Annotated in this window: 29 protein-coding genes; 9 read left to right on the forward strand and 20 right to left on the reverse strand. The window is 71.6% G+C overall.

Translation table 11 applies throughout. From position 1 onward, the window contains the following. Positions 1 to 125 precede the first annotated feature (125 nt). Complete coding sequence (hemE, locus tag ABT084_RS29090; RefSeq protein ID WP_351050007.1) at positions 126 to 1,190, reverse strand: uroporphyrinogen decarboxylase; 1,065 nt, start codon at positions 1,188 to 1,190, stop codon at positions 126 to 128. Positions 1,191 to 1,281: 91 nt separating this feature from the next. On the opposite strand from hemE, the gene ABT084_RS29095 reads away from it, so the two are divergent. The 3 genes from ABT084_RS29095 (at position 1,282) to ABT084_RS29105 (ending at position 4,333) form a co-directional block, all read left to right on the forward strand. Beyond that, entirely contained in the window at positions 1,282 to 1,932 is a 651-nt protein-coding gene (locus ABT084_RS29095; RefSeq protein WP_351050009.1) for a DUF3000 domain-containing protein, read from the forward strand. A gap of 310 nt (positions 1,933 to 2,242) precedes the next feature. Next, positions 2,243 to 2,905: a LuxR C-terminal-related transcriptional regulator gene (locus tag ABT084_RS29100; RefSeq protein ID WP_330333266.1), complete on the forward strand. Its 663-nt coding sequence runs from the start codon at positions 2,243 to 2,245 to the stop codon at positions 2,903 to 2,905. Between the two features lie 147 nt (positions 2,906 to 3,052). Next, on the forward strand, positions 3,053 to 4,333 hold the full coding sequence (locus ABT084_RS29105) for an HRDC domain-containing protein (RefSeq protein WP_351050013.1): 1,281 nt from the start codon (positions 3,053 to 3,055) through the stop codon (positions 4,331 to 4,333). A gap of 96 nt (positions 4,334 to 4,429) precedes the next feature. On the opposite strand, the gene ABT084_RS29110 is transcribed toward ABT084_RS29105, so the two are convergent. Continuing rightward, positions 4,430 to 5,596 carry an alpha/beta fold hydrolase gene (locus ABT084_RS29110; RefSeq protein ID WP_351050016.1) on the reverse strand — a complete coding sequence of 389 codons (1,167 nt, stop codon included), beginning with the start codon at positions 5,594 to 5,596 and terminating at the stop codon, positions 4,430 to 4,432. 346 nt (positions 5,597 to 5,942) lie between these two features. Here ABT084_RS29110 and ABT084_RS29115 point away from each other — a divergent pair, with 346 nt between their 5' ends. Further along, on the forward strand, positions 5,943 to 7,163 hold the full coding sequence (locus tag ABT084_RS29115; protein WP_351050018.1) for a thiolase family protein: 1,221 nt from the start codon (positions 5,943 to 5,945) through the stop codon (positions 7,161 to 7,163). Beyond that, the gene (locus ABT084_RS29120; RefSeq protein WP_351050020.1) at positions 7,160 to 9,301 is read left to right on the forward strand and encodes a 3-hydroxyacyl-CoA dehydrogenase NAD-binding domain-containing protein; all 2,142 of its coding nucleotides are present in this window, start codon (positions 7,160 to 7,162) and stop codon (positions 9,299 to 9,301) included. Before ABT084_RS29115 ends, ABT084_RS29120 begins: the two co-directional genes overlap by 4 nt. 96 nt (positions 9,302 to 9,397) lie before the next feature. Here ABT084_RS29120 and ABT084_RS29125 read toward each other — a convergent pair whose 3' ends face one another. The 7 genes from ABT084_RS29125 to ABT084_RS29155 all read right to left on the reverse strand — a co-directional run bounded on the left by ABT084_RS29125 (position 9,398) and on the right by ABT084_RS29155 (position 21,634). Further along, entirely contained in the window at positions 9,398 to 10,387 is a 990-nt protein-coding gene (locus ABT084_RS29125; protein ID WP_351050023.1) for an endonuclease/exonuclease/phosphatase family protein, read from the reverse strand. Further along, complete coding sequence (locus ABT084_RS29130) at positions 10,384 to 12,351, reverse strand: PIG-L family deacetylase (RefSeq protein WP_351050026.1); 1,968 nt, start codon at positions 12,349 to 12,351, stop codon at positions 10,384 to 10,386. The genes ABT084_RS29125 and ABT084_RS29130 overlap by 4 nt, the downstream gene beginning before the upstream one ends. Beyond that, on the reverse strand, positions 12,348 to 14,453 hold the full coding sequence (locus ABT084_RS29135) for a glycosyltransferase family 4 protein (protein WP_351050029.1): 2,106 nt from the start codon (positions 14,451 to 14,453) through the stop codon (positions 12,348 to 12,350). The genes ABT084_RS29130 and ABT084_RS29135 overlap by 4 nt, the downstream gene beginning before the upstream one ends. Continuing rightward, positions 14,450 to 16,228 carry a stealth family protein gene (locus tag ABT084_RS29140; RefSeq protein WP_351050032.1) on the reverse strand — a complete coding sequence of 593 codons (1,779 nt, stop codon included), beginning with the start codon at positions 16,226 to 16,228 and terminating at the stop codon, positions 14,450 to 14,452. The genes ABT084_RS29135 and ABT084_RS29140 overlap by 4 nt, the downstream gene beginning before the upstream one ends. After that, positions 16,225 to 18,141, reverse strand: coding sequence for a sugar phosphotransferase (locus ABT084_RS29145; RefSeq protein ID WP_351050034.1), 1,917 nt, complete (start codon positions 18,139 to 18,141; stop codon positions 16,225 to 16,227). Before ABT084_RS29145 ends, ABT084_RS29140 begins: the two co-directional genes overlap by 4 nt. Before the next feature lie 15 nt (positions 18,142 to 18,156). Continuing rightward, positions 18,157 to 19,752 carry a stealth family protein gene (locus ABT084_RS29150; RefSeq protein ID WP_351050036.1) on the reverse strand — a complete coding sequence of 532 codons (1,596 nt, stop codon included), beginning with the start codon at positions 19,750 to 19,752 and terminating at the stop codon, positions 18,157 to 18,159. Positions 19,753 to 19,894: 142 nt separating this feature from the next. Further along, entirely contained in the window at positions 19,895 to 21,634 is a 1,740-nt protein-coding gene (locus ABT084_RS29155) for a PLL family lectin (RefSeq protein ID WP_351050038.1), read from the reverse strand. Between the two features lie 174 nt (positions 21,635 to 21,808). Between ABT084_RS29155 and ABT084_RS29160 the strand changes: the two genes are divergently transcribed. Beyond that, positions 21,809 to 22,969, forward strand: coding sequence for an LCP family protein (locus ABT084_RS29160; RefSeq protein WP_351050040.1), 1,161 nt, complete (start codon positions 21,809 to 21,811; stop codon positions 22,967 to 22,969). A gap of 28 nt (positions 22,970 to 22,997) precedes the next feature. Here ABT084_RS29160 and ABT084_RS29165 read toward each other — a convergent pair whose 3' ends face one another. The 6 genes from ABT084_RS29165 to ABT084_RS29190 all read right to left on the reverse strand — a co-directional run bounded on the left by ABT084_RS29165 (position 22,998) and on the right by ABT084_RS29190 (position 31,606). Further along, the gene (locus ABT084_RS29165; protein ID WP_351050042.1) at positions 22,998 to 24,512 is read right to left on the reverse strand and encodes an amino acid permease; all 1,515 of its coding nucleotides are present in this window, start codon (positions 24,510 to 24,512) and stop codon (positions 22,998 to 23,000) included. Positions 24,513 to 24,688: 176 nt separating this feature from the next. Beyond that, the gene (dxs, locus tag ABT084_RS29170) at positions 24,689 to 26,605 is read right to left on the reverse strand and encodes a 1-deoxy-D-xylulose-5-phosphate synthase (RefSeq protein WP_351050045.1); all 1,917 of its coding nucleotides are present in this window, start codon (positions 26,603 to 26,605) and stop codon (positions 24,689 to 24,691) included. A gap of 280 nt (positions 26,606 to 26,885) precedes the next feature. Further along, positions 26,886 to 28,166, reverse strand: coding sequence for a sugar ABC transporter permease (locus tag ABT084_RS29175; protein ID WP_351050073.1), 1,281 nt, complete (start codon positions 28,164 to 28,166; stop codon positions 26,886 to 26,888). A gap of 26 nt (positions 28,167 to 28,192) precedes the next feature. After that, entirely contained in the window at positions 28,193 to 28,981 is a 789-nt protein-coding gene (locus ABT084_RS29180) for an ATP-binding cassette domain-containing protein (protein WP_351050048.1), read from the reverse strand. 194 nt (positions 28,982 to 29,175) lie between these two features. Next, a complete protein-coding gene (locus tag ABT084_RS29185) occupies positions 29,176 to 30,285 on the reverse strand; it encodes a sugar ABC transporter substrate-binding protein (RefSeq protein ID WP_351050050.1) in 1,110 nt (369 codons plus the stop codon). A gap of 118 nt (positions 30,286 to 30,403) precedes the next feature. After that, entirely contained in the window at positions 30,404 to 31,606 is a 1,203-nt protein-coding gene (locus ABT084_RS29190) for an ROK family transcriptional regulator (protein ID WP_351050053.1), read from the reverse strand. A gap of 559 nt (positions 31,607 to 32,165) precedes the next feature. Between ABT084_RS29190 and mgtA the strand changes: the two genes are divergently transcribed. Then, the gene (mgtA, locus tag ABT084_RS29195) at positions 32,166 to 34,886 is read left to right on the forward strand and encodes a magnesium-translocating P-type ATPase (RefSeq protein ID WP_351050055.1); all 2,721 of its coding nucleotides are present in this window, start codon (positions 32,166 to 32,168) and stop codon (positions 34,884 to 34,886) included. Between the two features lie 28 nt (positions 34,887 to 34,914). After that, positions 34,915 to 35,631 (forward strand): MgtC/SapB family protein, encoded by a 717-nt coding sequence (locus tag ABT084_RS29200; protein ID WP_351050057.1) that lies wholly within the window; start codon positions 34,915 to 34,917, stop codon positions 35,629 to 35,631. Here the strand turns inward: ABT084_RS29200 and ABT084_RS29205 are convergent. The 5 genes from ABT084_RS29205 to ABT084_RS29225 form a co-directional block, all read right to left on the reverse strand. Continuing rightward, entirely contained in the window at positions 35,624 to 36,550 is a 927-nt protein-coding gene (locus ABT084_RS29205) for a carbohydrate ABC transporter permease (protein ID WP_351050060.1), read from the reverse strand. The two genes, ABT084_RS29200 and ABT084_RS29205, sit on opposite strands and share 8 nt — an antisense overlap. Before the next feature lie 12 nt (positions 36,551 to 36,562). Continuing rightward, positions 36,563 to 37,507, reverse strand: a complete 945-nt coding sequence (locus ABT084_RS29210; RefSeq protein ID WP_351050062.1) for a carbohydrate ABC transporter permease — start codon at positions 37,505 to 37,507, stop codon at positions 36,563 to 36,565. A gap of 77 nt (positions 37,508 to 37,584) precedes the next feature. Then, positions 37,585 to 39,036, reverse strand: a complete 1,452-nt coding sequence (ngcE, locus tag ABT084_RS29215; protein WP_351050076.1) for an N-acetylglucosamine/diacetylchitobiose ABC transporter substrate-binding protein — start codon at positions 39,034 to 39,036, stop codon at positions 37,585 to 37,587. A 308-nt stretch (positions 39,037 to 39,344) separates the two neighbouring features. Beyond that, positions 39,345 to 42,074, reverse strand: coding sequence for an aconitate hydratase AcnA (gene acnA, locus ABT084_RS29220; RefSeq protein ID WP_351050065.1), 2,730 nt, complete (start codon positions 42,072 to 42,074; stop codon positions 39,345 to 39,347). A gap of 139 nt (positions 42,075 to 42,213) precedes the next feature. Beyond that, positions 42,214 to 43,254, reverse strand: a complete 1,041-nt coding sequence (locus ABT084_RS29225) for a LacI family DNA-binding transcriptional regulator (RefSeq protein ID WP_351050068.1) — start codon at positions 43,252 to 43,254, stop codon at positions 42,214 to 42,216. Positions 43,255 to 43,349: 95 nt separating this feature from the next. Between ABT084_RS29225 and ABT084_RS29230 the strand changes: the two genes are divergently transcribed. Beyond that, the gene (locus tag ABT084_RS29230) at positions 43,350 to 45,320 is read left to right on the forward strand and encodes an amidohydrolase (protein WP_351050071.1); all 1,971 of its coding nucleotides are present in this window, start codon (positions 43,350 to 43,352) and stop codon (positions 45,318 to 45,320) included. The last annotated feature ends 153 nt before the right edge of the window (positions 45,321 to 45,473 follow it).

Below are 45,473 nucleotides of genomic sequence, written 5' to 3' on the forward strand. Positions count from 1 at the left end.
CGGCCCGCCTCCCCCCCCCCCCGGGGGGGCGGGGGGGGGGGGGGGGGGGGGGGCGCCCCCCCCCCCCCGGAACGGAGGAAGGGCGGGGCGGGGAGAAGCCCCCGCCGGGCCGCCACCCGCCAGGGTCAGCGCTGCGTCCGGGTGTGGACGTAGTCCACCAGGCGGGTCAGGGCCGTCGGGTCGGTCGTCGGGAGGACGCCGTGGCCCAGGTTGAAGATGTGGCCCTCCAGGCCGGCCGCCGCGTCCAGGACCTCGCGGGCCTTGGCCTCCACGGCCTCGGGGGTGGAGAAGAGGACCGCCGGGTCCAGATTGCCCTGGAGCGCCTTGCCGGGCCCGACCCGCCGCACGGCGTCGGCCAGCGAGACCCGGTAGTCGACGCCCATGACGTCCGCCCCCGCCTCACCCATCAGGCCCAGCAGCTCGCCCGTACCCACACCGAAGTGGATCCGCGGAACGCCGTACGACTCGACCGCGGAGAAGACCTTCGTCGACGCCGGCATCACCGAGCGCCGGTAGTCCGCCGGGGCGAGCGCGCCGACCCAGGAGTCGAAGAGTTGGACCGCCGAGACGCCCGCCTCGATCTGGACCTTGAGGAAGGCGGAGGTGATCTCGGCCAGCCGGTCGAGCAGGTCGGCCCACAGCTCCGGGTCCCCGTACATCAGGGCTTTGGTGTGCTCGTGGTTCTTGGACGGGCCGCCCTCGACGAGGTAGCTCGCGAGGGTGAACGGCGCACCGGCGAAACCGATCAACGGCGTGGCACCGAGTTCACTCGTGAGCATGCCGATCGCCTCGGTGACGTACCAGACGTCCTCGGGGGTGAGGTCGCGCAGCTGTGCGAGGTCCTCGCGGCGGCGGATCGGCTGGGCGACGACCGGGCCGACGCCCGGCTTGATGTCCAGGTCGATACCGATGGCCTTCAGCGGGACCACGATGTCGGAGAAGAAGATCGCCGCGTCCACGCCGTGGCGGCGCACCGGCTGCATCGTGATCTCGGTGACCAGGTCGGGCCGCATGCAGGATTCCAGCATCTGCGTGCCCTCGCGCACCTTGCGGTACTCGGGGAGCGAGCGCCCCGCCTGGCGCATGAACCACACGGGCGTGTGCGGCACCGGCTCACGGCGGCAGGCCTTCAGGAAGGCGGAATCGTACGTCTGACTCGGCGTGCCCGTGGGGCGTTCGTTGGCGCTCACGACCCAAATCTTCGCACGTATGAAGAAGTGCCCGGCCCGGCGCGGGTGTCCCTGCGCCGCACGGGCGCCCGTTCCGCCTAGTCTTCCCCGCATGGCTGCGGCTCAGGGACGATTTTCAGATGGCGCTGACGGTGTGGACAGCGCGAAGGAGAGCTCCGTCCCGCTCCCGTTCCGGCGGGCGGTCGAGGGCTTGAAGAAGGCGCGGCTGCGGCCGGGTATCGAGATCGACCCGACGAAGCCCCCCCAGCGACTGGCCCCGTACGCGTACGCGCTCGAAGCGGCGGTCGTCGACGGCGAGGACGACCTCGCCGACGGGCGCCTCATCCTGCTCCACGACCCGTCCGGGCACGATGCCTGGCACGGGACCTTCCGGCTGGTGACGCTCGTACGGGCGGAACTCGAGCCGGAGATGGCGGCGGACCCGCTCCTGCCCGAGGTGTGCTGGTCCTGGCTGACCGGGGCCCTGGACGCGCGCGGGCTGACGTACGGGGAGGCGAGCGGCACGGTGACCATGGCCGGGTCGCACTACTTCGGCGGCCTCGCGGAGCGGCGGCCCGCCACGCAGATCGAGATCAGAGCCTCCTGGACCCCCCGCGAGGGGGTGGGCGGGGTGCCGGACGCGGGGTCCCACCTGGCCGCCTGGTGCGATCTGCTGTGCCAGATCGCCGGGCTGCCGCCGACCGGGCCCGTGGACACGGGCGTGGTCTCCCTGCCACAGCGGCGCGGTCCGCACCACCCGTAGCGAAGGGGCCGGACGGCCCTGTCGCGCGGCCCCCCGGGGCATCGCGCGGCGGCCGCTCCGTCGGCCGCGAGAGGCCCGGTGCCCCCTCGGCACCCGTCGGCGGGCTGTCGGAACGCGGCAACGCTTGAGGTGTTCTGATCGCCCCTTGATCGATCGCGCGTCCGAATTGCCCGAATTGTTACTCACCAAATCGTGATCATTCCCTAAAGCCGGGCGGGTGACGTGCCGAAGGAGTGAGTGACCATCCGCACGGTGGGTACCGGCTCCTTCCCCGGTCGGCATCCACTCGCCACTCCCTTCAGGAGGCCTGGTGTCCGTTCTTCTCGAGCAGCCCGCAAGCCTGGTCGCCTACCGCCCGAACAAGCCGACGGCCATGGTTGTCGTGGCCGACCCGCGCGTCCGCTCCACCGTGACCCGCCACCTGTGGGCTCTCGGGGTTCGTGACGTCATCGAGGCTTCGTCCATCGCGGAGGCCCGCCCCCGCGTCGGAAGCCCGCGCGACATCTGCGTGGCCGACGTGCACCTGCCCGACGGTTCCGGTCTCACCCTGCTCTCCGAGACCCGTGCCGCGGGCTGGCCCAACGGCCTGGCCCTGTCCGCCGCCGACGACATCGGCGCCGTACGCAACGCCCTCGCGGGCGGAGTCAAGGGCTACGTCGTCACCGGAACCCGTACCAACATCGGGCTCCCCAGCCGGCCCGGCTCCGCGCCCATCGGCGCGGCCGCCGCCCGGATGCACCGCCGCCCCCCGGGTGCCCCGAGCCACCCGGGCGGCTACCGCGAGCTGTCCGGCCGCGAGGTCGAGGTCCTGCGCCTCGTCGCGGAAGGACAGTCCAACAAGGCCATCGGAGTCTCGATGGGCCTGTCCGCCCTGACCGTCAAGTCCCACCTCGCCCGGATCGCCCGCAAGCTGGGCACCGGCGACCGGGCCGGGATGGTCGCCGTCGCGCTGCGGACGGGGATCATCCACTGACCCCGCACCGGGCGCCCCGGCCCACGCCTCCGGTTACCGGCCGGAAGCGCACCGGGGTACCCGGGGGAACGTCCGTGTTCACACCTCGCGCCCGTCGCCGGAACGTTCCGGCGACGGGCGCGTCACATCCATGGATACCCTTGAGCGGTGACCGACGCCCAAGAGACCGCAGCAGACCTGCGCACCACCACCGGGGGCGGCCCCCCGGACGACGAGGTTTCGTCCGATGGGCTGCCCATCCCCCTGCTCGAACCCCGTGAGGGCATCCCTCCGGTGATCGCCGACGAAGAGGCCCTCGCCCGGGTGGTCGCGGCCTTCGCCGCGGGCACGGGACCCGTGGCCGTCGACGCCGAGCGCGCCTCCGGATACCGCTACGGCCAGCGCGCCTACCTGGTGCAGCTCCGTCGCGAAGGGGCCGGCTCCGCGCTGATCGACCCCGTGGGGTGCCCGGACCTCTCCTCGCTGGGCGAGGCCCTGTCCGGCACCGAGTGGATCCTGCACGCCGCCACCCAGGACCTGCCGTGCCTGCGGGAAATAGGCATGGTCCCCACCTCCCTGTTCGACACCGAGCTGGCCGGGCGCCTCGCCGGGTTCCCCCGGGTCGGACTCGGCGCCATGGTCGAGAGCGTGCTCGGCTACGCGCTGGAGAAGGGCCACTCCGCCGTCGACTGGTCCACCCGCCCGCTGCCGGAGCCGTGGCTGCGCTACGCCGCGCTGGACGTGGAGCTGCTGGTGGACCTGCGCGACGCGCTGGAGGAGGAGCTGGACCGGCAGGGCAAGCTCGACTGGGCCCACCAGGAATTCGACGCCATCGCCGCCGCCCCGCCCGCCCCGCCCCGCAAGGACCCCTGGCGGCGCACCTCCGGGATGCACAAGGTGCGGCGCCGCCGTCAGATGGCGGTCGTCCGCGAACTGTGGGAGGCCCGCGACCGGATCGCCCAGCGACGTGACGTATCCCCGGGCAAGGTTCTGGGAGACGCGGCGATCGTCGAGGCCGCCCTCGCCCTGCCGCTCAACGTGCAGGCCATGTCCGCTCTGCCCGGATACGGGCAGCGGGTCGGCCGGCGCCAGCTGGACCAGTGGATGGCGGCCGTGGACCGGGCCAGGGCGCTGCCCGAGAACGAGCTGCCGCAGCCCGGGGCCACCCCCGCCGGCCCCCCGCCGCCGCGCTCCTGGGCGGACAAGGACCCGGCAGCCGCGGCCCGGCTGGCGGCGGCCCGTACGGCCGTCTCCGCGCTGGCGGAAGGGCTGAACCTGCCCCAGGAGAACCTGATCACCCCGGACAGCGTCCGGCGCCTGTGCTGGGAGCCCCCCTTCCAGGTCTCGGCCGCTTCCGTCGCGGAGGCCCTGGCCTCCTACGGCGCCCGCGCCTGGCAGATCGAGCAGGTGACGGACGCCCTGGTCACGGCCCTGGCCGTGACGGACTAGGCCCCGCACGCACGGAGATCCCGCGAGAGCCCCCGCCGACCCCGGACCCTGCGTCCCACCCCGGCGGGGGCTCTTCGCGCGGTGGGGCGCGGCGCCCTACGGCACGGGCAGGGGCGTGACGGCGTCGTTGTCGTCCACGTGGAAGCTGCCCTTGTCCTTCCCGAACACCTTGGTGTGCTTGAGCCACTGCTTCGACATCTCGTGCAGGATGATGCGCCGGCCCTCCCACGGCATCTGGTGACTGGCGCAGGACACCTTGAACATCAGTTTGTTCGGGCCCGCGATGGCCTTGTAGAGCTCGGTGACCGACAGGCCCAGGGTGGTCACGGTCTTGTCGAGGTCGCCGTACACGATGAGCACGGGGACCGGGCCGCCGAGCGTGCCGTGGAGCGGCGCGGTGTTCTTGTTCCAGCCCCACCAGAAGGTCTGGCGCTGGCGGCTCAGCCCCTCCGTCTGGCCGCTGGCCAGCGGCTTCCCCCAGGTGCGGCCCTTGGTGTCGCTCGCGATGATCGCTTCCCAGACCAGGTCCACCGCGCCCGGTGCCTGCTGGGCCGCGCAGTCGGGACCGAGCTCGTTGCCCCAGGCCGTCTTCAGCCCGGCCTTGTTGCCGAGGGTCATCGGGTACGGCGGGGTGTTCAGCGGCAGGGGGGACGGGGCGCCGAACTCGGTCCCGGGGGCACTGTCCGGGCCATTGGGCTTGAACACGGGGGCCTGGAACATCAGGCTCGCGACGTTGTCCGGGTGCTGGATCGCGTAGGGGCCCAGCGCGTACGCGGCGGCGGAATTGCCGATCATGTCCAGCTTCTGCACACCGTGGAGGTCCTTGATGTACTCGACGACCCTGTGGAGCTCGTCCCAGTCGCTCTGCGAGTTGCCCAGCTGGTGGGGGTAGGAGGGGGCGCAGTCGGAGGTCAGCGGCAGGTTGGGGGGCAGGACGCGGTCGTGCTGGGCCGGGTTGGCGTTGCAGGGGGTGTCCATCTCCGGGCGGGGTGAGAGCCCCATCCCCTGGAGGTCCAGCATGAACACGTCGTAGCCGGCGTGTGCCAGCACCCTGGACCAGCTGTAGTCACCGAGGCCGATGTCGTACGTGGCCAGGACCGGCACGGTCCTGCCGTGCAGCATCAGGACGGCGCGTCGCTTGTTGGCCGGGGTACCCGGGGGCGTCCCGTCGTACTCGCGGACGAAGAGGTTCACGAGCTGGTCGTGGTTGGCGGGGACGGTCGACTTGTGCGGAACAGCATGGTCTGTCTGCTTGATGGGCATGCGGGACTCCGTCGCGTCGTCGGCTGCCCGGAGGCGGGCACCCGGGGCGCGGTCAAGGATCGGGGCCGCCGGGACGCCGGGCCAGGAGCGGGGCCGGGCGGACGGCCGAGGACGACCCCATCGGGGCGTTGCGCCGGTCCGATCGGCCGGGCGCGCGGCCGGGGCGCGCGGACCTGGGGGTGCGGACCTGGGGATGCGGTGCGGAGTGTGACCTTCACCGCTCCTTCCGGAGGGGGTGTCCACATGGGTTACCCGCAAGTAGCATGGGGCAGGTGAGCGGGCGCTCAGGACATCTGGACGCGCCCCCGCGCAGCAGTGCCACCCCGCACCCTGGAGGAGAGCCATCGTGCCTCGTACCGTCAGGGACGTCGTCTTCGTCGACGGCGTCCGCACCCCGTTCGGCAAGGCGGGCCCGAAGGGCATCTACCACGAGACCCGGGCCGACGACCTCGTCGTCAAGGCGATCCGGGAGCTGCTGCGCCGCAACCCGGACCTGGACCCCGCGAAGATCGACGAGGTCGCCATCGCCGCGACCACCCAGATCGGCGACCAGGGCCTGACGCTGGGCCGCACGGCCGGCATCCTCGCGGGCCTCCCGCAGTCGGTCCCCGGCTACTCCATCGACCGCATGTGCGCCGGTGCGCTCACGGCCGTGACGACCGCCGCCGGTTCCATCGCCTTCGGCGCCTACGACGTGGTCATCGCCGGTGGCGTCGAGCACATGGGCCGCCACCCGATGGGCGAGGGCGTGGACCCGAACCCGCGCTTCGTCAGCGAGAAGCTGGTCGACGAGTCGGCCCTCTTCATGGGCATGACGGCGGAGAACCTGCACGACCGCTACCCCACCATCACCAAGCTCCGCGCCGACGAGTACGCCGTGCGCTCGCAGGAGAAGGCCGCCAAGGCGTACGCCGACGGCAAGATCCAGCAGGACCTGGTGCCGGTCTCGGTGCGCAACACCAACCCGGACGTCGGTGAGACGGGCTGGGGCCTGGTCACCACCGACGAGCCGATGCGCCCGGGCACCACCCTGGAGAACCTGGCGAACCTCAAGACGCCGTTCCGTACCCACGGACGCGTCACCGCGGGCAACGCCGCCGGTCTCAACGACGGCGCCACCGCCTCGATCCTCGCCTCCGAGGACTTCGCCCGCGAGAACAACCTCCCGGTCAAGATGCGCCTGGTCTCCTACGCCTTCGCGGGCGTGGAGCCGGAGGTCATGGGCTACGGCCCGATCCCGGCCACCGAGAAGGCCCTCGCCCAGGGCGGCCTGTCGATCTCCGACATCGGTCTCTTCGAGATCAACGAGGCCTTCGCCGTCCAGGTGCTGGCCTTCCTGGAGCACTACGGCATCGCGGACGACGACGCGCGCGTCAACCAGTACGGCGGCGCGATCGCCTACGGTCACCCGCTCGCCTCCTCCGGCGTCCGCCTGCTCACCCAGCTGGCCCGCCAGTTCGAGGAGCAGCCGCACGTCCGCTACGGCCTGACCACCATGTGTGTCGGCTTCGGCATGGGCGCGACGACCATCTGGGAGAACCCGCACTTCGACGGAGGCAGCAAGTGAGCACCACCACCACTGAGCTTCTGAAGGGCGCGGCCGAGCTGTTCCCGGACGAGGTCGTCACGCAGGCGCACGTCCGCCACCTCGACCTGCCGTTCGGCGCCGGGCGCTTCGCGCTCGTCACGCTGGACAACGGCCTGGACCACACCAAGCCGACCACCTTCGGGCCGCAGTCCCTCGCCAACCTGAACGCGGCGATCGACCAGCTCGAGCAGGAGGCCCTCGCGGGCTCCATCGTCGGTGCGGGCCTGACCGGCAAGCCGTTCATCTTCGCGGTCGGCGCCGACCTCAAGGGCGTCGAGCTGCTCAAGCAGCACGACGAGGCGCTCGCCATCGGCAAGGGCGGCCACGACGTCTTCAAGCGCCTGGCCGCGCTGGCCGTCCCCACCTTCGCCTACTACAACGGCGCGGCGATGGGCGGCGGTGTCGAGGTCGGTCTGCACTGCACCTACCGCACCGTCTCGAAGGCCATCCCGGCCTTCTCGCTGCCCGAGGTCTTCCTCGGTCTGGTCCCCGGCTGGGGCGGCTGCGCCCTGCTGCCGAACCTGATCGGCGCGGACCGCGCGGTCTCGGTGATCATCGAGAACTCGATGAACCAGAACCGTCAGCTCAAGGGCAAGCAGGTCTTCGAACTGGGCATCGCCGACGCCCTGTTCGAGGGTGCCGACTTCCTCGAGCAGTCGCTGGTCTGGACCGCGAACGTCCTCGCGGGCAAGACCGAGGTCGTACGGGCCGAGATCGACCGCGGTGACGCCTGGGACGCCGCGGTCGCCCGCGGCCGCTCCATCGCCGACTCCAAGGTGCACGGCGCGGCCCCGGCCGCCTACCGCGCGCTGGAGATCATCGAGGCCGCCAAGGACGGGGACCTGCAGAAGGGCTTCGACGCCGAGGACGCGGCCCTGGCCGACCTCATCATGGGCGGCGAACTGCGCTCCGGCATCTACGCCTTCAACCTGGTCCAGAAGCGCGCCAAGCGCCCGGCCGGCGCCCCGGACAAGAACCTGGCCCGCCCGGTCACCAAGGTCGGCGTCGTCGGCGCGGGCCTGATGGCCTCGCAGCTGGCGCTGCTCTTCCTGCGCCGCCTGGAGGTGCCGGTGGTCCTCACCGACATCGACCAGGAGCGTGTGGACAAGGGCGTGGGCTACGTCCACGCCGAGATCCAGAAGCTGCTCGGCAAGGGCCGTATCAACCAGGACAAGGCCAACCGCCTGACCGCCCTGGTGACGGGCGTCCTGGACAAGGCCGAGGGCTTCGCGGACGCGGACTTCATCATCGAGGCCGTGTTCGAGGAGATGTCGGTCAAGCAGAAGGTGTTCGCGGAGGTCGAGGCGGTCGCTCCGGCGCACGCGATCCTCGCCACCAACACCTCCTCGCTGTCGGTGTCGGAGATGGCCTCCAAGCTCCAGCACCCGGAGCGCGTGGTCGGCTTCCACTTCTTCAACCCGGTCGCGATCCTGCCGCTGCTGGAGATCGTCCGCGGCGAGCAGACCGACGACGCCTCGCTGGCCACGGCCTTCGGTGTGGCGCGCAAGCTCAAGAAGACCGCGGTCCTCACCAAGGACGCCCCGGCGTTCGTCGTGAACCGCATCCTCACCCGCTTCATGGGCGAGATCCAGAACGTCATCGACGAGGGCACCCCGGTGGTCACCGCCGAGAAGGCCATCGAGCCGCTCGGCCTGCCGATGTCCCCGCTGGTGCTGCTGGAACTGGTCGGCCCGGCCATCGGTCTGCACGTGTCGGAGACCCTGAACCGCGCCTTCCCGGAGCGCTTCACCGTCTCGCCGAACCTGTCCGCCGTGGTCAAGGCCGGCAAGCGCGGCTTCTACGTCTACAACGCGGAGAACGGCTTCAAGCCGGAGCTCGACCCCGAGGTCGCCGCGCTGCTCGTCCAGGGCGACAGCGTCCTGACCGAGGAGCAGGTCCGCGACCGCGTCCTGGACGCGGTGGCGCAGGAGATCGGCCTGATGCTGGAGGAGGGTGTCGTGGCCGAGGCCCAGGACATCGACCTCTGCCTGATCACCGGTGCGGGCTGGCCCTTCCACCTGGGCGGCATCACGCCGTACCTGGACCGTGAGGGCGTCTCGGAGCGGGTGAACGGCAAGAAGTTCCTCGCCCCGGGTCTGGCGAGCGTCCCGGCGTAACGGGAAACACCGCTGCACGACGGACGGCGGGCGGTACGGGATCACTCCCGTACCGCCCGCCGTTCTCGTTACCGCCCGAACGCGACGGCCGGGGCGCTACTTCCTGAACTGGAAGACGCCCTCGTACAGGACGTGGTCCGACTCCGTGACCGGGACCGTCACGGCCCGGGGCGCGGTGAAGTGGGCCTCGGTGGCGAAGATGTAGTCGATCTTCCGGCCGTCGTCCGCGGTCGGCGCCCCGTTGCGGCACCGCGCCGGCACCGGGTCCTGGCAGCGCACTCCCCCGGTCGCGCCGATCTTGAACCAGCGCCGGTTGCGCTCGTCCGCCTCCAGGAAGCGCCCGTCGGGGTCGTGCTGGTCCTTCTCGCCGCGCGTGTGCCCGTACAGCCCCGCCAGCGAGCCCTCGTTGGGCTGCTGGTTCAGGTCGCCCGCCAGGATCACGGGGGTCGTGGGCGGGAAGGCGACCGGGTCGTCGAACCAGCGGTGGAGTTCCTTCAGCTGGCTGTCGGCGGTCCCCGCGTGGGCGCCGCAGAAGGTGACCTGGCGCGCGCGGGCCCGCGTGGGCACGCACAGCAGCCCGCGCCGCACCGGCTCCGAGCGGCCCCCGGCCTGGTAGGTCTCCCCGTCCGTGTCGGTGAAGGCGCGGAAGAGAGCCGGGCCGGTCAGCTCCTCGCGGGAGAACACCGCCAGGCCGTAGGAGGTGTCCGCGCCGCAGGCAGGAACGTTTCCGTGCATCTGCTGGTAGGCCCCGCGCAGGGGCAGGCCGCGCTCCCGGAACACGGCCTCCAGCGCCTGGAACTGGCCGCGGCAGATCTCGTTGACGCCGAGCAGGTCGGGGTGGCGCAGCACCGTCTCGTTCACCAGCCGGTCGACCGAGCCGCCCCGGCCCGTGCCGCCGTGGTTGGGGCACTGGTGAGCGGCTCCGCAGATGTTCCACTGCAGGACCACCACGGACGGACCGGCCTGCGGGTCCGCCTCCCCCGAGCCGTCCCAGAGCGGGTCCCGGGCGTCGCTGCGGGCCCAGCCCAGGGCGGCGGCCGCGAGCGCCAGGGCGAGGCCCAGCGCCGCCAGCCGTCGCCGTCTCACGCGGTCACGGCGGGCCCCAGCGGGCTCCCCGTCTCCGGGGCGAGCTGGCGGCGGACGTGGAGCCGGCCGTCGGTGCCGATGACCGCGACGGTCACGGCGCCCGCGGCGTCGTAGGCGAGCGCGGGGGCCTGGACGAACATCTCGCCGCTCTCCCGCCAGCGGGCGCCGGAGATGTCCTTCTCCCGGTCGGGCAGCGAGACGCTGAGCCGGCCGCGCGAGCTGCGGTGCGCCAGGTGCGCCTCGCGGGCGCCGCGCTGCGGGGCCCAGAGCGCGGCGACCGCGCCCGTACCCCCGGTGCCGCCGACGCCCGCGCCCGAGCCGGGCCAGCGGCCGGTGTCGTGCTGGCGGTAGGCCATGACCTGCTGGGTGCCCGCCTCGCGGAAGTACAGACAGGTGCGTCCGCCGCCGGAGTTCACCGCGGTGATCCCGCCGCTGGCCACGGGCCCGGTCACCAGGGAGTCGTCCCGGGTGAAGGGCGCGCCCGGCTCCTTCTGGAACCAGCGGACCACGGAGCTCTTGCCCGGTACGTACAGCTCGACGGTGCCGAACTCGGTGGTGATCGCGGTGCCCGCGTCCTGGAGGAAGCCGCCGCCGAGGCTCACCCAGGGTTCCCAGCCGCCCTGGGCGTTCTGGCGGCGCATGGAGATGCCCTGGTCGAAGTTGCGGGCGAAGACGTACAGCAGGCCCGCGCCGTCCACCGCGGCCATCGGGACGCCGAGTTCGCGCTGGCGGCGGCCGTCGGCGTGGACCCATTCCGGGGACTCCAGCGACTGCCAGCCGCTGAACCCGCCGCCGTCCGGGTTCTGCGTCGTGTAGACCAGGTCGATGCCGACGGCGCCGCCCTCGGCCGTACGGCGGCGCTGCGCCACCACGTGGGCCGGTCCGCCGGGGATCCCGGCGAGCGCCGTCGTGGGCGCGAGCCAGCCGTCGCCGAGCGGGAAGGGCCCCTGCCACTGCCCGCTCGCCGGGCCGGTCTCGGTGAAGAACACGAGGCGGCCCGCGAGCACGGTGAAGGCGTTGAGGCGGCCGCCCGGCCCCAGCCGGAGCCAGTCGGTGGCGGGCGAATAGCGGTAGGCGGTGCTGCGCATGTGGGTGCTGCGGTACGGGTTGGGGCCGAGCTGGCGGTCGCCGCACGCCTGGCAGGTGCCCTGCGGGCAGTGCGTGGCGTCCAGGCCCATGTAGGTGGCCAGGTAGTCGGCCTTCTCGGCCAGCTCCATCCGGTCCAGGTTCGCGCCCCAGAAGCGGTTCGCGTAGGCGCGGTAGTACTCGACGACCGGGGCGCGCTCCACGGTCTCCCGGTGGCGGGCGAGGGCCGCGATGGCGAACTCGGCGGTGGTGGCGTGGTCGACGTGGTCGGAGGTGACGAACTCGCTCTTGCCGCCGTCGTGTTCGGGGTCGGGGTCCATCGTGCGCACGGTGGTGGGCCGGATCTCGGCGAGCAGCGCGGCGAGGCCCGCGATGATCATCTCCCGGGACACCTGCTGCGGTTCGGTCAGCGCGGAGCCCCGGACGGGCACGGTCGCCTGGGTGGGGTGGACGCCGTTCCACAGCTCGAACATCCGGGTGCGGACGCCGGAGGGCGTGGGCACGCCCATGTGCAGCTGGCAGAAGTACATCCGTACGGCGGGGTGCGCGAGGAGGGTGAAGCGCTCGACCGCGAATCCGGGGACCAGCTCGGTGATCTCGCGCTGCCAGGGGCTGTTGCGGTCACCGGTGGCCATCCGCGCGTACGCCGACCGCAGGCCGCAGCCGCGGGCCGTGCTGTAGCCGCTGTAGTCCGTGGGGAGGGAGACGCGCTCGGGGTCGTTGGTGTCGGCGTTGATCCCGTCGCCCTCGCCCGCGGTCAGGACGACCGTGGCGACCGGGTCGCCGTCCTGGAGCGAGCGGACCAGGTCCGGATTCATGAAGTACAGGTCGTCGTCCTGGTGGGCGACGATATGCAGGATCGATCGGTTTCGGTTCATCGGTCCACCACGTTCATAGCCATGGCTCCGGAGACGGAGCAGTAGGGCCGGACTCGGACCGGCCGGGACGGATGCACGACGACGAAGCGGGACACGTCGTCGGCGGAGAGGGGAACGGCGGGGTACGGGTAGGCGCCCCGGACGTCGGGGAAGTCCTCGAAGAGGTGGCACACGCGCACCCGGCGCCTGCTCCCGGGGTGCGGCTGGAGCCACCAGTCCCAGTCCTCCCAGCGGGCGAGGCGGTCCTCCACCAGCTGGACCAGGGGCAGTTCCATCCGGAAGGAGCGCGCGCCGAGCACTTCCACCGGCAGGGACAGCTCGCTGCGGTGCGGGCCGCGCCGGACGAGCACGAACCGGGCCCCGTGCTCCAGGACCCGCGCTCCGCACAGCACTCCGGAGACGGTGATCCCGTCCTCGCCGACGCGCACCTCGGCGGCTTCGGCGTGGGTCTCGCGGTGCACCGTACGCAGCATCAGGGCGCCGTTCGGCTGTGCGTAGGGCAGGTTCCACAGGACCGGGCCGGGGCCCGGGTCCCGCAGCAGGCGGGCGCGGGCGTCGATGAGCCCGCGGGTGTCGCGGATCCCCGCCTTGAGGTGGACGGGATCCCCCTTGCCGGTGGTGAGCATGACCCGCCACCGGCCGTCGCCGAGGTGGTCCAGGGCGGCGGGCGGCACGACGGCGGTGTGCCGGACGGCTCCGGTGGGCAGCGTCTCACGCGCGGTGTCCAGGAGCAGGTCCGGCAGCCGGGAGCCGCTGGAGGGGCGGTGCCGCAGCAGGAACGCGCCGCGGCCGCGGGCGCCCGCGGGGCCGTCGCAGGTCAGGCTCAGCCACCCGGTGTCGGGCGCCTCGGCATGGCAGACGGCGCTCTTCACGGACTCCGGCGGGGCGCTGTCGCCCGGCGGGCGCCCCAGCCGGGCGGCCGTCGGCCCGCGGTAGCCCTTCCGGGCGGCCGCGCGGCGCCCGGCGGCCTCCTCGAACAGGGCGGTGTACCGGGCGGCGATCACCGCGGGGTCGTAGCGCTCGGCGTTGCGCAGCGCGGCGGCGCCCATCCGCGCCCGCAGCGGCCCGTCCGCCATCAGGCGGCCCAGGCCCTCGGCGATGGCGGCGACGTCGCCGTTGGCGACGAGGAGGCCGTCCTCGCCGTCGCGCAGGATCTCGCGGGGGCCCACCGGGCAGTCGGTGGAGACCACGGGCAGGCCGCAGCGCATCGCTTCGACCAGGGTCATCCCGAAGGACTCGGCGCTGGAGGTCACGGCGGCGATGGAGCCCTTGGCCCACTCCGACTCGATCGGCGAGAAGCCGCCCATGAGCAGGATCCGCCCGGCGAGGTCCAGGTCGTTGACGAGCGTGCGCAGCGCGCCCGTCTCGTCCCCGTCGCCGTAGATCCGCAGCCGCCAGTCCGGGAACGCGGGGGCGAGCCGGGCGAAGGCGCGGACCAGCAGGTCGTAGCGCTTGACGTGGTGCATGCGGCCCGCGCTGACGATCACCTTGCGGGCGCCGTCGGAGGGCGCGCCCACGGGCCGCGGCACGCTGTTGGGCACGGCGTGCACGGGGAGCCCCGGGACCGGGGTGTGCTCGCGGAAGGAGCGGGCGTCGGCCTCGGTCACCGTGGTGACGAGGTCGAGGCGCGGATAGACCCGCGCCATCTCGGCCCGGACCGCCGCCGGGATGGCCAGGTGCGTCATGTGCTCCTGGGCGACCCGCAGCGCGCCCTCCCGGGTGTGGGCGGCCACGAAGAGGTTCAGGCTGGGCCGGGTGCCGACGACCACGTCGGCGGCGGTGCCGCTCAGCTCGTCGATGATCCGCTGGTCGGACAGCCCGCTGTACTGCTCGTGGAACTCCTCCTGGCGCGGCACCACCAGGGTGGGCTCGGCCAGCCCCGGGTGGCCCCGGTCGGCGCCCGTGGCACCCGGCCGCAGGTCCACCAGGGCCCGGACGGTGACCTGCGGGGAGATGGCGAACTTGGGCGGCGCGGACGTGCGCCGGAACACGGAGACGATCTCGACCTCGTGGTCCGCGGAGAGGGCCTCGGCGAGGTTGATCACCGTCCGGTTCGTGCCGCCGATGCCGTAGATGTTGTTGATCAGGAAGGAGATCTTCATCGGCCGTGGAACTCCTTCCGCTCGAAGGGGCCGGGTACGGGGAAGTAGGCCCGCAGGAAGTCCTGGAGCAGCCGGGCCTGACGCTCCTGGTCGCGGCCGTCGGAGACGGTGTCGTTGATGCAGAAGGCCTGGCGGTCCCGGCGGGCCAGCAGGATGTTCATCCGCCGCTCGATCCCGGGCCGGTCCAGGGGGAGGTAGGCGTACTCGATGTCCGAGGGCACCGCGCGTCCCGTCAGGTAGGCGTAGTAGTGGTAGAGCGAGGACGGGATGGAGATGTCGCTCGCGCTGCGGAACCGGCTGAAGGTGGTGGCCCGGTGCGGCCCGGCGAGCTTCTCCTCCATCTCCAGGAGGATGCTGCGGCGCAGCGCGTAGGGGGCGTGGCGCATCTTCTGCACGAGGGTGGTGCCGAAGAGCTCCTCGATGATCCGCCGGTTGTTCTTGCCCGCCGCGTCGACCGGGCGGTCCCCGGGGGTGATGCCGGGCTGCGGGATCTGGGCCGGCGACAGGAACACCCGGGTCATCCCGTTCGACAGGAAGAAGTCCCGGGCGGTGACGGGCCTGCCCAGGAACATGTCGTCGTTGAAGTAGAGGAAGTGCTCCGCGAGTCCCTCTATGTGGTGCAGGCGGCTCTCGATGGCGTGCGAGTTGAAGGTGGGCAGGGCCGCGGGGTCGTCGAATATCTCCCGGTGGTCGACCACCGTGATCCGGGGGTGGGCGTCGTCCAGCCACCGCGGCCGCTGGCGGTCGGTGACCAGGAAGATCCGGCGGGCCCAGGGGGCGTGCTGTTCCAGCGAGCGCAGGGAGTAGCGCAGCTCGTCGCGGCTGATGTAGCGCGCGGGGTTGGCGGACTCCGCGTGGTAGCCCGCGCCGCCCTGTTCGCGGCGGCGCCGCTGCCAGTCGGGGTCGTTGCCGTCGACCCAGGTGTAGACGACGTCGACGGGGAAGCGCACGTCCTCGGGCAGCGCGGCGGCGCAGGCCTCGAGGGTACGGACGTGCAGGGTGCGGCGGGTGTGGCGGGAGGCGAAGCCGGTGAGCCGGTTCACGGGGACCAGGATCCGGGGCGCGTCGCAGGCCACGCTGTTCGTCACCCGGTTGGGCCGGGGCGCGGTCAGGTGCCCTTCCTCCTCGTGCCAGAACTCCAGGTCGCAGCCGTATTCGAGGCCGAGGGAGAGCGAGCCGCCCGGATCCTGCCAGACCATGCCGACCCGCAGGACGGGGGCCGCCGCGGTGGTCCGCCGGGCACGCCGGGAGCCGCCGAGCGCGGGCCGACCCGCCGTGTCCGGCTCCGCGTCGTCCGCCGCGGCGACCGGGGCGACGTACACGGGTGCCCGGCGCGCGCACTCCAGCAGGGCGGCGGCCACCCGGGGCCGGTCCTCCTCGCGCACGGCGAAGCAGGCCCGCAGGTCGTCGGCCGCGCGCACGGCGAAGTGGTCGACGCCCGCCTGCTCCAGGGCGGCGACGACCAGTTCGAGGTTGGCCTCGCGCAGCCCGAGCGGCGAGGCCGTGGGCCGGACCAGCGCGATGCGGGCGCTGCCGCTCACGAGTACGGCCAGGCGCTCGCCCTCGCGGAGCAGGTGCGGCCAGCGCGCGCGGGCCCGCCGGGCGCGCAGCGAGCGCGCCGGGCCGAGGCCGAACCGGGCCCCGCGCAGCAGCCGTTTGACCACCGCGCGCAGTCCGATCGGGACGCGCCGGGCCAGGCCGCGGCGCAGCCGGGTGGGCAGCACGGCGCGGTAGAGGGCGACCGCCGGGGACGCTTCGGGATTGGCCGAGGTCATGAAGGGCTGCCCGCCTCCTCCCGGCCGGCCCACGCCGGGGGCACGGGCACGGGTACGGCCATGGGCGCGGGCGCGGGCATCGGCGCGGGCATCGGCGCGGGCACGGCCATCGGCATCGGCATGGGCTCGGACGTGAAGCCGGTCCCCGTCCCGGGCGCGGGCGCGAAACCGATCAGGTCGAAGCCGGTCCCGGTGTCGGGTTCGGGCCCGAAGCCGGCCGGGTCGAAGGCCATGGGGTCGAAACCGCCCGGGTCGAAGCCGGCCAGCGCGGCGGCGGTCGGGACCGCGGGCTCGTCGTGGAACGGCCGAGCGGGCTCCGCCACGGCCTGTTCGAAGGGGCTGGGCACGGGGTAGTACCGGCGCAGGAAGTCCAGGACGGAGCGGGTCCCGCCGTGGTCCAGCGCGTCGGGCGAGCCCAGCCCGCACAGCTGCATCTGCTGCGCGTCACGGCGTACGAGGAGCCGGTCGAGCCAGCGGGTGACGCCGGGCACCGCCGCGTGCACCGCGATCGTGGCCTCGCCGGACGGTTCGGCGTGCCCGGAGAAGTGCGCGGCGTGGTGGACGACCCCGTCGAGCGGGTGGGTGCCCTCCAGTTCCGGGGCGTACTGGCCGTCGGTGACCGGCCGGTGGCCGGCGAATCCGTCGGCCACCGCCGCGAGGATCTCGCGCGCGAACGGCTGGGGGCCCGGGGCGTACCCGTGGGTCACGGCGCGCTGGGTGAAGGAGTACGCCCAGCCGGTCCAGGGCGCCGCCGCCTCGCGGGCCGACCAGGGGCCGCGCCGGGGCCGGGTCCCGCCGAGCGCGGTGAAGTAGTCGAAGGGCCGGACGGGGCGCCCGAGCAGCGCGCCGGGCCGGAAGTACAGGAACCGGTCGGCGAGACCGGGCACGGTGTGCAGGTCCCGCTCGGCGTCGGGTCCGGCGGGCACGATCCGCAGCCGGTCGTCGGTGCGCACCCACGGCGGCACGGGCGCCAGGGCCAGCACGTGCACCCGGTCGGTCCAGGGGGCGTACTGGTGCAGGGACCGCAGGGTAGCGCGCAGGAGCTCCTCGGCCCACGGATCGTCGTGGCACCACAGGACGGCCGCGTCGACGGGGAAGGTGACCTCTTCGACGCGCGGGACGTCGAACCCCGCGCGGGTCCGGGTCGGTTCGGCGCCCGCGTCGGTGTCGGCGTACCCGGTGAGCCGGTCGTGGGTGATCTCGACGGTGCGCGGATCGTCGGCCGGGACGACCCGCTGCACCCGGTTGGGGCGCGGGCCGACCAGGCGCGGCGCGCCCAGGCTGGTGTCCGTGGTCCAGAACTCGATCTCCACGCCCTGGTTCTCGCCGACCCAGAGGGAGCCGGTGGGATCGGTGCGCAGCCAGGTGATCCGGATCACCCGGGCCGCGCCGAAGTGCTTCCAGGCCTTGACGTAGCTGCCGGGGATCCTGGCCGTGTCGTCCTTGCCCGGGGCGACGGAGACCACGTAACCGGTCTGCCGCTCCAGCAGGGCGCGCAGCACCCGCCGCACGGCGCGCTTGTGTTCGCGCGGGACGGCCAGGCACATCCGGCGGTCGTCGAGGGCGGGCACGGTGAACCACGGGATCTTCGCCCGGTCGAGCACGGTGGTGACGAGCGCGAGGTCGGTGCGCCGGGCGAGGTCGGCGGTGAGTCCGGTGTGGACGTGGCCGACCCGGCCGTCCCCGGCCTTGGCCCGCCCCTCGGGCAGATTGCTGAAGTCGGTGGTCCGCAGCCGCCGCAGGGCGCGCTGGTGCAGCCGCGACTCGCGCTGCGCCAGGGCACGGTCCAGGCGCTTCTTGAGCCCGCGGCGCACGGGCACCGGCACCGTGTTCATGGCCACGGTCCGCACGGGCCGGGGCACCAGCTTCTGGTAGACCTGAGAGGCGGAACTGGTCGATCCGGAATCTTGCATCTCGCACGCTCCTTCTCAGAGTTCGCAGGGGCCGGGGATCGGGAAGTACGCGTTCAGGAAGCCGGTCAGGAGTTCCTGCTGCACCGCCATGTCCTCCGGGGTGGAGAAGGCGTCGTTGAGGCAGAACGAATCCTGGTCGCGCCCGCCCAGCAGGCGCTCCAGCCGCCGCGCGAGGTCCGGGACGGCCAGCTGGAGGTAGGTGAAGGCCATGGAGCCGGGCTGGGCCCGGCCGGTGAGCGCTGCGTAGTACAGCGCCAGCGACGAGGTGGGCGACAGGTCGGTCTTCGCGCGGAACCGGCTGGCGGACGTACGGGCCCACTCGCGCGGGAAGTCCGCCTCGGCCTCCGCCATCGCGCTGCGGCGCAGGGCGTAGGGGATGTGCTCCATCGGCTGGGTGATGACCCGGCCGAAGCGCTCCAGGAGCAGCGCCCGGTTGTTCTTGCAGGCGGCGTCGACGGGGGTGTCGGCGTCGGTGACCGGGCCCTGCGGGATGCGGTTCGGGGAGGGGAAGTAGCGGGCCGTGCCGACGGGGCTGAAGAAGGCGTGCGGGGTCAGCGGGCGGCCGAGGAACATGTCGTCGTTGAAGTACAGGAAGTGCTCGGAGAGCCCGGGGACGTGGTGCAGGCGGCTCTCGATGGCGTGCGAGTTGAAGGTGGGCAGGTCGGCCGGGTTCCGGAAGATCTCGCGGTGGTCGACGACGCGGAAGCCCGGCAGGTCGCGGCGCATCCAGGCGGGCACCTGGTTGTCGGTGACCACGTGGACGTTGCGGATCCAGGGCGCGAACAGGTGCAGCGAGCGCAGCGAGTAGCGCAGTTCGTCGCGGCTGAGGAAGCGGGCGTCGCTGGCCGATTCGGCGTGGTAGACCTCGCCGCGCGCGGCGGCCTTGCGGGCCGCCCAGACGGGGTCGCCGCCGTCCACCCAGGTGTAGACGGCGTCGACGGGGAAGTCGATGTCCTCGACCAGCGGGACCAGGAATTCGGGCCGGGTCGCCAGCGCCGGCGCCTCGTCGAGGGTGGTGTGGACGGGCACGAAGCGGCTGAACAGCCGTCCGGCGCCCAGCAGGACGGGGCCGTCGGCGGCCACGGACCAGGTGACGCGGTTGGCGCGCGGGGCGGTCAGCCGGTCGCCCCGACGGGTCCAGAACTCGACGGCGCAGCCGTACTCGTGCCCCAGGACCAGGTGCCCGCCGGGATCGGTGCGGTACCAGCTGACCTGGACGGCGGCCGCCGTCCGGGCCCGGTCCCACACCGCCGCGTCGTGGCCGGGGACGGGCCGGGGCGCGCGCAGCGGTTCGGCGGCCAGGGCGGTGACGTGCCCGGCGGAGGCGGCCAGGAGCCGCCGCAGGCCCTCGAGCACCCGGGCCCGGTCGGCTTCCTCGACGGCGACGACGGTGCCGTGGTCGGACTTGCCGCGTACGGCGAAGTACGGCACGCCGAGGGTGTCGAGGAGCCCGGCGACGGCGGCGCGGTTGGCCTCGCGGGCGCGCAGGGGGGTGGCGCGGGGGTCGGCGTACGCCTCGTCACCCGCGTCGCCCACCGCAAGGGTGGGGCCGCCGGGCGCACCGGCCCGGGGCGTGATCGCGGCCCCGGCCCGTGTCGCACTACCAGGCATGCTGAACCTCTCCGCGCCTTTGTGACCGGTCTCTCGAACTGCGGTGTCTCACGCCGCCGAGTTCCCGGTCCACCCGCCGCAAGATACGGAAATTGTAAAACAATGTTGCTATTTACCCGGACCCCCGGCTGAGGCGGGCACGCTAGACGACCACCCATCCGCCGAACGCCAGCCCCGGCACGGCCGGATCCTGGCGCGCCACCGACAACCGGCCGTCGGCGCCGAGGGAGAGGACCGTGAGGCGGCCGAACCCGTCGGCCGTGGCCGCCGGTTCCCGCGGGCCCGGCGCGCCCAGCGGCTCCCACCAGAGCCCGGCGTGTTCCTGCTCGGTCGGATACGCCCCGAGGCCGACGAGGCCTTCGGCGGTTCTGCGCACCAGCACGGTGCAGTCGTAGGCGTCGATGTCCGCCCGCACCGCGCCCGCTCCGGCCGCGGCGGCCGGGCCGGCCGCTCCCGCACCGCCCAGTGCGGTCACCGTACCGTCCGGGCGCAGGGCGTACGTCGCCCCGTCCCGTGCGTCACAGCCGTAGACGGTGATCCGGCCGGGCCCGGTGGCCAGCGCGGTCAGCCCGGTGCCCGGGGGCACGAGCAGCGGCAGCGGGGGCCCGGCGCGGCGCAGGTCGCCGGCCGCGGCGTCGTGGCGCCACCGCAGCACCCCGTCGCGGGAGGGCGCGAACAGCGCGGGCCGGCCCTCGGCGTCGAGCGCGGCGGCCATGCCGTCCTGGACCCCGGACCCCTGGAGGTCCCGCCAGGGCGTCCAGGAGCCGTCCTCGCGCTGCGAGCGGGCGCTCACACCGCGCCCGAAGTTGCGGACGTACACGTGGACGCAGCCCTCGGCGTCGACCACCGCGCACGGCACGCCGGCCCCGCGGCCCTTGCCGGTGGCCGCGCCGTTCGGGTTGCCCAGCGAATGCCAGCCGCCCACCGGGCGCCCGCTCTGGTACTGCACGGCGTGCATCACCTCGACCCCGGCGCCGTCCGGCCCGGCCGGGGTGCGCCGCAGCGAGAGGAGATGGACCCAGCCCTCGGGGCTGCGGGCCACCGACAGCACCGGCAGCAGGGACGGGGTGCCGAGGTCCTCGCGCACCCACTCGGGGCCGCCGGGGGTCCGCTCGGTCCAGCGCGTCACCGCGCCGCCGAGCGCGGCGTAGGCGGTCAGCCGCCCGTCCGCGCCCCGGTTGACCCCGAGCCGCGGCCCGGGGTAGCGGACGATGGCCGTGGGGGCGGCCCGGCCGCAGGAACCGGCGGCCCGGAAGCATTCGACGGCGCGGGGGGCGGCGGGCTCGGCCCGCACGGCCTCCAGGACCCCCTCGGCGACCGCCGCGTGGTCGGGGTGGTCGGCGTACACGGCGCCCGCCGCATCGCTCCACGCGATGTGTTCGGGATCGGGGTCCAGCGTGCACACGACGGTCGGCGCGAAGCGGCGCAGCAGCGCGGCGGCGACAGCGGCGAAGGACGCGGCCACCGGCGTCGGCGCCGGACCCGACGCCGAACCCGCCTGCGGCTCCGACTTCGACTTCGACGGCTCGACGAAGCAGACCGTCGTGGCGGGCCGGGACCGGAGCCGGAAGAGGTGCAACACGGCGTCGGGCCCCAGCGGTTCGGCCCCGCGCTCCCACGCACCGCCGCGGCCGATCACGTCGAGGAGGTGGTCGAGGGCCGGCTGCGGCGCCGGGACCAGGCAGACCACGGTCACGGCGCGGTCCGGTTCACCCAGCGCGCGGAACAGCGCGGTTCCGGTGACGGCGAGGGCGTCCGCCGGATGGGCCACCACATGCAGGGTGTGGGCGTGGGTCTGGGTCTGGGTCTGGGAGGCGCTGCGCGGGGCCGGTCCGGTGGCGGTCCCGCGGCGCCTGCGGCGCGACGATCGCTCGCTCTTCACCGTGGCGCCCGCCCCCACCCCGTCGCTCCCGCCGTTCCTTCGCGCCCGTGATCCTTGCACACACTTTACGCCAGTCGAATATGTGAATGAATGATCAACGGCTCGTCATGGAAGGCCCGCGCCACCGGTGGTCTATAGTGCGCGATCGAACAATCGAGCGGAGGACCGGGGCAGATGAAGACCAACGCCGCGTCAGCGGACAGCACGTCGGCCCCCTCGCCGGACGGCCCGAACGGCCCCGGCGGCGCGGACGGTTCGGACGGCCCGGACGGCCCGAGCGGTTCCGACGGCGGCGCCGCGCGCCCGCGCCGCGCGCGCGGCCGCCGGGTCCTGCGGACCGTGCTGGTGGTGGTCGCGGTGCTGATCCTCGCGGCGGCGGGCGCGGGCTGGTGGGCGTACAGCCACCTGAACGGCAACCTCGACAGCGTCGACCTCGACAAGGCCATCGGGGACAACCGGCCCGCGAAGGTGGTCGCCGGCGCCCAGAACATCCTCGTGCTCGGATCCGACTCGCGCGCCGGGGCCAACGGCGAGCTGGACCACGGCGATGTCAGCGGCGCCCGCTCGGACACCGCCATGCTCGTGCACATACCCGAGGGCCGGGCGAAGGCCACCGCGGTGAGCATCCCCCGCGACACCCTGATCACCCGGCCCGAGTGCAAGGACAAGGACGACGAGAGCAAGACCCTCGGCTCCGCGAAGCGGGTCATGTTCAACTCGGTCTACTCCGTGGGCGGTCCGGCCTGCGTGGTGAAGACCGTGGAGCAGATGTCCGGGATCCGCGTGGACCACTTCGTGGAGGTGGACTTCGCCGGGTTCAAGGGCCTGGTCGACGCCCTCGGCGGGGTCACCGTGACCCTGGACAAGCCCATGTCCGGGTCCAAGGGCGGGCTCAAGCTCGACGCCGGGACGCACCGCCTGAACGGCACCGACTCGCTGAAGTTCGTCCGTACCCGCTACGGCTACGGCGACGGCAGCGACCTGGGACGGATAGGTCTCCAGCAGCAGTTCATGATGGCGATGCTCGCCGAGATCAAGAAGCAGGACGCCCTCGGCAACCCGGCCCGGCTCTACAAGCTCGCGGACGCCGGGACCAAGTCGCTCACCACCGACTCCGGCCTCGGTTCGCTGACCGCCCTCGCCGACTTCGCGCAGAGCATGAAGGGCGTCGACCCGGACACCATGGAGACCATCATGCTCCCGGTCGACTACGACAAGATCGACCGCAACCGCGTGATCGTCGCCGAGCCGCAGGCCGGCCGGTTGTGGGAGGCCCTGCGCAACGACCAGAAGATCCCGGCCGACGCGAAGAAGTCCCCGGCCACCGGCGGCTGAGCCGCCGGCGGCCGGGGACCCTTCCCGGTCAGCGGTCCACGTGCACCGTGTCGGGCGCCATGCCCTCGCCCCGCCCCAGGCGGCTGTGCTGCTTCCCGTACAGGAAGTAGACGAAGAAGCCGACCACCATCCAGATCCCGAAGCGCAGCCAGGTCTCGGCCGGCAGGTTCAGCATCAGCCAGACCGACGCCGCGATCGACAGGATGGGCACCACGGGCACCCACGGGGTGCGGAAGGCCCGGTGCAGGTCGGGGCGGGTGCGGCGCAGGACCATCACGCCGAGCGCCACGACGACGAAGGCGAAGAGCGTGCCGATGTTCACCAGGGTGGCCAGCTCGTTGATGCTGGTGAACCCGGCGACGACCGCGATGATCACGCCGAGCAGGATCGTCGGCCGGTAGGGCGTACGGAACTTCGGGTGGGTCCGCGAGAAGAAGCGCGGCAGCAGTCCGTCGCGACTCATCGCGAAGAACACCCTGGTCTGGCCCAGCAGCAGGATCATGCACACCGTGGTCAGGCCCACGGCCGCGCCGAAGCTGATGATGCCTCCGTAGACCGGATGCCCGGCGGATTTGAAGGCGTCGGCGAGCGGGGCACTGGTGGAGAGGTCCTTGTAGTTCTGCATGCCCGTGACCACGATCGAGACCGCCACGTAGAGCACGGTGCAGATGATCAGCGAGCCGATGATGCCGCGCGGCATGTCCTTCTGCGGCAGCTTGGTCTCCTCGGCGGCGGTGGCCACCACGTCGAAGCCGATGAAGGCGAAGAAGACCACGGAGGCGGCGGTGAAGATGCCCATGACGCCGAAGTTCGTGGGCTGGTAGCCGAAGATGAGCTGGACCAGCGGGGCGTTCAGCCCGGAGCCGCCCGGCTGGGGCTTGGCCGGCGGGATGAACGGGTGGTAGTTGGACTTCGTGATGAAGAACAGGCCCGCGATGATCACGATGAGCACCACCGTGACCTTGATCGCGACGACGACGCCGGTGATCCGCGCGGAGAGCTTCACCCCGATGACCAGGATCGCGGTGAGGACCAGGACCAGCAGGAAGGCCAGCAGGTCGAAGGTGCCGCCCTGCACGTCGGGCCCCTGGAGCGCCGCGGGCAGGTGGATCCCCGCGTTGTCCATCAGCGAGCGGACGTAGCCCGACCAGCCGACGGCGACGACGGCGGTGCCGAGCGCGAACTCCAGCACCAGGTCCCAGCCGATGATCCAGGCGGGCAGTTCGCCGATCGAGGCGTACGAGAAGGTGTACGCGGATCCGGCCACCGGCACGGTCGAGGCGAACTCGGCGTAGCAGAGGGCGGCCAGCGCGCACACCACGCCCGCCGCGACGAACGCCAGGGCGGTGGCGGGTCCGGCGGTCTCCTTGGCCACCTTGCCGGTCAGGACGAAGATGCCGGTGCCGATGATGACGCCGACGCCGAAGACGGTCAGGTCCCAGGCCGAGAGGGACTTCCGGAGCGCGTGTTCCGGCTCTTCCGTGTCACGGATGGACTGCTCGACGGACTTGGTACGGAAGGGGCTGTTCAGATTCGTACTCACCGACGCACCTCCCAGAAGGGGCCGCCTCAACCGCACGGACCCACCGGAACGACGCGGGCCGGAAAGCCCACCCTCCAAGGGTGACCCTCCCGGCCCGTGGCGTGCAACCGCAGATGATCAGGCGCGGCCGTCCCGGCCGGCCGTGGCGGCCGTCCTGCTCGGCCGCCGTCGCCGTCCTAGTCGACGGTGGCGGCCGGCTCGTTCTCGTACCGGCCGTCCAGCTTGGCGACCAGGCCGGTGACCTGCCGGGCGATGTCCGGAGCGGTCAGCCCGATCTCGGCCATGACCTCCTTGCGGGAGGCGTGGTCGAGGAAGCGCTGCGGGATGCCGAAGTCGCGCAGGGGTACGTCGACCCCCGCGTCCCGCAGGGCCTGCGAGACGGCCGCGCCGACGCCGCCGGTGCGCCCGTTGTCCTCGACGGTGACGACGACCCGGTGGCCGTCGGCGAGCGGGGCCAGGGCCTCGTCCACCGGCTTGACCCAGCGCGGGTCCACGACGGTCGAGGAGATGCCCTGCTTGTCCAGCAGATCGGCGATCTCCAGGCACATCGGGGCGAGCGCGCCGACCGAGACGATCAGTACGTCCGGTCGGGTGACCTCGGGGGCCGGCGTGCGCAGCACGTCCATGCCGCCGATCCGGCCGACGGCCGGGACGGCCGGGCCCACGACGCCCTTGGAGTAGCGCACGACCGTCGGCGCGTCCTTGACCTCGACGGCCTCGCGCAGCTGCGCGCGCAGCTGCTCGGCGTCACGCGGGGCGGCGAGCCGCAGACCCGGCACCACCTGCATGATCGACATGTCCCACATGCCGTTGTGGGAAGCGCCGTCCGTACCGGTGACACCGGCCCGGTCCAGCACGAAGGTGACCCCGCACTTGTGCAGGGCCACGTCCATCAGGACCTGGTCGAAGGCGCGGTTGAGGAAGGTCGCGTAGACCGCGAAGACCGGGTGGGCCCCGCCGGTGGCCAGGCCCGCCGCCGAGGTCGCGCCGTGCTGCTCGGCGATGCCGACGTCGAAGATCCGGTCCGGGTAGGCGTCGGCGAACCGCTTGAGGCCCACGGGCTGGAGCATGGCCGCGGTGATCGCGACGATGTCCTTGCGCTCGCGGCCCAGCTTGACCATCTCGTCGGCGAAGACGGAGGTCCAGCTGGCGGCGTCGGTGGTCACCGGCAGGCCGGTGTCCGGGTGGATCACGCCGACCGCGTGGAAGCGGTCCGCCTCGTCCTGGACGGCCGGCTCGTAGCCCCGGCCCTTCTGGGTGAGGCAGTGCACGATGACCGGGCCGCTGAAGCGCTTGGCGCGCTGCAGGGCGGACTCCAGGGCGTCGATGTCGTGGCCGTCGATGGGCCCGATGTACTTCAGGCCGAGGTCCTCGAACATGCCCTGCGGGGCGATGAAGTCCTTGAGGCCCTTCTTGGCGCCGTGCAGGGTCTCGTAGAGCGGCCTCCCGACGACCGGGGTGCGCTCCAGGAGGTCCTTGCCGCGGGCCAGGAAGCGCTCGTAGCCGTCCGTGGTGCGCAGGGTGGCCAGGTGGTTCGCGAGACCGCCGATGGTGGGCCCGTACGAGCGCTCGTTGTCGTTGACGACGATCACCAGCGGGCGGTCCTTGGCGGCGGCGATGTTGTTCAGCGCCTCCCAGGCCATGCCGCCGGTGAGGGCGCCGTCGCCGATGACGGCCGCGACGTGGTGGTCCTCGCGGCCGAGCACCTCATTGGCCTTGGCCAGGCCGTCGGCCCAGCCCAGCACGGTGGAGGCGTGCGAGTTCTCGATCACGTCGTGGTCGGACTCGGCGCGCGACGGGTAGCCGGACAGGCCCCCCTTGGTCCGCAGGCCGCCGAAGTCCTGGCGGCCGGTGAGCAGCTTGTGGACGTAGGCCTGGTGGCCGGTGTCGAAGAGGACCTTGTCCTTCGGCGAGTCGAAGACCCGGTGCAGGGCGATCGTCAGCTCGACCACACCGAGGTTGGGGCCGAGGTGCCCGCCGGTCTTGGAGACGGCGTCGACCAGGAAGGACCTGATCTCCGCGGCGAGCTGGTCGAGCTCCTCCGGGCTGAGCCGGTCCAGATCGCGCGGTCCCTTGATGCGGGTCAGCAGCACCCGTGCCTCCTTGCAGTTGCTTGCTGGTCTGTCGAGTCTAATGTTCCGCTCGCGCCGCCCGTCGCCGGGCCGCCCCGGCGCCGTGACGCCTTTGTCATATCTGTACACATAGGCACGGCCCCACACGCCACCTTCGAGTGGATGTACGCACAGGTGCCCGACGCCACGAAGGGTGGCGTCGGGCACTGTGGGCGGCGTACGCCCGGACGGGTGGGGTCCGGGCGTGTCCCGGCTCCGGCCGGACCGGACGGGGTCCGACCAGGGCCGGATCCGGATGCGGTTAGGCGCGTCCCGCCGTCTTCTGCGTCTTGCGGGTCACGGAGTCGATCACCACGGTGGCCAGCAGCACCGCGCCGGTGATCATGTACTGGATCGGCGTCGCGATCCCCTCCAGGGCCAGACCGTACTGGATCGATGTGATGACCATGACACCGAGGAGGGCGTTCCAGGTGCGGCCGCGGCCGCCGAAGAGGCTCGTGCCGCCGATGACGGCCGCCGCGATCACGTTCATCAGCAGGTCGCCGGCGCCGGCGCTCTGGTTCGCCGCCGCGATCTTGGAGGCCCAGAAGAGGCCGCCGATCGCCGCGAACGTACCCGCGATGGCGAAGACGGTGATGCGGACGCGGTTCACGTTGATGCCCGCGCGGCGGGAGGCCTCGACGCTGCCGCCGAGCGCGAAGACCTGACGGCCGAAGCTCGTGCGGCGCAGCAGGAAGTCCGTGCCGACGAGGGCCACCAGGAAGAGCAGCACCGCGAGCGGCATGCCCTTGTACTGGTTGAACACGATGGCGGGACCGAAGGTGAACACCGCGAGCAGGCCGGTGCGCAGCATGATCTCGCCGAGCGGCCGGGAGGGCACTCCGGCGGCCGCGCGGCGGCGGGCGTCGGAGAACGAGGCCAGGAAGTACGCGGCCGTGGCGAGGGCGGCGAGCCCGTAGCCGACGGCCACGTCCGAGAAGAAGTACGTGGTCAGCTTGCCGACCACGCCCTCGGAGTCGATGTTGACCGTGCCGTTGCTGCCGAGGATCTGCAGCATGGCGCCGGACCAGAAGAGCAGGCCCGACAGGGTGACGGCGAAGGCCGGGGCGCCGATCTTGGCGAAGAAGAAGCCGTGGACGCAGCCGATCAGCGCGCCTCCGGCGATCGCCGCGAGGACGGCCAGCCATTCGTTGACGCCGTGGGTGACGGCGAGGACCGCGACGATCGCGCCCGAGACACCGCTGACCGAGCCGACCGAGAGGTCGATCTCGCCGAGCAGCAGGACGAAGATGATGCCGACCGCCATCATGCCGGTGGCCGTCATCGTGATCGCGATGTTGGTGAGGTTCTCGGGGCCGAGGAAGTGCGAGTTCAGGCTCTGGAAGATGCTCCAGATGATGATCAGACCGAGGACGACGGGTACCGAGCCCAGGTCACCGGCCTTGAGCTTGCGGCCGAACTCGTTCAGGTACCCCGCGAACCCCTGCTCGCGCACGAGCAGGCGGGGGTCAACGGCCGGGATCGCGTCCGCTGCGGGCGGGACGGGTCCGGACGGCTTGGCGTGGGCGGGGCCCTTGCCCAGCGGACCGGCGGAGGGATTCTGGGTGCTCACTTGCGGGCCTCCCCGGTGCGGGCCGCCCGGCGGGTCACGGCATTGTCCGTGGCACCGGTGATGGCGGAGATGATCTCTTCCTGCGACGTGTCCTTCACGGCGAAGACGCCGTTGTTGCGGCCGAGGCGCAGTACGGCCACCTTGTCGGCCACCGCCTTCACATCGGCCATGTTGTGGCTGATGAGGATGACGGCGTGGCCGCGCTCGCGCAGCCGCTCCACGAGGTCGAGCACCTGTGCGGTCTGCTCGACGCCGAGGGCGGCGGTGGGCTCGTCGAGGATGACGAGCTGGGGCTCGCCCAGCATGGAGCGGGCGATCGCCACGGTCTGGCGCTGGCCGCCGGAGAGCGAGGCGATGGGGATACGGACGCTGGGGATCCGGATGGACAGGGTGGTCAGCAGCTCACGCGCGCGCCGCTCCATCTCCACCTCGTCGAGGACCCCGCGGCGCTTGATCTCGCGCCCGAGGAAGAGGTTGCCGACGACATCGATGTTGTCGCACAGCGCGAGGTCCTGATAGACCGTCGCGATGCCCAGGTTCTGGGCATCGTGGGGCTTGGTGATCGACACCGGGCGTCCCTGCCACTCGATGACACCGTCATCGATGGGGTGTACGCCGGCGATCGTCTTGACCAGCGTGGACTTACCGGCGCCGTTGTCGCCGACGAGGGCGACCACCTCGCCTGAGTGGATCTCGAGTTCTACGTCGGTCAGGGCCTGGACGGCGCCGAACCTCTTCGAGACCCCTCGCAACGCCAGCACGGGCGCAGCGGACACATGAACCATCTCCTTCGCCGCCTGACCGGCGGGGATGTCGTGCAAAAGAGCAGGACCACAGGGGGTATGAACAAGGGTAAGGAAAACGTTTCTTCACGGCTTCGCGAGAGCCGATTACCATCCGGCGCCCCACCGGTGGCGGGATGGGAGGCGGGGCGCCGGACAGGCGAGGGGGTCGCGGCGCGAGGCGCGCGACGGGGGCCTTACTTCAGGCCGAGGGTGGCGCAGGCGGCGGCGTACTTGTCGGTGCAGATCTCGTCGGCCGAGTAGACGTTGTCACGGATGACGGTGTCCTTGATGTTCGCCTTGGTCAGCGAGACGACCGGGATCAGCACGGACGGAACGGCCTTGGTGGTGGGGCTGTCGACCTTGGAGGTGGCGACGACCTCGATGCGCTCCTTCTTGGCGAGGGCGACGGCCATCTTCGCGGCGGCCTCGGCTTCGGGGGCGTACGGCTTGTAGACGCTCATGAACTGCTCGCCCGCCACGATCCGCTGCACACCGGCGAGTTCGGCGTCCTGACCCGTGACCGGGGGAAGGGTGGTGAGACCGGCCGCCTTGAGGGCGGTGATGATGCCGCCGGCCATGCCGTCGTTGGCCGAGTAGACGCCGACGATCTTGTCCTTGCCGACGGCGGAAAGCGCGGCCGCCATGTTGGTGTTGGCGTTCTCCGGCTTCCACTCGACGGTGTCGTACTCCTTGGCGACGTTCACCTTGCCGTCGAGGACGGAGTGCGCGCCCTGCTTGAACAGCTTGGCGTTCGGGTCCGTGACGGAACCGTTCATCATGACGATCTGGCCGTCCTTGGCCTTGTCGCCCAGCGCCTCCAGGAGCGCCTTGCCCTGGACCTTGCCGACCTCTTCGTTGTCGAAGGAGGTGTAGGCGTCGATCGGGCCCTCGGCCAGGCGGTCGTAGGCGACGACCGGGATGCCCGCGTCCTTGGCCCGCTTGACCGCGCCCGCGATGGCCTTGGAGTCCACGGCGTCGATGATCAGGACGTTCACCTTGTTGGTGATCATCGTGTCGACCTGCGAGTTCTGCGTGGTCGCGTCCTGCTTCGCGTTGGCGTAGACGACCTCGCCCTTGCCACCCGTGAGGTCGGCGACCTGCTTCTCGATGAGCGGCTTGTCGAACTTCTCGTAGCGCGCGGTCTGGTTCTCCGGCAGGAGCAGACCGATCTTGATGGCGTTGCCCTTGACGACGTTGGTGTCCGACTTGTCGCCGGACTCCTTGGCGCTGCCACAAGCGGCGAGCGAGACGGCCATGGCACCGGCGGCGACGGCTACGGCGGTTCTGCGCATACGAGTGTTCATTTCTTGAACCTCCCTGACGAGGCCGCAACGTCGCGGCCGAGGTGGATGTGAGTCAACCCCGGCCGCCAGATTGCCGTCAAGGAGTGAATCCTTAACGAGATGACAACGGTGCCATCCGTTATCTAACTGAATGCAGCAACACCGGCTCTTGAAACCCACCAAGGAGGGTCGAATCGCCCATCTCGCTCAGTACGAGCGCCAGCGCGCCCAGCACCTCGGCCCGCCCGCCCAACGACCCGGTGAGCACCGACAGCTGACGGGCCGCACTGGGGATCGCGTACCGTCCCACGGACTCGCGTATGGGGGCCAGGACCAGCTCGCCGGCGTCCGCCAGCGAACCGCCCAGCACCACCCGGCTCGGGTTCAAGAGATTGCAGAGGCTGGCCACCCCGCTGCCCACGTGGCGGCCCACGTCGGTGATCACCCGGCGGCAGCCCGGGTCCCCGCCCCGCGCCAGCTCGACCACGCGCTCCATGGTCAGTTCGGGCCCGTGGCTGCCCTGCAGCAGGGGCAGGACGTAGCGGGCGGCCGCGAAGGTCTCGAGGCAGCCCCGGTTGCCGCAGCGGCAGACCGGGCCCGACTCGTCCAGGGTGATGTGCCCGATCTCGCCCGCGGTGCCGCCCGGGCCCCGGTAGATCTCCCCGTTGATGACCAGACCGGCGCCGACGCCGCTGGCGACCTTGATGTAGGCCAGGTCCTTGACCCCGCGGCCGCTGCCCCACACCAGCTCGCCCAGCGCGCCGAGGTTCGCGTCGTTGTCGACGTACACGGGCACACCGAGGCGCTGCGAGAGCTCCTGGCGCGGATTGATCCCGGCCCAGCCCGGCAGGATCGAGGTGGAGCCCAGGTTCCCGGACTCGCCGTCGATGGGGCCGGGGACGCCGAGGCCGACGCCGATGACCTTGTCCCGGCTCACCCCGATGCTCTCGATCAGGCTGGTGACCAGGGCCTCGGCCCGGTCGAAGCCGTCCACCCAGGAGGCGTCGACGTCCAGCGGTTCGGCCTCCTCGGCCAGGACCTGGTGGGCGAGGTTGCCGACCGCGACCCGCAGGTGCGTGTGCCCGAAGTCGACGCCGATGACGATGCCCGCGTCCCCGCTGAGCGAGACGCTGCGGGCCCGGCGGCCGCCGGCCGAGGTCGGGGTGACCTCGACGGTCCCGCCGTCCTTCAGCTCACGGACGATGTTGGAGACCGTGGCCGCCGACAGTCCGGTGGTACGGGCGATCTCCGCCTGGGTCAGCGAGCCGGCGAGCCGGACCGCCCGCACGACCCGTTCGAGGTTCGCGCGGTGCAGCGATGACTGCGATCCCGGAGTCTTCACGACTCATCCACTCCTGCCATTAGCGACGGCCTGCCGTCGCCCCCCGGCCGAGGTCGCGGTCACGAGACCCCGGCGTCTCTCCAACTTGTGAACCCTAAGTCGAGCCTTTGGACATCAAGACGTCAAGAGGCCGACGCAGCACGAATCGGCCACTATCGGTCATAAGTACGAGAGAAACCTCCCCCGCTTCGTGTTACGGTCGCTGAGGCGCCGGTCATCTGCGGCCTTTCCAGGCCGGACCGGGCGCCATGTCGATGACAGCGCTATGCGAGGAGGTGTTCGGGATGAGTCCCGATCGAAGTCCTTGCCGCGCTCTCGTTGGTTAATCAGCCGCTGATCGGCTGACTCTTCTTCCTTGAGTGCGCACGGCCGCGGTGTGTCCGCGGATGTCCGTGCACTTCCTCATGCCCTCCGTACGCTCCGGCCCCGTGCCCGGCGTGCGTCATCCATGCCCACCGGCGCTCCTCGCGGCTGCGTGCCGCCCCGCGCCGACCCATGATCACTCCACGTGACCGTGCGGCTCCGTGCTGCCCGGACGCCGTGGAGGGAGGTATTCGTCATGACCATGCTCACCCCTCGTACCCCCACGAAGCTCGCACCGCCGGGCAAGGGCCGCCGCGAACGCAAGGCCGCCGAGCTGGAGGCCCGTACCCGCGTCGTCGGCGAGCGGCTCGCCGGGCTCAGCGCCCGCCCCGGCCCGCTGGTCCTGCAGGACGTCGACGCTTCCCGCAACGGCCTGACCCACGCCGAGGCCGCGCTGCGCCGGGAGCGGGACGGCGCGAACGTCGTCGCCCAGGAGCGCGCGCCCCGCTGGTGGTCCCAGCTCGCGAAGGCGTACGCGAACCCCTTCATCGCGGTCCTGGTCTTCCTGGCCGCCGTCATGTACTGGCAGGACCCCGCGGACCCGGGCGTCATCATCCTCTCGGTGATGGTCGGGATCAGCGGACTGCTGCGCTTCTGGCAGGAGTTCCGCTCGGGCCGCGCCGCCGACGCGCTGAAGAAGCTCGTCACCACCACCTGCGCGGTGCAGCGCCGGGCGGGCAGCGGCTCCGGGCCGACCACCTTCGAGATCCCGATGGACCAGGTGGTTCCCGGCGACATCGTCAAGCTGGCCGCCGGTGACCTGATCCCCGCGGACCTGCGGCTCATCACCTCCAAGGACCTGATGGTCAGCCAGGCCGCGCTGTCGGGCGAGTCGTTGCCGGTGGCCAAGGCCGACACCCGGGCGCAGGACCGCGGGCAGTTCGAGACCACCGACCCGGTCGAGGCCGACAACCTGTGCCTGATGGGCACCTCGGTGACCTCCGGCACCGCCACGGCGGTCGTCGTCGCCACCGGCTCCGACACCTACTTCGGCTCGATGGCCGGCTCACTGGTCGGCGAGCGCCCGCAGACCAACTTCGACACGGGCGTGCGCAAGGTCAGCTTCCTGCTGATCCGGTTCATGCTGGTGATGGTCCCGGTCGTCTTCATGATCAACGGCTTCACCAAGGGCGACTGGGAAGCCGCCTTCCTCCTCGGCATCGCCGTGGCGGTGGGCCTGACGCCCGAGATGCTGCCGATGGTCGTCTCCGCCAACCTGGCGCGCGGCGCGGTCGCCATGGCGAAGCACAAGGTCGTCGTCAAGCGCCTCAACGCGATCCAGAACCTGGGCGCCATGGACGTGCTCTGCACGGACAAGACCGGCACCCTCACCGAGGACCGGATCGTCCTGGACCGCTACCTCGACGTGCACGGCGACGACGACAACGAGGTCCTGGAGTACGGCTACCTCAACGCGCACTTCCAGACCGGCCTGAAGAACCTGATGGACCAGGCGGTCATCGATCGCGTGGACGGGGCCGAGGAGGTTGTCGTCGACGCTCGGTTCTCGATGGTCGACGAGATCCCCTTCGACTTCGCCCGGCGCCGGATGTCCGTGGTCCTCAACCGCAACACCCTGGTCGGGGCGGTCGGCCGGTCCGAGCACGTCATGATCACCAAGGGCGCCGTCGAGGAAGTCCTCGCGCTGTGCACCCGCATGCGGGACCGCGGGCGCGAGGTCGAACTGACCGGCGAGCTGCGCCGGCGCGTCACCCGCATCGCCGAGGACCACAACCGCCAGGGGCTGCGCGTCCTGGCCGTCGCCACCCGTACGGTCGCCACGCCCCGCGACGCCTACACCGTCGCGGACGAGGACCAGCTGACCCTGGTCGGCTTCCTCGCCTTCCTCGACCCGCCGAAGGCCGACGCGGCCCGGGCCCTGCGGGGCCTGGCCGACAAGGGCGTCGCGGTCAAGGTCGTCACCGGTGACAACGAGCTGGTCGCGGCGCGGGTCTGCGCCGACGTCGGCATCGACGTGGGCCACGTGGTCCCGGGCACCGAGCTGGACCTGCTCGACGACGCGGAACTGCGCACGCTGGCCGCCCGTACGACCGTGTTCGCCAAGGTCAATCCGGTCCAGAAGGCCCGTATCGTGCGAGCCCTGCAGGCCGAGGGCCACACCGTCGGGTTCCTCGGGGACGGCATCAACGACGCCGCCGCGCTGCGCGACGCGGACGTCGGCATCTCGGTCGACACCGCCGTCGACATCGCGAAGGAGTCGGCGGACATCATCCTGCTGGAGAAGGACCTGACCGTCCTGGAGCAGGGCGTGATCCAGGGCCGGACCACCTTCGGCAACACGATCAAGTACATCAAGATGACCGCCAGCTCGAACTTCGGCAACGTCTTCTCGGTGCTGGTGGCGAGCGCGTTCATCCCGTTCCAGCCGATGCTCGCGATCATGCTGCTGGTGCAGAACCTGGTCTACGACATCGCCCAGCTGGCGACCCCGTGGGACCGGATGGACGAGGAGTACCTGCGCAGGCCCCGCAACTGGGACGCCAAGGGCATCGGCCGGTTCATGCTCTGCATCGGCCCCATCAGCTCGATCTTCGACATCGCGATGTTCGTGATCATGTGGAACGTGTTCGCGGCCAACACCGAGGCGAACCAGGCGCTCTTCCAGTCCGGCTGGTTCATCGAGGGCCTGCTCTCGCAGACGCTGATCGTCCACATGATCCGGACCCGCAAGATCCCCTTCATCCAGTCGCGGGCGTCCTGGCCGGTGATGGTGATGACCGCCCTCGCGGTGCTGACCGGGCTGTTCCTGCCCTTCTCGCCGCTGGCCGAGTCGCTGGGCTTCGTCGCGCTGCCCGCGAGCTACTTCCCGTGGCTGGTCGGCGTACTGCTCGCGTACTGCACGCTCACGCAGCTGCTGAAGACCGTGTACATCAAGAAGTTCAACACCTGGCTGTGACCGGCCGGGCGTGGAAGGGGGCGGGGCGATGCAGCTCACCGAATGGCAGATGGCCGGGCACCTGGCCGCCGGACTCGGCTTCGGGGCGGCGATCGGGCTGGAACGGCAGTGGCGGGCCCGGATGGCGGGGCTGCGGACGAACGCCCTGGTGGCGGGCGGCGCCGCGCTGTTCGTCCTGCTCTCCCAGTACGGGTTCATGAGCGAGGTGTCCGAGGTCGGGTACGACGGCTCGCGGGTCGCCGCGCAGATCGTCTCCGGGATCGGCTTCCTCGGCGCCGGGGTGATCATGCGGGACGGACTGAGCGTTCGGGGCCTGAACACGGCGGCCACCCTGTGGTGTTCGGCGGCCGTGGGCTGCCTGGCCGGCACCGGGATGTTCGTCCTCGCCGCCTGCGGCACGGCGGGCGTGGTGGGAGCCAATCTCCTGCTGCGCCCGCTGGGCCGGCGCCTGGACCGCGAACCGCGGGGCGGGGCCGAGGTGGCCACCGACTTCCACTTCGAGGCGGTGTGCCTGGAGGCGGAGGAGGCCCACATCCGCCACCGGCTGGTCGACGCGCTCGGCCGGCCGGGCCACCAGCTCCGCTCGATCCGCAGCCAGGACGGTCCCGAGGAGGGTCTGGTGACGGTGTCGGCACTGCTGACCGCCGAGGGGGCCGGGGGCCGGGCGCTGGAGGAGGCGGTGAGCAACCTCAGCCTCGATCCGTCGGTCTCGGCGGTCAGCTGGTCGGTGGTGTCCGCTACTTGAGGGTGGCGGAGGTCAGTCCGGCCTGGATCTGGCGCTGGAAGGACAGGTAGACCACCAGCATCGGGATCATCGCGATGGTCACGCCGGCGAAGAGCACCGGCAGGTCCGTCTCGTAGCCCATCTGGTACTGGAGCTGGATCAGGCCCTGGGTGAGCATGTAGCGCTCGGGGTCCGATCCGGTCTGGGGCTGCATCAGCACGGCGGGCAGGATGTACTGGTTCCACTGCCCCAGGACATTGAATATCCCGACGGAGATGAGGCCGGGCTTGGCCATCGGCAGCATCACCTGGAAGAAGATCCGGGTGTCGGACGCCCCGTCGATCACCGCCGCCTCGTACACCGCCGTCGGCAGCGTGCGGAAGAACGAGTGCATGAAGAACACGGTGAACGGCATCGAGTAGGCGATGTACACCAGGATCAGGCCCTGGTAGCTGTTGAGCATGTCGAGCCGCTTGACCATGAAGAACAGCGGTACGAGCGCCAGGAACACGGGGAACATCGCCCCGCTGACGAAGAAGTAGTAGATGATCCGGTTGCCCTTGAAGGGGTACCGGGCCAGCACGTACGCCGCCATCGAGCCCAGCAGCATGGTCAGCGGGACCGAGAACACCATCACGATGACGGTGTTGCCGAAGTAGTCGCCGATGCCCTTGTCCCACGCCCGGGTGAAGGCGTCGAAGTGCCAGTTGGAGGGCCAGCTCAGGGCCGAGCCGCCGATCTGGCCGTCGGTCTTGAAGGAACCGAGCGCCAGCCAGACCAGGGGCAGCACGATCAGGAGGGCCCAGACGGCGAGGAAGCCGTGCGAGAAGACATTGAGCACCGCGCCCTCGGAGCCGCCCGAGCGGCCGGCTTTGGCCGGCTTCTTGCGGTCGGTGCGCTCGGCGGAGGCCTCGTCGGGTGCCTTGGTCACTGTGGTCATCGTGTCTCCCGCTCAGAACTCGATGCGCTCGCGGCGGGTGGCGCGCAGCGTGACGAGGGAAAGGATCAGGGTGAGGACGAGCATGACGACTCCCATGGCGCAGGCGTAGCCGCTCTTGCCGAAGTACAGGAAGTTGCGCATCAGGACCGTCGCCATGACCTCGCCGTGGTGGTCGGGTCCGCCGCCGAACTGGCCCGATGTCATGGTCGACACGAGGACGAACATGTCCATCGCGGCGATGCCCAGATAGACCGCGGAGGTCTGCACAGCGTCCCACAGCAGGGGCAGCGTGACCTTGATGAAGGTCTGGGCGCGCCCCGCGCCGTCGAGCAGCGCGGCCTCGTAGATGTCCTTGGGGACGGTCTGCATCGCGGCCGAGAAGAGCACCAGGTAGAAGCCGACCCCGTGCCAGACGACCACGGCGAGCATGCACCACAGCACCAGGTTCGGCTCGTTGAGCCATTCGATGGGGTGCAGCCGGTCGATGATGTGCAGCTTGGTCAGCAGGCCGTTGAGCAGGCCGCCCTCGTCGCTGCGGTAGACGGCGCCGAAGAGCACGGCGAGGATCGCGAGGGAGAGGACCTGCGGGAAGAAGTAGACGATCTTGTAGAAGGCCGCGCCCCGGACGCCCCGCACACCCCCGGCGCCGCTGCGCCCTCCGACGTTCACCATGAAGGCGAAGAAGAGGGCCAGCAGGATGGTGATGGTCGGGACGAACACCAGGAGGAACAGGTTGTGGAGCAGGGCGCCCCGGAAGACCTCGTCCTTCATCAGGGTCGAATAGTTCTCCAGGCCGACGAAGTCGAACGTCGGTGACTGTCCGGACCAGTTGGTGAAGGAATAGCCGAACGTCTGAATGTACGGCCAGATGACAAAGGTCAGATACAGCGCGAGCGGCAGGAGCAGGAATCCGGCGATGAAGCCGACCTGTCCTCTGCCCCGGGCTACGTGACTCATGGTGTCCGTCCCTGATGGTTCGCCCGGCTCCCGCCGGGTGGTGCCCCCGGCCGGGGGACCGGCCGGGGGCGATGGCGTCAGCTGCGGTGGTTGTTCTTGGCGTTGGGGTCCTTGGCCGCCTTGTCTACCGCAGCCTGGGCCCGCTTGATCCATTCCTTCGGCTGAATTCGCTTGGCCATCAGCTCATTGGACGCGGCCTGGATGTCGTTGTCCATCTGGCTGTACCAGTCCGGGTACAGGTAGGCGAAGGTGTTGGTGCCGGCCGCCTTGAGCGCGGTCACCGCCGACGCGGTGCCGGGGCGCAGCTTGACGTTGGGGTCCACGCCGTCCTTGACCACGGTCAGGGAGTTGGCCTGCTGGGCGAAGAGGGTGGACCACTCGCGGGAGAGCATCGAGCGCAGGAACTCCAGGCCGCCGGCCTTGTTCGCGGCCTTCTCCGGGACGATGAAGGGCTCGCCGGCGCCGGCGCGGATGGCCTCGAAGGGCAGCTTGCTGTCGGCGAGGACGGGCACCGGGAGGAACTTCATGTCGAAGTCCTCCGGGGTCTGCTTGAGCTGCTCGTTCTCGAGCCATGAGCCGGAGGGGATGAACGCGGCCTTGTACTGGTTCCAGGCGGTCTGCGACTCCGTGTGGGTCAGGCCGTTGGTGCCCGGCATCAGGAGGTCCTTCTCGACGACCTCGTAGACCGCCTCGACGGCGGCGAGGGCGGCCGGGTTGTCCGCGAAGGCGTTCGGCGCCAGGTTGTCGATCGCCTTGACGGCCTCGATGCCGCCCTTCTTGGCGATGAGGTCCATGATGACGACGTTGATGTAGTACGGGAACTTGCCCTGGTGGGCGAGGCCGCCGATGCCGGCCGCCTTGGCCTTGCCGCAGACGTCGAGGAACTCGTCCCAGGTCTTCGGCTCGGCCCAGCCCTTCTCCTTGAAGAGCTTGCCGGAGTACCAGAGGCCGAACACCGTGTAGACGTAGTAGAGGGCGACGAACTTGCCCTCCTGGGTGCCCTGTTCGACGGTGCCGGGGAGCAGCATGTCCCGGACCTTCTTGGTGGGGTCGTCGAGCGAGGGCGCGTCGAGCACCTGCGTCAGCTCCGCGAGCTGGCCGCCCTTGGCCAGGACGTCGATCTTGATCTGCTGGGCGCCCGAGTCGTCGACGACGTCCGGCGGGTTGCCGCCGTTGAAGCGGGGCTGGAGCTTGGCGGTGATCTCCTGGGTGCCGAGGTGGGTGCTGCTGGTGCCCCACTTCTTGTCGAAGGCCGCTTCCCACGCCTTCGCGTAGTCGTCGCCGAACCCGCCCTTGAAGACGACGATGTCCATCTTGCTGCCCTTGGCGACACCGAAGGGGTTGTCCTTGGAGGTGACGCCCTTGGACGCGGTCTCCGAGGGCTTGTCGCCGCCGCCGGAGGCGCAGGCGGACAGGAAGCTCATCGTCGGCACGGCGATCAGACCGAGCGCCGCCGACCGCCGGATCAGGTCGCGGCGGCCGAGGCCCTCACCGTTGTTCTGCTCGCCCTGGGCGGAGATGGATCCCATGCTCATGTCCTCGCCTTCGTCAGAAGTGTGAAGGAGGCCGGTAGTCACGGCAGCTGCCGTGCCCGCGGACATCACCGCAGGTCCCCGCCCGTCCCCCGGTCCGGCACCGCGGGAGACGCGGTAGTCCGGACGGGCACAGGTATAGTCCACTTCCGCTCGTGTGAGCAAGATCATGCACAGAGAAGACCTTGGGCTTTTCCGAGTTGAGACCTCACCGTCACCTGGCCCCGCCCGCCGGAGGTGGTCCGGGACAACGAAAAGGGCCGTACCCCCTTTAACGGGGATACGGCCCTTTGGTGCCGATGTGCTTAGTTGCGGATGAGGTTCCGCAGCACGTACTGCATGATGCCGCCGTTGCGGTAGTAGTCCGCCTCGCCCGGGGTGTCGATGCGGACGACCGCGTCGAAGTCGACACCGGTGTCGGTGGTGACCTTGACCGTGCGCGGGGTGCTGCCGTTGTTCAGCTCCTCGACGCCGGTGAAGGAGAAGGTCTCCTCGCCGGTGAGGCCGAGGGAGGCCGCCGTCGCGCCCTCCGGGTACTGGAGCGGCAGGACGCCCATGCCGATCAGGTTCGAGCGGTGGATGCGCTCGTAGGACTCGGCGATGACGGCCTTGACGCCGAGCAGCGCGGTGCCCTTGGCGGCCCAGTCACGGGACGAGCCCGAGCCGTACTCCTTGCCCGCCAGGATGACCAGCGGGATGCCGGCGGCCTGGTAGTTCTGCGAGGCGTCGTAGATGAAGGAGACGGGCGCGCCCTCGACGGTGAAGTCGCGGGTGAAGCCGCCCTCGGTGCCCGCGGCGATCTGGTTGCGCAGGCGGATGTTGGCGAAGGTACCGCGGATCATGACCTCGTGGTTGCCGCGGCGGGAACCGTACGAGTTGAAGTCGCGGCGCTCGACACCGTGCTCGGTGAGGTACTTGCCCGCCGGGGTGTCGGCCTTGATCGCACCGGCCGGGGAGATGTGGTCGGTCGTGACCGAGTCGCCCAGCTTCGCCAGCACGCGACCGCCGACGATGTCGGAGACCGGGGTGGTCTCCATCGTCATGCCGTCGAAGTACGGGGGCTTGCGGACGTAGGTGGACTGCGGGTCCCACTCGAAGGTGTTGCCCGTCGGGATCTCCAGCGCCTGCCACTGCGCGTCGCCCGCGAAGACGTCCTGGTAGGACTTGGAGAACATGTCCTCGCCGATGGCCTCGGCGACGACGTCGTTGACCTCGGCCTCCGTGGGCCAGATGTCCGCGAGGAAGACCGGCTTGCCCTCGAGGTCCGTACCGAGGGCGTCCTTGGTGATGTCCACCTTCATGGAGCCCGCGATGGCGTACGCGACGACCAGCGGCGGCGACGCCAGGTAGTTCATCTTGACGTCGGGGTTGATCCGGCCCTCGAAGTTGCGGTTGCCCGAGAGCACCGAGGTGACCGCGAGGTCGGCGTCGTTGATCGCCTTCGAGATCTCCTCGTCCAGCGGACCGGAGTTGCCGATGCAGGTGGTGCAGCCGTAACCGACCAGGTTGAAGCCGAGCTTGTCCAGGTACGGCGTCAGGCCGGCCTTGTCGAAGTAGTCGGTGACGACCTTCGAACCCGGGGCGAGGGTGGTCTTGACCCACGGCTTGCGGGTCAGGCCCTTCTCGGCCGCCTTCTTGGCCACGAGCGCCGCGGCGACCATGACGTAAGGGTTCGAGGTGTTGGTGCACGAGGTGATCGCGGCGACCGTCACGGCGCCGTGGTCGATCTCGAAGGAGGTGCCGTCGGCGAGGGTGACCAGGGTCGGCTTGGTGGGCACGCCGTTGGCCGTGGCCGGGGAGTCGGACGCCGGGAAGGACTCCTTGCCGGCCTCCTCGTCGTCGCTGACGTAGTTGCGCACGTCCTGCGCGAACTGCTGCGAGGCGTTGGCGAGGACGATGCGGTCCTGCGGGCGCTTGGGGCCGGCGATGGAGGGGACGACCGTGGAGAGGTCGAGCTCCAGCTTCTCGGAGAAGTCCGGCTCGGCGGCCGGGTCCAGCCACAGGCCCTGCTCCTTGGCGTACGCCTCGACCAGCGCCACCTGCTGGGCGTCGCGGCCGGTCAGGCGCAGGTACTTCAGGGTCTCGTCGTCGATCGGGAAGATCGCGGCGGTGGAACCGAACTCCGGCGACATGTTGCCGATGGTGGCGCGGTTCGCGAGCGAGGTGGCGGCGACGCCCTGGCCGTAGAACTCGACGAACTTGCCGACGACGCCGTGCTTGCGCAGCATCTCCGTGATCGTGAGCACCAGGTCGGTGGCGGTGGTGCCGGCCGGCAGCTCGCCGGTCAGCTTGAAGCCGACGACGCGCGGGATCAGCATGGAGACCGGCTGGCCGAGCATCGCGGCCTCGGCCTCGATGCCGCCGACGCCCCAGCCCAGCACACCGAGGCCGTTGACCATCGTGGTGTGCGAGTCGGTGCCGACGAGGGTGTCGGGGTACGCCTGGCCGCCCCGGACCATGATCGTGCGGGCCAGGTGCTCGATGTTGACCTGGTGGACGATGCCGGTGCCCGGGGGGACGACCTTGAAGTCGTCGAAGGCGGTCTGGCCCCAGCGCAGGAACTGGTAGCGCTCCTTGTTGCGGCCGTACTCCAGCTCGACGTTCTGCGCGAAGGCGTCCTTCGTGCCGAACTTGTCGGCGATGACGGAGTGGTCGATGACCATCTCGGCCGGGGAGAGCGGATTGATCTTGGAGGGGTCGCCGCCCAGCTCCTTCACGGCCTCGCGCATGGTGGCGAGGTCCACGACACAGGGCACACCGGTGAAGTCCTGCATGATCACGCGGGCCGGCGTGAACTGGATCTCCTCACTCGGCTGGGCCTGCGAGTCCCAGTTGCCGAGCGCCCGGATGTGGGCGGCGGTGATGTTCGCGCCGTCCTCGGTACGGAGCAGGTTCTCCAGCAGCACCTTCAGGCTGTAAGGCAGGCGGGCGGAGCCCTCCACCTTGTCCAGCTTGAAGATTTCGTACGACTCGTCGCCCACCTGCAGCGTGCTGCGGGCGTCGAAGCTGTTCGCCGACACGACAGTCTCCTTCATGCATGAATTCGCGCGTTCTACCGCATCCTGCCGCGTGGCACTGTTGGCCAATCCGCTAAGGTGAGGCTAAGTTAGGTAAGCCTTACTCATGCGGGGGCTGCGGCGCGCCTTTGGCAGTTATCTCGATGTCGAGATAACTCTAGTACATGTCCGGGCGCCGGGACGAAGCACGCACCCTCAGGCTTGCCGGAACGGTCAGCTGGCCAGGCGATTCCGCTTGTCCCGATTCCACCAGGGTGACCAGCGCGGACACCGCGGATTCGGCGCTCCGCCCCGGGTTCAGCGTGACCGTGGTCACGGCCGGTTGACCCTCGCCGTAATCCGGGTCCTCGCTGGCGCAGACCAGAAGGAGTGCGTCAGGTATACGGAGCCCATGGCGCGCGGCGGCGGCGAGCACCTGGCGGCCGCCCGGATCGTAGACCGCGTGCACGGCGTCGGGACGGACCCCCGGCGGAGCCGCGAACGCGGAGTCGAAGGCGTGGCCCGCGGTGTCGGCGGGGTCGAAGGGGATCAGCAGCGGCGGCCGGCCCCGCTCCGCGCACCACCGCTCGTACGCCGCGGTGACGGCCCCGGAGTAGAAGTCCCGGCCGTACCCGCAGTGCAGGGCGATCCGGCGGGCGCCCGCGGCGGCGAGATGGCCGAGCACCTCGCGGGTGGCGGCGGTGTGGTCGTTGTCCACCCAGACGTCGCCGGGGCGGGGGTCCACCGGGCGGCCGTCGAAGACCACCGGGAGCCCGCGCGCCCGCAGGGCCCGCAGCACCGGGTCGCCGGCCGGGCTGTCGAGCAGCAGCATCCCGTCCACGGCCAGGGTGTGCCACAGCGGCTCGGCGCCACGCTCGGCGGGGAGCGTGGTCAGCGCGTAACCGCGGGCGTGGGCCGCGGCGGTGGCGGCGGTCAGCCAGCGGGAGTAGTAGGCCACCTCGACGAAGTTCCAGGCGAAGCCCTCGTAGGTGGTGACGGCGAGCCCCAGCGCGCGGGTGCGCGGGCCCCGGCGGGCGCCGCGCCCGGGGGCGGCGTACCCGAGACCGGCGGCCACCTCGCGGACCCGGCGACGGGTGCCCTCGCCGAGCCGGCCGGTGCCGTTCAGGGCGTGCGAGACCGTCGCGGTGGACACCTCCGCGGCGCGGGCGATGTCGGCGATGGTGGGTCCGCCGGGCAGGCCGGGGGCTCGGTGGGGCACGGGGGTCATCGTACGGATTCCGTCGTCGCGGGCGGGTTCCGGTTACGGGCTTAACCAAACAGTGTCCTGGTCACCTCGACGTGTCAGGAGTGGCCATGCCCGTTTCTCCTTCTTCTCCGCTCTCCCCCGCCTCCCCTTCCTCCCCCGCCTCCCCTTCCTCCCCCGCCTCCCCTTCCTCCCCCGTTCCCTCCCGGGTGTCGCGGCGGGGCGTGCTCGCGGCGGCCGGGGCCGCGGGCGCGGCGGGCCTGCTGGGCGCGGGCGCCGGTACGGCGTCGGCCGCCTCCCCGCCCGGCGGGCGCGGCCCGGCCGCGCTGGTCATCCACAACGCCCGGGTGTTCACCGGGACCTCCGGCGGGGCCCCCGTCGACGCGGTGGCGGTCGGCCGGGACGGGAAGATCCTGGCGACCGGATCCGGCACGGCCCTGCGGCGGCTCGCGGGCCGGGACACCGAGGTGGTCGACGCCCGGGGCAACACCGTGATGAGCGGCATCCACGACGGGCACACCCACCCGCTGAACGCGGGCGAGCGCTCCATGCGGCCCTCGCTGGGGAGCGCGGAGACGACCGTGGCGCAGCTCCGGGAGATCCTGGGCGGCTTCCTGGCCGACACCGGGGGCGCGGGCGCCGAGCCGGACGGCTGGCTGGTGGTGGAGGACTGGAATCCGGTCGGCCTGCTGCCGGCCGGGACCCTGCCCCACCACACGATGCTGGACGCGCTGGCGACCCGGCGGCCGGTGGTGCTGGTCGGCGGGGACGGGCACAACCTGTGGGCGAACCGGCGGGCGCTGGACATCGCCGGGATCACCGCGGCCACGCCCGACCCGGTCGGCGGGAAGATCGTGAAGGGACCGGACGGGCAGCCGAGCGGAGTGCTCAAGGACGACGCCCAGGACCTGGTCCTGCGGTACGAGCCGCAGCCCTCGCGGGCCGACGTGGTCGCGGCCTGCGCCAAGGTGCTGGAGCTGGCGGCCGCCTCCGGGGTGACGACGATGATGGACGCGCTGGTGGGGCGGCACGAGCTGACGCTCTACCAGGCCCTGTCCGGCGCGGGGCTGCTCCCACAGCGGGTGGTCCCGGCGATCCGGCTGAGCGCGGAGCAGGCCAAGGACCCGGCGGGCGCGCTCGCGTACGCACGGGGTCTGCGGCGGGAGTTCGAGGGGGTGAAGGGGCTCCGGTTCGGGATGATCAAGGTGTTCCTGGACGGGGTCATCGAGTACCCGGCGCAGACGGCGGCGCTGCTGGAGCCGTACCTGGACGGGGCCGGGAAGCCGACGGACAACCGGGGCGAGCTGTACGTCACGGCGGCCGACTACGGGCGCCTGACCGAGGCCTTCAACCGGGCCGGCTGGCAGCTGCACGCGCACGGGCTGGGCGACAGGGCGGTACGGACGGCCCTCGACGGCTACGCGTACGCGCGGCGGGCCACCGGGCAGCGGGACGCGCGCAACGCCGTCGCGCACCTGCAGATCGTGGACCCGGCCGACCTGAAGCGGTTCGCCCAGCTGGGCGTGGCGGCCTGCATGCAGCTGCAGTGGGCCTCCCGGGACACCTGGACGATGGAGGCGCTGCTCCCGTACATCGGTCCGCGGCGGCACCGGTGGATGTACCCGGCGCGCAGCCTGGAGAAGGCGGGGGCGCGGCTGACCGGCGGCTCGGACTGGCCGGTGGACGAGCTCCAGGTGTGGAACCAGCTGCGCACGGCCATCGACCGTCAGGGGGCCACGGGCGAGGGCGAGCTGTACCGGGAGCTGGAGGGGCTGAGCCGGAGCTCGGCCCTGCGGATGCACACCTCGGGGACGGCGTGGCAGCTGCGCCAGGAGGGGCTGACGGGCACGGTCGAGGTGGGGCGGGCGGCGGACCTGGTGCTGCTGGACCGGGACGTGACGCGCTGCCCGGTGGCGGACATCAGCGGGACCGTTGTGCGGTTGACCCTGGTGGGCGGGCGGGTGGTGCACGACGCGGAGTCCCAGGCGGGGCGCGCGGCGGCGGGGCGGCTGAACCGGGGGGCGGGGATCGCGCGGCCGGGTGCGTATGCGGGGGTGCATGCGGGGTGCGGATGCGGGTGACGGGGGCCTGGGCCGGTGTCGGTGGGTTGGGGGGGAACCCCCGGCGGGGGGGGGGGGGGCCCCCCCCCCCGCGGGGGGCGGGGGGGGGGGCGGCGCGGCGGCCCCCCCGCCCCAGCACCCCCCCACCGGACCCCGAGGAGGAGCGGGAGGGAG

The organism is Streptomyces sp. NPDC002138 (genome assembly GCF_040296485.1).
In the GTDB taxonomy this organism is placed as follows: Bacteria; Actinomycetota; Actinomycetes; order Streptomycetales; family Streptomycetaceae; genus Streptomyces.

Bases quoted from the DNA above. Each gene is read 5' to 3' on its own strand.
- ABT084_RS29230 (WP_351050071.1), top strand. From the start codon at position 43,350: ATGCCCGTTTCTCCTTCTTCTCCGCTCTCCCCCGCCTCCCCTTCCTCC.
- ABT084_RS29145 (WP_351050034.1), bottom strand. From the start codon at position 18,141: ATGCAAGATTCCGGATCGACCAGTTCCGCCTCTCAGGTCTACCAGAAG.
- ngcE (WP_351050076.1), bottom strand. From the start codon at position 39,036: ATGGGATCCATCTCCGCCCAGGGCGAGCAGAACAACGGTGAGGGCCTC.
- ABT084_RS29135 (WP_351050029.1), bottom strand. From the start codon at position 14,453: ATGAAGATCTCCTTCCTGATCAACAACATCTACGGCATCGGCGGCACG.
- ABT084_RS29200 (WP_351050057.1), top strand. From the start codon at position 34,915: ATGCAGCTCACCGAATGGCAGATGGCCGGGCACCTGGCCGCCGGACTC.
- ABT084_RS29210 (WP_351050062.1), bottom strand. From the start codon at position 37,507: ATGAGTCACGTAGCCCGGGGCAGAGGACAGGTCGGCTTCATCGCCGGA.
- ABT084_RS29205 (WP_351050060.1), bottom strand. From the start codon at position 36,550: ATGACCACAGTGACCAAGGCACCCGACGAGGCCTCCGCCGAGCGCACC.
- ABT084_RS29180 (WP_351050048.1), bottom strand. From the start codon at position 28,981: ATGGTTCATGTGTCCGCTGCGCCCGTGCTGGCGTTGCGAGGGGTCTCG.
- ABT084_RS29130 (WP_351050026.1), bottom strand. From the start codon at position 12,351: ATGAACCGAAACCGATCGATCCTGCATATCGTCGCCCACCAGGACGAC.
- ABT084_RS29150 (WP_351050036.1), bottom strand. From the start codon at position 19,752: ATGCCTGGTAGTGCGACACGGGCCGGGGCCGCGATCACGCCCCGGGCC.
- ABT084_RS29185 (WP_351050050.1), bottom strand. From the start codon at position 30,285: ATGAACACTCGTATGCGCAGAACCGCCGTAGCCGTCGCCGCCGGTGCC.
- ABT084_RS29110 (WP_351050016.1), bottom strand. From the start codon at position 5,596: ATGCCCATCAAGCAGACAGACCATGCTGTTCCGCACAAGTCGACCGTC.
- ABT084_RS29140 (WP_351050032.1), bottom strand. From the start codon at position 16,228: ATGACCTCGGCCAATCCCGAAGCGTCCCCGGCGGTCGCCCTCTACCGC.
- mgtA (WP_351050055.1), top strand. From the start codon at position 32,166: ATGACCATGCTCACCCCTCGTACCCCCACGAAGCTCGCACCGCCGGGC.
- acnA (WP_351050065.1), bottom strand. From the start codon at position 42,074: ATGAAGGAGACTGTCGTGTCGGCGAACAGCTTCGACGCCCGCAGCACG.
- ABT084_RS29160 (WP_351050040.1), top strand. From the start codon at position 21,809: ATGAAGACCAACGCCGCGTCAGCGGACAGCACGTCGGCCCCCTCGCCG.
- ABT084_RS29095 (WP_351050009.1), top strand. From the start codon at position 1,282: ATGGCTGCGGCTCAGGGACGATTTTCAGATGGCGCTGACGGTGTGGAC.